Raw genomic sequence first — 56,284 nt, forward strand, 5'->3', positions numbered from 1 at the left:
ACGAGATCGCCACCGAGGTGGACGACGATCCCCGGGCAGCTTACTTCGAGCAGGCGAACTTCGGCCGCTTTGTTCGCATGGCGCTGATTCTGACCATGCTGGAAAGCCAGACCGACAACCAGGTGATTCCGGAGCACACCGAGGTGCTGGGCGACTGCCAGAACCCCCACTGCATCACCCGGGTGGAATCCTCGCTGCCCCGGCTCTACACCCGCAGCGAAAAGGGCGTATGCCGCTGCGTATACTGCGAGCACGAGTATCATCTGGGCTAACGGCCTCTCTCACGCCTGCCTGGCAGAGCCAGGCAGGCGTATTTTTTCATGGGCTGTTCACGAACCGGCCATAAAAAATGCTATAATATAAAATACTATTATAAGAAACCGAGGTTTTGATCTATGCAGTGGACCGATATCCGCATCACCGTACCCAAGGCCCAGGCAGAAACCGCCGAGGCCATCGCCACCGGAATTTCCGGCGGCGGCATCTACATCGAGGACTATTCCGACCTGGAGACCCAGGTGGAGCAGATCGCCCATGTGGACCTGATCGAGCAGGAGCTTCTGGACAAGGACCGCACCAAGGTGATCGTGCATCTGTATCTGGCGCCGGACGAGAACCCCGCCGAGGTGGTGGAGCTGATCCGCGGCCGCCTGGCCGCCGCCGAGGTGGATTACACTCTGGCCGCCGAGGGCGTGGAGCAGGACGACTGGGAAAACGGCTGGAAGGCCTATTACCACGCCCTGACCATCGGCGAGCGTCTGGCCATCGTGCCCAGCTGGGAGCAGTTCGACACCGACCGCGTGGTCATCAAGCTGGACCCGGGCATGGCCTTCGGCACCGGCACCCACGAGACCACCGCCCTCTGCCTGGAGGTTCTGGACGGTCTTGTGAAGGGCGGCGAGCGGATGCTGGACATCGGCACCGGCAGCGGCATTCTGGCCATTGCGGCCCTGAAGCTGGGCGCGGCCAGCGCCGAGGGCGTGGACATCGACCCCATGTGCGTGCGCACCGCCGGTGAGAACGCCGCCCTGAATGGAGTGGACAATAAGCTGAAGGTGCTGATCGGCGATCTGTCCGACAAGGCCACCGGTACCTACAACATCATCACCGCCAACATCGTGGCCAACGCCATCCTGAGCCTGGCGCCCCACGTGCCTGCCCTGATGGCCCCCGGCGCCACCTTCATCGCCAGCGGCGTGATCGACACCCGCCGGGACGAGGTGGTGGAGGGCCTGCGCGCCGCCGGTCTGAACGTGGTCGAGGTGCGTGAGCAGAACGGCTGGGTGGCCATCCTGTGCAAAAACGGGGGCGAAGCCTGAGATGCCGCACCGCTATTTTACCAGTGAGATCGACGGCGATACCGCGCGCATTACCGGGGCCGACGCCCATCACCTGGGTAAGGTGATGCGGGCAAAGACCGGCGAGCAGGTGATTCTGTGCGACGGCGCGGGCTTTGACTACGACGGCGTGATCACCGCCATCGAGCCGGAAGAGGTGACCCTCACCGTTTCCGGCAAGCGGCCCTGCACCGCCGAACCCAAGGCAAAGGTCACCGTCTTCGCGGGCTACCCCAAGCAGGATAAGCTGGAGCTGATTTTGCAGAAATCCGTGGAGCTGGGGGCCGAGCGCATCGTGCCTTTTTTCAGCCGGTTCTGCGTGGTGACCCCCAAAAAAGAGGACCAGAAGAACCAGCGCTACGTGCGCATTGCCGCCGAGGCCGCCAAGCAGTGCGGCCGGGGCATTCTGCCCCAGGTGGAGCTGCCGCTGAACATTGGCCAGCTGCCGGGGCGCTTTTCCGAGTTTGACGCGGTGCTCTTTTTCTACGAGAAAGGCGGCCGGCCGCTGCGCCAGTGTGTGCCCGCCGAAGGCGGCCGCATCGCCCTGATCACCGGAGCGGAGGGCGGCTTCTCGGAGGAGGAGGCACAGGCGCTCATTGACGCGGGCGCCACCCCCGTGGGCCTTGGTCCCCGCATTCTGCGGTGTGAGACCGCGCCCATTGCCGCTCTGGCCGCAGTGATGACCCTGACCGGCGATCTGGAGTAATCCGTACCCCTTCCGAAAGGAGATCTTTGCGCTATGAACCACCCCCTTGCATCCCCCCGTGCCCGCCGCTGGGCCGCAGCCGCAGCTCTGCTGCTGGTCTGCCTGGCAGGCGGCGCGGTCGTGCTGGCATTCCGCAACGAGCTTTGGGCCATTCTGACCAGCCAGGCCGCCCGGGACCAGTTCATCGGCTGGGTGCAGAGCAAGGGGATCTGGGGTATCCTGGTGTTCCTGGCGCTGCAGATCCTGCAGGTGGTGGTGGCCGTGCTTCCCGGCGAACCGGTGGAGCTGATGGCCGGCGCTTTGTTCGGACCGGTGGGCGGCCTGCTCATCTGTCTGGCGGGGATTCTTTTGGGCAGCATGTTCATCTATGCCGCCATGAAGCTGCTGGGCGCAAAGGCCGTTCCCGCCCAGGCCTTTCACAAGTACCGCTTCTTGCAGGACGAACAGCGGGCGCGGCGGGCGCTGTATCTGTTGTTTTTCCTGCCCGGCACCCCCAAGGATATGCTCACCTACATCGGCCCTTTTCTGCCGGTGAAACCGGGGGAGTTCTTCTTCATCTGTACCCTGGCGCGCATCCCCAGCGTGGTCACCAGTACGGTGGCCGGAAGCAGCCTGGCGGGCGGCGGTGTTCTGGTGCCCATCGTGATCTTTGTGGTCATGGGCGCACTGGGCCTTGCCTGCCTGTACGGCGAGCAGCGCATTCTGGACTGGCTGCACCGCAGGAAAGAAACCTGAGTCTTTTCACCCTCCCTGGTATAAAACCAGGGAGGGTTCGTTTTTTGGTAACGCTGGAAATTCCGGCCATTGTGTGCTACAATTTTTTTAACAGTGATTCCTCGCCCTGTATCTTCTGCGGGCAGTGTCACAAGCGGGCAGGGGCCCGCAAACAGGAAATGGAGTGGTTTTTTCATGGCAGAATATGTGTTGTTCACCGATTCCACCACCGATCTGCCGGTGGAACTGGTGCAGGAGATGCAGGTGGAGGTAATGCCCCTGGTGTTTACGCTGGGCGACAAGCATTACCGCAATTATCCCGATAACCGGGAGCTTTCCCCCAAGGAATTCTACGACCGGCTGCGGGCCGGTGAGGTGAGCACCACCAGCCAGATCAACCAGGCGGATTTCCTGGACACCTTCACCCCCGTTCTGGAGCAGGGCAAGGACATTCTGTATCTGGCCTTTTCCAGCGGTCTTTCCGGCACCTTCAATTCCGCCCGTCTGGCCGCCGAGGAGCTGCGGGAGCAGTTTCCCGAACGGACCATCGAGGTGATCGACACCCTGCAGGCCAGCATGGGCGAGGGTCTGGCCGTGTATTATGCCGCCTGCCTGAAAAATGAGGGCAAGAGCCTGCGGGAGGTGGCGGACTGGTTTGTGGCCAACCGCCAGTCCATCTGCGCCTGGTTCACGGTGGACGACCTGATGTTCCTGAAGCGGGGCGGCCGTGTGAGCGGCGCGGCGGCGGTGGCCGGTACCCTGCTGGGCATCAAGCCGGTGCTTCATGTGGACGAGGAAGGCAAGCTGATCCCCATGGAGAAAGTGCGCGGGCGCAAGGCCAGCCTGGACGCGCTGGTCAAGCACTTTGCCGCCAGCACCTACGACCGCAGCGAGCAGGTGGTCTTTGTGAGCCACGGCGACTGCCTGGAGGACTGCCGCTATGTGGCCGACAAGATCGCGGCCCTGGGCGTAAAGCGGGTGTGCATCTCCACCATCGGCCCGGTGATCGGCGCTCATTCCGGCCCCGGCACTGTGGCCCTGTTCTTCCGGGCGCACAAGCGCTGACCCGTTTTCATTGAAAAAAGCAAAGGCGAAGATTCCTCGCCTTTGCTTTTTTATTGCCGTATATGGACTTATGCCTTTTCTTCAGTCTTTTTCGCCGTCTTGGGGATCATCTGAATCACGCCCAGCTTATACAGCACCCAGGCGCAGCCCACGGTGAGGCCCATGCACGCGATCATCACATAACCGATCAGCGGCGCAAGGGGATAGACCAGGTTCACGCCTGCCACCAGCAGTACCGGTAAAATCATGCAGGTCAGCTTCCGCTTGGCCACATAGGTGCCGCAGCTGTTGTTCAGCATTCCCAGCATCAGGGAGCCGAACAGGGCGGGGATCATGTAAGGGGTGGCAGTCTGGATGCGGGGATCGGTGAGCAGGGGCTGCAGGGGAGCCAGCAGCAGCACGCCCAGCGCGATCACAATGGTGGTCACAATGGAGGAAGTAGCGATGGCAATGCTGGAAACGGTATCGCCCTCATCACTGCCCTGGGAGACGTCCATCATGGCCATCGCGCTCATGGCGCAGGGGAGTTTCAGGTTGCCGATGTTGCCCGTGAGGAACGCGATGTAGGAAGAAGAGCCGATGATGGGTGCGTAGCTCAGCACCTCAATGATATTGGTGGGCAGGAACACCGCCAGCAGGCCGCCGCCCACCGCGAAAATGGCGCCGATGTTTTCCGTCCACATATCATAGACTGTGCTGACAATCGCGGGAATCCCCAGCATGATCACAATGCCGATGATTACGCCGATCCGACCAAACCGGTGCGTGCGGTCAAAGCAACTTTTTTCCATGTTTCATTCCTCCCATCAGCCAAACAGCTTCAGCCAGAGCAGCGAAGAAGCCATCGAGATCAGCAGTGAATCCGCCATAACAAAATTGTTCAGCCACTTGCAGCCAAAGGTTTTGATGATCCATTTGTGAAGCGCCGCCACCGAAAGGCTGGTCAGCAGCACCGCGGCGAAGACCGGGCCGTTCATGACCTGGATGGGAACATAGGCGCACAGCATGGCCAGCGAAAGAACATTGGCGGCCAGGCTGAACAGGCCCACCACGATGGAGAGAGAAGGAACCACCGAATACAGCGCGGAGGATGCGATCACACCGCGGACCTTCTTTTTATCCAGCCCCACGGCAAGCGCATGCCGGTAGGAGCGCATCAATGTAAATACCGAAAACAGCAGCACATAGCCGATGCCCAGCATCGCCAGGATATACATGAGCGGGCTGTTCATAATCTGGGAAAATGTCATCGTCGTTCTCCTTTCTCATCACGGGTTCACCGAGGCATAGTCCATGCCCTCCGGAATCGGACACTGGTACCCCTCCGGGCAGCGCCGAGCAAGCTCTTCCTTTGCCTTTTGGACCAGCGCCGGGTCGTCGAACAGCTTTTCACAGGCAAGCCCCAGCACCTTTGCCGCCGCCACGCTGGCTCTGCCGCCCAGGGAGGTTCCCACCTGAGCGGTAAACTGCCAGGTGTGGGGGCTGGTGCCCGGCACTGTGGCGGTGAGCGTGACCTGTGCGGTGGGCACGATGTGGCTCACATCGCCCACGTCGCTGGAGCCGGTCACCACCAGATTCATCAAAGCCGGGTCGAAGGGTGCGACGGAACGGTCCAGCGGGTGCTTCTCAAATTCGCTCAGGGGTTCGCCCGCCGCGTCGGCCGCCTTCTGCACCCATTCCTTTCGAATCGGTTCCGGGATCGCCTCCAGGAAGCTTTGGGCCAACTCGTAATCCTGCTGGGTGAAATCCGGCCCGCCCTGCTGGACCAGGCTTTCGGACAAAACCTCCGCCAGAGTCTGGTTGGGGATCATATCGCTGAGACCGCCCGACACCGAGATCTTCACCTGGGTCTCGGTCATGAGCGCAGCTCCCTGGGCGATCTTTTTAATACGCTCCAGAATCTCGGCGCACTGGGTCAGCTTGGGCGCCCGCATGGGCGGTGCGGCCGGTAAAATCAAACCGCACCTTATAATAGGCCACCGTCTTCACCGCAGCCGCCTTGTTTGCGTTGCTGGGATGCCAGGTCAGCGCGGCATCCAGATCCGCAAAGCAGCCTTCCCGGGCCAGAAACGCCTTTCCGAAACCGGTCTCCTCCGCCGGGCAGCCCAGAAAACAGATGGTTCCGGGCTTTTTGCTCTGCTGCAGATACCGCTTGGCCACCATGGCCGCGCCCACTGCACCCGCTCCCAGGGAATTGTGTCCGCATCCATGGCCGCAATCCTTGTCCGGAATGGGCTCCTGCCGGGGGCAGCCCGCCTTCTGGCTCAGATTCGGCAGCGCGTCGTATTCCCCAAGAATACCGATCACCGGGTGCCCCTGGCCATAGCTGGCCCGGATCGCCGTGGGGATTCCTCCCACGCCCAGCTCCACCTGAAAGCCTTCCTCTTCCAGAACACGGGCAATTTCCTTGCTGCTGCGGAACTCCTGATACCCGAATTCCGCAAAATCCCACAGCGAGCGGTTCAGCTGCTCCAGCAGCGGCGCGAGCGTTTGAGCCTGCTCCCGTGCGAATTCCTGCAGATCCATGATTCGACCTCCTTTTGTGCTCTCGTCAAGCACATTCCTTGCTGCGTTCATCATACCATCGTTGCAATTTTTTCGGAAATATATATAATTTATTTATGTCATAACCGAAATTTATGGCGATTTGTGACGGTTATATTCATTTTTTGATGCAATCAGCAGGCAAGGGGATCACACATGACCATCCAACAGCTTCAATATGTTCTGGAGGTATCCCGCACCGGGTCCATCTCCAAGGCCGCCCGCAATCTGTTCCTGTCACAGCCCAACATCAGCAACTCCATCAAAAATCTGAAGCAGGAGCTGGGCGCGACCCTATTCATCCGCACCTCGCAGGGAATGTCGCTCACCGAGGCCGGGGAGCATCTGGTACAGCATGCGGGCGTTATCATCAACGAGCTGAACGCGCTCTCCCCAGTGGTGCAGACCTCCCCCAGCTACTATTTCCGTCTTTCCTATCCCCGGTACATCCCATCCTTTGAGGCCTTCTGTGATCTTTGCCAGCGCTATCAGACAGCCCGGAGCTGCAGCTTTCCTGCTTTTACAACTCCACCCCGGACGTGCTCACATCGGTGCTGAAAAATCAGTGCGACCTGTGCATCTGCATCAAGCAGTCCGGCACATCGCTGCGGAACCGCTGCCAGGCCGCCAACATCTCGTATACGGTCTTGGCCCACATTCCGCTCTGCGTTCAGCTTTCCCGCTCGCACCCGCTGCTGCAGGAGCCGGACTTTGATTTCACCAAGCTGGCCGACTATCCCTTCACGGTATTTTCCGACCCGGATTCCCCTTCTGTGACCCAGTACACCTTTCCCTTCATCAATGCCAACAAGCTGATTCGGGTCCACTCCTCCACCTCCCGCCGGGATATCGTGGCGCACACCAATGCGTTCAGCATCGTTTTGCAGCATTCCCAGGAATACAATGACCGTTACGGCCTGGTGAATATCCCACTGCCGGATTACGTCTGCGAGCTGGCCTATCTGCACTCTGCCAATCGGACGCTGCCTCCGCTGGCGCTGGAATACCTGGAGCTGCTGAAGGGCCGCCTGGCCTTTCTCCAGCCGTCGGAGTAATTTCCTTTCTTTTTCTAACGAAAACAAGCGGGCGGGATCTTTCGATCCCGCCCGCTTGCTGTTTTATTGAATGGCCGCACCCATGGCCCGGGCCTGTTCCAGCGCCGGGTGGCCGGTCATCTCGCCCGGCCCCTGCACGCCGCCCGCAAAGACGGTGCCCGCCAGCTCCAGGTTCTCATAGCAGTCGATCCAGCCCTGGATGCCGCTTTCCGCGCGCTTTGGCACAAAGTCCTCGGTTTCGGCGGCCGCGCTGAGCAGATACACCTGCCGGAAGGCGTTTTCCCGCCCGTACAGCGGCTCGGTGCGGTCCAGGAAGGTTTTCAGCTGGCCGCACAGCTCGTAATAGTAGATGGGCGTGGCAAACGCCACCACCTGGGCAGTGCGCAGCATTTCCAGCAGTGGGGCCACATCGTCCCGAATCACGCAGCTGCCGGTTTTCTGGCAGGCGGTACAGCCCCGGCAGAACTGGATGTCCTTGCCCCGCAGGCTGACCAGCTCTACCTCATGGCCCGCCTCCCGCGCCCCTTCGGCAAACTGCTCGGCCAGCGCATGGGAATTGCTGCCCGGCCGCAGGCTGGCACTGATGACCAAAACCTTCTTTTTCATTTCGCTCTTCCTTTCCTGTATATTCTTTATTTGATTATACAAAACGTTTATTCATCAAAAAAGGCCCGGCAGCGCCGGGCCTTTTGCTTACAGGGTGCGCAGCGCGTCCTGCAAAGCAGTCTTCTGGGTGGTTTTTTCATCCTTCTGCTTGATGACCCGGGCGGGAACGCCGGCCACCACCGCGCCCGCGGGCACGTCCTCGATGACCACGCTGCCGGCGGCGATCACCGCGCCTTCGCCCACGTGCACGCCCTCGATGACCACCGCGTTGGCGCCCACCAGCACGTCGTCCTCCAGGATCACCGGCTTGGCGCTGGCGGGCTCGATCACACCGGCCAGAACCGCGCCTGCGCCCACATGGCAGCGCTTGCCCACGGTGGCCCGGCCGCCCAGCACAGCGCCCATGTCGATCATGGTGCCGTCGCCGATGACTGCGCCGATGTTGATGATGGCGCCCATCATGATGACTGCCGCGTCGCCGATCTCCACCTGCTCGCGGATGATGGCGCCCGGCTCGATGCGGGCATTGATGCCCTTCAAATCCAGCAGGGGAATGGCCGAGTTGCGGCAATCGTTCTCCACCACCATGTCCTCGATCTTATCGGCATTGGCCTCCAGAATGGGGCCAAGCTCCTTCCAGTCGCCAAACACGATCTTGGCGCCGGTGCCGAACACCTTGGCGGAGCCGTAGTTGAGGGGCTCCTTTTCCTGAATGGTGATCTTCACCGGGGTCTTTTTCTCGGCGTTTGCGATGTACTGAATGATCTGTTCTGCGTTCAAATTTATTTTCCCACCTTATTGCTTTGTATTGACCGTTCTATTATGCCACATTCCCGGCCATTTTTCAAACCCCTGCGCTCAAACCAGACCGGCAGCCTTCAAAGCGGCGGCCAGCTTGGCCTTTGCGGCTTCGCCCATGGGACCCAGGGGCTGGCGGTAGCCGCCCACCTCCATGCCCATCTGGTTCATGGCTTCCTTCACGGGAATGGGGTTGACCTCCAGGAACAGGCCGTTGATCACATCCAGCAGGCCCAGCTGGGCTTCCAGCGCCTTCTGACGGTCGCCGTTCAGGTAGTCCATGACCATGTCGTGGGTCTGGCGGGGCAGGATGTTGGCCAGCACCGAGATCACACCGCTGCCGCCCAGCGACAGGATGGGCAGAATCATATCGTCGTTGCCGGAATAGAGGGCGAAGTCCTCGTTCACATAGCGGGCGATCTTGGCGGTGTAGCTCAGGTTGCCGGAGGCCTCCTTGATGCCCATGATGTTGGGATGGGTCGACAGACGGCGCACCACGTCCTCGGAGATGCCGCAGCCGGTGCGGCCGGGCACATTGTACAGGATGCAGGGGATATGTACCGCGTCCGCCACCGTCTTGAAGTGGTTGTACATGCCCTCCTCATTGGTCTTGTTGTAATAGGGAGTGATGAGCAGCAGCGCATCCGCGCCCAGCTTTTCAAAGCTCAGGCTCTTCTCCAGCATGGTCTGGGTGCAGTTGGAGCCGCTGCCCGCGATCACCGGCACCCGGCCGGCCACCCGCTTGACCACGAATTCGCAGACCGCGTCGTCCTCCTCGTGGCTCATGGCCGAGCTCTCACCGGTGGTGCCCAGAATCAGCAAACCATCGGTGCCGTTTTCCAGGTGGAAATCCACCAGCTGGGCCAGTTTTTCAAAATTGACGGTTCCATCCTCATGGAAGGGGGTAATCAGGGCCACGATGGAGCCCTTCAGATTCTTTGCGGTCATAACGGCTGCTCCTCTCTCTATTCTTCGCTTGCAGACAACAAAAAACGCGCCGGAAGGGCGCTGCGGCCTTACCGGCGCGTGGACAATACCACCGCTTGCGGGTAAGATAGCGCCCCCGCGGTCCTTCCGCGGACAGTGCCGCGGGTATTCCCCGGGGCCCCATCGGCGCCGCCGTGCCCGGATGCGCCGATTCGGCGGGCTTGCCCCGCCCCACGTTCTGTGCCTGCCGGCTCCTGTGGGGTTCATCGCACCCGCGCCTCTATCCATATATCTGCATCATAGCACGCTATCAAGGTGAAGTCAACGGCTTTTTTCCTTCTTTTCCCACCCGGCGCCGCGCTTGTGCATCCGGGCCGGGAAGCTTATAATAGGAGCAAAACGTCACCAAAAGAGGGGGAGAGATTTCCATGACACAGCAGCTGCTGACCCAATACCGCCGGGACCTGCACCAGATTCCGGAAACCGATTTTGACCTGCCCGAGACCCTGGCTTATATCCGCCGGGTGCTGGAGCCGTATCCCTGCACCCTGTTTTCGCCCTGCGAAAGCACCCTGTGCGCCTACTTTGACGCGGGCAAGCCCCGCACCGCCGCCTTCCGGGCGGACATGGACGCTCTGCCCATCGCCGAGCGCAGCGGCTGCGCATACGCCTCCCGCCATGCAGGGAAGATGCACGCCTGCGGCCACGACGGCCACATGGCCATGGTGCTGGCGCTGGCCGGGCGGGTGAGCGAAGCGCTGGACAAGCTCCCCCGGAACGTGCTGCTGGTGTTCCAGCCCGCCGAGGAGACCACCGGCGGCGCAAAGCTGGTGTGCGACAGCGGCGTATTCGAGGAATACCGCTGCGACCGGATCTTCGGCTGGCACCTGTGGCCGGACCTGCCCGCCGGGACCATCGCCAGCCGCCCCGGCCCGCTGCTGGCCCGCTCCAGCGAGGTGACGGTGACCGTGACGGGCAAAAGCAGCCATGTGGCCAAGGCCAGCGAGGGCCGGGACGCGCTGTTCGCCGCCTCCGCCTTTTTGTGCGAAAGCTACCGGCGCATGGAGCTGCTGGGCCGGGCGGAGGAGCCCCGCCTTTTGAAATTCGGCAAGCTGACCAGCGGCCAGGCCCGCAACGCCATCAGCGATTCCAGCCTGCTGCTGGGCACCCTGCGGGTCTATTCCGACGAGATGTTCCAGGCTGCCGAAGCCATGCTGCGGGACCTGGCCGGAACCCTTGAGCGCCAGACCGGCTGCCGCTTTGCCATTGATTTTTCCACCGGTTATCCGCCGGTGCGCAACGACCAGACCCTGTTCGAGCAAGCCCGCGCAGCGCTGCCGCAGCTCCAGGTACTGCCCGAGCCGCTGCTGATCGCTGAGGATTTTTCTTTTTACCAGCAGCGGCTGCCCGGCCTGTTTTTGCTGCTGGGTACCGGCACCGGCATCCCTCTGCACGCGGACACCTTCGACTTTGACGAGAGCGTGCTGGCCGCAGGCCTCGCGGCGGACGAACTGCTCTTGTTTTTGAACTGAATACACTTTTTCTGCCAATTTCCCACGAAACCGCTTGTTTTTGTTATTGCAACCGGTTTCGTGGGATTTTTGTGCTTATATCAGAGACAAAAAACCAGCAAACCGCTGGATTTCACAGTTTTTTCACTTTCCTTCCTATGCATTCTCACAAAATACTTTTCCACTGTTTGACTTTATCACTTTGAAGCAGTATAATGCTAAACAACGACAGAGAGGTCAGGGCCGGGCAGCAAATTCCCGCCGGGCCAGCTGGTCTTTTTTCGTTTCAAGGGGTTTGCGAAGATCCAATCCAAAAAGAGAGGAGCACACACACATGAAACTTTGGAAACGCATGGGCGCCGCCGCACTGGCCGGTGCGCTGGCGCTGAGCATGGCCGCCTGCGGCGGCGGCAACGCTGCAGCCAGCGGCACTTCCACCGCCGCGTCCTCTTCCGGCGCTGCGGCCGCAACCGGCAGCAATGTGCTGAATGTTATGACTGAGGTCGAAGTCGCCTCCCTGGACCCCCAGCTGGCCACCGACGGCACCAGCTTTGAGGTAATTGCCGATTTCACCGACGGCCTGATGCAGATGGACGCGGACGGTCAGCCTGTTCCCGCCATCGCCGAGAGCTACGAGGTGAGCGAGGACGGCTGCACTTACACCTTCCACCTGCGCCAGGATGCCAACTGGTCCAACGGCGACCCTGTTACCGCCAATGACTTCGTGTTCGCCTGGCAGCGCGCGGCCGACCCCGCCACCGCCTCCGAATACAGCTACATGATGAGCGACATCGGCCAGATCAAGAACGCCGCCGAGATCATCGCCGGCGAAAAGGACAAGAGCGAGCTGGGCGTCACCGCAGTGGACGACAAGACCCTGCAGGTGGAGCTGACCGTTCCCGTTCCTTACTTCCTGAACCTGATGTATTTCCCCACCTTCTACCCGGTGAACCAGGCGTTCTATGAGGGCCTGGCCGAGGGCACCTTCGGCACCAGCCCGGACACCGTGCTGAGCAACGGCGCCTTCATTCTGGACAGCTACGAGCCCGCGGCTCTGTCCTTCAGCCTGGTAAAGAACCCCGACTACTACGACGCCGACAAGGTCCAGCTGGACGGCCTGAACTACCAGGTCATCAAGGACAGCCAGCAGGCCTTCATGAGCTACCAGAACGGCGATCTGGATATCGTCAAGCTGAGCGGCGACCAGGTAGACCAGGTCCAGGGCGACCCTGAGCTGAGCGTACACGGCGCCGGCTACCTGTGGTACCTGACCCTGAACCAGGCCGGCGTGCCCGCTCTGGCCAACCAGAACCTGCGCCTGGCTCTGACCCATGCCATCGACCGTACCTCCATCGTGGAGGATGTGGTGAAGGACGGCTCTCTGGCCACCTACACCGCCGTTCCCCCGCAGTTTGCCACCGGCCCGGACGGCAGCGACTTCTCGGAAGATCAGACCATGTTCCAGGATGTTTGCAGCGACGATCCCGCCAAGGCTGCCGAGTACCTGGAAGCCGCCAAGACTGAGTTGGGCCAGGATACCTTCACCTTCCAGCTGCTGGTGGAGGACACCACCGAATCCCAGAACGTGGCCGCTGTAATCAAGGAGCAGGTGGAGACCAACCTGCCCGGCGTGACCATGGAGATCAAGGTAGAGCCCAAGAAGCAGCGCGTTGAGGACATCCAGGAAGGCAACTACGAAGTATGCCTGACCCGCTGGGGCCCCGACTACGCCGATCCCATGACCTACCTGAACATGTGGATCACCGACAACAACAACAACTACGGCAAGTGGAGCAATCCTGACTACGACGCCATCATCGCCGACTGCACCACCGGCCAGTACGTGAGCGACGCTGCCGCCCGCTGGCAGGCCCTGTACGACGCGGAAAAGATCATCATGGAAGAGGCCGTCATCGTTCCTGTTTACACCAAGGCCGACGCCTGCATGATCAAGTCGGGCGTGACCGGCGCGGAGTTCCACCCCGTTGCTCTGAACCGCGTGTTCAAGAACGCCACCAAGGGCTAAGCCCCTTTGAACCTCCCGCCTTGTGCGCGGGCGGAACAATTCCGATAACCCCCTGAATTTTTATGCCGCACAGCTTCCCTTGGCTTTGCAAGGCAAGGGAAGCTTGTGCGGCTTTTTTGTATGGCGAACGCATTGCGGCGCTTGCCTGTTCAGGGCTCTTGTATCAAAAGACTGTATCAAAAGAGGGAGATCGCTTGTGAAAAGTTATATTCTGAAACGAGTGCTCATCTCGGTATTCACCCTTCTGGCCATTACGCTGGTGCTGTTCTGCCTGCTGCAGCTCATGCCCGGCTCCCCCTTCAACGACGAGAAGCTCACCGATGACCAGCGCATCGTCTTGAACGAGAAATACGGCCTGGATCAGCCGGTGCTGGTTCAGTTCGAGCGGTATGTGGCCAATCTGGTTCAGGGTGATTTCGGCGTGAGCTACAACATCAGCAAAAACACCCCCATCAGCCAGCTTATCCAGACCCGTCTGCCCATCAGCATCCAGGTGGGCGGCATGGCCGTTGCCCTGGGCGCGGTGCTGGGTCTTATTCTGGGTGTGATCGCCGCGCTGAACCACAACACCTGGCTGGACAGCCTGTGCACCGCCATCTCGGTGCTGGGCGTTTCGGTACCAAGCTATGTGTTCGCTTTGGCGCTCAGCTACACGTTGGGCTTCCGTTTGAAATGGCTGCCCATGCTGTATTCCGCAAACACGCCGCTGCTCTCCAGCGTGATGCCCAGCATCGCGCTGAGCATGTTCACCATGGCCTCCATCGCCCGCTTCACCCGCAACGAGATGATGGAGGTGCTGGGCAGCGAGTACATGCTGCTGGCCGAGAGCAAGGGCATCAACGGCGCTCCGCTGATTCTGCGTCATGCGCTGCGCAACGCGCTGATTCCCATCATCACCGTGCTGGCGCCCCTGATCGTGGACCTGATGACCGGCAGCCTGGTGGTGGAGAAGATCTTCTCCATTCCCGGCGTGGGCAGCCTGCTGGTCACAGCCATCCAGTCCAACGACTACAACGTGGTCATCGCCCTGAGCTTCATCTACAGCGCCATGTACATCGGCATCATGCTGGTGGTAGACCTGCTCTACGGCGTGATCGACCCCCGCATCCGGGTGACCGGTGAGGGCGGCCGCATGGGCTTCTTTGCCCGCTGGCGGCTGGTACTGTTCGGCAGAAAGAAGGTGGCGAAGGTATGAATCAGGTACAAACCATTCCCGCCGGCACCCGGGCCGAGATTCCGGACCTACGGCCGGAGGATTTCACCCTGCGCAGCAGCCGTGAGGATCATCTGGATGCAAACTTCGCCAGCCAGGGCTACTGGCACGACGTGCTGCACCGCTTCATCTCCAACAAAGGCGCAGTGATCGCCCTGGTGCTCATTCTCCTCATCGTGATCATGGCGGTGATCGGCCCCGGCCTGAGCGGCCGCAGCTACTCCAGCCAGACCCTGAGCGAAAAAAACTTCGCGCCCCGCATCCCGGTGATCGAAAACCTGGGCATCTTCAACGGCGATGAAGTTCTCACCACCACCACCGGCAGCCGCGTGGTGAACGAATACGAGGAAAAAGGCCTGACCGACACCTACTACTGGTTCGGCAGCGACACCCTGGGCCGCGACATCTTCACCCGCGTATGGGAAGGCACCCGGGTCAGCCTGGGCATCGCCATCGTGTCCGCCGTAATCAACATGACCATCGGCATGTGCTATGGCCTGATCAGCGGCTATTTCGGCGGCTGGGTGGACACCATCATGCAGCGCTTTGTGGAGATCAACAACGGCATTCCCCGGCTGGTGATCGTGACGCTGCTGCTTCTGGTGGTCAAGCCCGGCTTCACCACCATCGTCATCGCGCTGGTCATCACCGAGTGGATCAACATGAGCCGCATCGCCCGGGCCGAAATGCTCAAGCTGAAAGAGCAGGAATTCGTTCTGGCCAGCCGCACCCTGGGCGCGGGCAGCTTCCTGATCATCTTCCGGGAGGTTCTGCCCAACATCATCGGCCAGATCATCACCCAGCTGATGTTCAGCATTCCCACCGCGATTTTTACCGAAGCCTTTTTGAGCTTCGTGGGCCTGGGCATTCCCGTTCCCCAGTGCAGCCTGGGCAGCCTGATCAGCGAGACCTTCAACAGCTTCACCACCCACCCCTACCAGATCGTTCCTCCCATCGTGGTGATGTCGCTGCTGATGCTCTGCTTCAACATGCTGGCCGACGGCCTGCGGGAAGCCTTTGACCCCAAACTGAAGGAAATGTGAGGTGACAGACCATGGAAAACAATGCAAAGGAAACCGTATTGTCCATTCGGGATCTGTCCATCACCTTTAAGACCGGCGCAGGCCCGGTGAACGCCATCCGCGGCGTGAACATTGACCTGCCCCGGGGCACCACCCTGGCGGTGGTGGGCGAGAGCGGCAGCGGCAAGTCCGTCACCTTCAAGGCGGCCATGGGCATCCTGGCCTCCAACAGCGTGGTGAACAGCGGCAGCATCGTGTACAATTACACCCACAACGACGGCACCCCCGCCACCGTGGACATTCTGAAAATGAAAACCCGCGACATCCGCCGCCACATCAACGGCAAACGGATCGCGATGATCTTCCAGGACCCCATGACCAGCCTGGACCCCACCATGCCCATCGGCAAGCAGATCATGGAGGGCATGGTCTGGCATTACAAGACCCCAAAGCAGCAGGCCTGGGACAAGGCCGTGCGCCTGCTCACCGAGGTGGGCATTGAGGAGCCGGAAAAGCGGATGCGCCAGTATCCCCACCAGCTCAGCGGCGGCATGCGCCAGCGCGTGGTCATTGCCATCGCGCTGGCCTGTGACCCGGATGTGCTCATCTGCGACGAGCCCACCACCGCGCTGGACGTGACCATCCAGGCCAAGATCCTGGAGCTCATCAAGCGCATTCAGGCCGAGCGCGGCATCAGCGTCATCTACATCACCCATGACCTGGGCGTGGTGGCCAAGGTTGCGGACTTCGTGAACGTGATGTACGCGGGCCGCATCGTGGAGGCGGGCACCATCGACGAGATCTTCTACGATCCCCGCCATCCCTACACCTGGGGCCTGCTCAGCGCCATGCCGGATCTGGACACCGAGGACGACCGCCTCTACACCATTCCCGGCTCTCCGCCGAACCTGCTGCACCCGGTGCCCGGCGACGCCTTCGCGCCCCGGAACGCCTACGCACTCAACATCGACGAGCGGCTGGACCCGCCCATGTTCCAGATCAGCGAGACCCACTACGCGGCCAGCTGGCTGCTGGATGAGCGGGCGCCCAAGGTGGAGATGCCGCCCGAACTGAAGGCCCGCATCCAGCGGCTGAAAAAGGAGGGAATCTGACAATGGAAGAAAGAAAACCCCTTCTGGAAGTCAAGGGCCTGAAGCAGTACTTCAAGGGCAGCCACCAGTTCACCGTGAAGGCGGTGGACGGCGTGGATTTTGTGATCTACCCGGGCGAGACCTACGGTCTGGTGGGTGAGAGCGGCAGCGGCAAGAGCACCATCGGCCGCAGCGTGATCCGGCTCTACAAGCCCACCGCCGGGCAGATCCTGTTCAACGGCATGGACATTTCCGGTGATCTGAACGCCCAGCAGAACCGGCAGCTGCGTACCCAGATGCAGATGATCTTCCAGGACCCCATGGCCTGCCTGAACCCCCGCAAAAAGGTGGGGGAGATCATTGCCCAGGGTCTGGACATCCATCACCTGTACTCCAGCCGGGCCGAGCGCCAGGAGAAGGTGGCAGCGATTCTGAAAAAGGTGGGCCTGGCCCCCGAGCACGCGGACCGCTATCCCCACCAGTTCTCCGGCGGCCAGCGCCAGCGCGTTGGCATTGCCCGGGCGCTGATCATGGACCCCAAGCTGATCATCGCCGACGAATGCATCAGCGCGCTGGACGTTTCCATCCAGGCCCAGGTAGTGAACCTGATGAAGGACCTGCAGGAGGAGACCGGCACTGCCTACCTGTTCATCGCCCATGACCTGTCCATGGTGAAATACATCTCGGACCGGATCGGCGTGTTGCATCTGGGCCATCTGGTGGAGACCGGTACCACCGAGGAGATCTTCAACAATCCGGTGCACCCCTACACCCAGAGCCTGCTCAGCGCCATTCCCCAGCCGGACCCCCACAGCGAGCGGGACCGGGTAGCCAAGAGCTACGATTACCGCACCGCCGGGGTGGATTATCTGGCAGGCAAGCAGCAGCATCTGGGCGACACCCACTATGTGCTGGCCACCGACGAAGAGCTGGCCCGCTGGACCGCCCGCGCCTGATTTTCATTTTGCGATCCTCTCTTTTGATACAAATGCAGAACCGGCCGGCCCCGATCATGGGGCCGGCCGGTTCTGCGTTATTTTATTGCTTTTCTTTTGTGAGCTTGTTCAAAAAGGCCTCCAGACGGTCCAGGCCCTCCTCCAGCTGGTCCTGCGCGCAGCAGTAGGAAAGGCGAACATAGCCCTCGGCGCCGAAGCAGCTGCCCGGCACCAGGGCAAGCCCGCCCTCCTGAATGAGCCGGGTGCAGAACTCCTCGCTGCTCATGCCCAACTGCCGGATGCAGGGGAAGATGTAGAACGCTCCCTCCGGCTTGTTCACCGGCAGGCCCATTTTGCACAGGCGCTGGTACACATAATCCCGCCGCTGCCGGTAGCTCTGGCGCATGGCGCTCACGTCGCTTTCCAGCGCAGTGATGCAGGCGTTCTGAGAGAAGCTGGTCACGCTGACCACGCTGTACTGGTGCACCTTTTGCAGCTGCTGCTTCACCGGCGCGTCCGCCGCCAGCCAGCCCAGCCGCCAGCCGGTCATGGCATAGGGCTTGGAAAAGCTCTCCACCACGATGATGTTCTCCCGCAGGTCCGGGTAGAGGGCCGCAAAGCGGCCGAAGGAATCGGTGTAGCATAGCTGCCAGTACACATCGTCGCAGATCACATAGATGCCGGTGCGGCGGACAAGCTCCGCCACCGCGTCCAGGCTTTCCTTTGTGTAGACACAGCCGGTGGGGTTATTGGGGCTGGTGAGGATGATGGCCTTGGTGCGCTTGCTCACGGCGGCGTTCAGCGCATCCTCGCTGAGCTGGAAGCCATAGGGTTCGGTATCCACCGGATTGTACACGCCCCGGCACAGTCCGATCAGGGATTCATACAGGCCAAAAGCGGGGATGGGCACCAGCACCTCATCGCCCACATCCACCACACCGGACAACGCACACAGCAGCGCCTCGGTGGCCCCGCAGGTGACCACAAATTCCTCCGGCGCATAGTGCAAGCCCTGCTTTTCACTGAAGGCGGAAAGCGCTTCCAGCAGCTCAGCGCGGCCGTTGTTGGGCGGGTAGTGGGTATCGCTCTGCTCCAGCGCCTGCTGCGCAGCCTGCCGGATGGGCAGGGGAGTGTCGAACTCCGGCTCGCCCAGAGTCAGCTTCACGCAGCCGGGGGTCTGGGCGGCAAGGGCAGTGAACCGGCGGATGCCGGAAAGGGTGAGGCCGGTCACGGCCGGATTCATGGGCAGACGCATGGGTAAACTTCTCCTTCAAACGATTCGCTTTTGTATGTTACCAGTATAGCACAACAGGGCGTTCACAGCAAAAAAATGCAGGTCTTCTCAGACCTGCATTTTTTGTACAAATTACTTCTTGATCATGGAAGCCAGATAGCCCTGGATGCCCTTCACGCTGGAAAGGTTCATGGCCTCGGCCTGCACGTCGTCCGCCTCCTGCTGGCTCCACAGGCTGATGGTGCGGCGGGTGGCCAGCACGGCGCTGGCGCTCACGCTGAACTCATCCAGACCCCAGCTGAGCAGCAGGGGAATCAGGGCGGGATCGGCGGCAGCCTCGCCGCACATGCCCACCGGGATGCCCGCGGCCTTGGCGGCCTTGATCACGTTGGCGATGCTGCGCAGCACAGCGGGATGGAAGTGGGTGTACAGAGACGCCACATCCGGGTTGCCCCGGTCCACCGCCAGGGTGTACTGGGTCAGGTCGTTGGTGCCGATGCTGAAGAAGGCGGCCTCCTGGGCCAGCAGATCGGCGATCTGGCTGGCGGCGGGGGTCTCGATCATCACGCCCACCTGGGCGTTGGCGTCAAAGGGCAGACCCTCGGCGGCCAGCTCCTTCTTGGCCTTTTCCAGCATGGCCTTGGCGGCGCGGATCTCCTCCAGGCCGGTGACCAGAGGCAGCATGATCTTGATGTTCTTGTGGTCCGCACCGGCGCGCAGCAGGGCGCGCAGCTGGATCATGTAGGTCTCGGGGTTGTCCAGGCAGTAGCGGATGGCCCGGTGACCCAGGAAGGGGTTCTCCTCCTTCTTCATGTGCAGGTAGTCGATCTCCTTATCGCCGCCCACATCCAGGGTGCGGATGATGACCTCCTTGCCTGCGAACAGCGCCGCCACCTGACGGTAGGCGTTCATCTGCTCCTCTTCGGTGGGCAGGCTGTCCCGGTCCATGAACAAAAACTCGGTGCGGAACAGGCCGATGCCCTCGGCGCCCTTCTCCAAAGCGGCTTGGGCGTCCTCCGGCTTGCCGATGTTGGCATACAGGCCCACGGCGCGGCCGTCCGCGTTCACGGTGGGCTTGCCCAGATAGGCCTTCAGCATCTGGCGCTGATGCTCAAACTCAGCGCGGCGGGCCTCGTAGTCCTTCAGGGTCCGCTCGTCCGGGTTCACGTACACATGGCCGAACTCGCCGTCCATGGCAATGGAATCGCCGTTCTGGATGGCGTCAGCTGCGCCGGGCACGCCCAGCACAGCGGGGATCTCCAGCGCGCGGGCCAGAATGGCGGAATGGCTGGTGCGGCCGCCGATCTCGGTGATGATGCCCACCACATTCTCCCGGCTGATGCCAACGGTCATACTGGGGGTGAAGTCCTTGGCCACGATCACGGTGCCGGCGGGGGCATGAGCCAGGTCCACATCCGGCAGGCCCAGCAGCTGCTTGAGCAGGCGGGCGCGTAGGTCACCGATGTCGGTGGCGCGCTGGCGCATCAGCTCGTCCTCCATACCGCTGAACATGGCGATGAAGGTCTGGCACACGGTATCCACCGCAGCCTCGGCCACGTTGCCCGCGGCTATCTGCTCCTCCATCTGGCCCATCATGAACGGGTCGTTCAGCATCATGATCTGGCCGGACAGGATCTCGGCGGCATGCTCGCCCACCTTTTCCGTCATCTCGGCCGCCATGGCGCTCAGCCGCTGGCTCACAGCGGAGGCGGCCTCCTTCAGGCGCTCGGTCTCCTGCTGCTGACCCGCGAACTGCACCGCGGAATAATCCAAATTCTGCTCTTTTACCACCAGCGCATGGCCAATGCCCACACCGGCGGACGCTCCTGTACCCTTTAACATGGTCTTTGTGCCCCTCTCGTCGGCTTATTTATCAGGCGCGCCCCGGCCCATCAGGTGGACCGGGGCGCCGCGTGTTGTCTGCTCGTTTGCTGCTTACTCGCCCAGACCGCTTTCGATCAGGCCCACAGCCTTGTCCAGGGCGGCCTGCTCGTCGTCGCCGGTGCAGCGAACTTCCAGCTCGCTGCCGCACTTGATGCAGGCGGCCATCAGGTTCATGATGCTCTTGGCGTTGATCTCCTTATCCTTGAACACCAGCACCACGTCGCTGTTGAACTTCATCATTTCCTGAGCGAACATACCGGCGGGACGCATGTGCATGCCCATGGGGTTTACGATCTTGGTCATCTTGCTTACCATAACAGTTTTCTCCTTTTATTCGTTTTATAAGTGTTTGTGAAGCGCCCGCGCACCGCGCGGGCGGCATTTGGTACAACGGTTTGTGATTACTGCTCCTTGTTCTTCTTCAGAACACCCAGCAGCAGCATGCCCACCAGGCTGCCGACCACCAGGCTGATCACGTAGCCCAGCACATTGGTGACCACGGGGAACACGAAGATACCACCGTGAGGAGCCATCAGACTGCAGCCGAAGAACATGCTCAGCGCACCGGCCACGGCACTGCCGACCACGCAGCTGGGGATCACGCGCAGGGGATCGGAGGCGGCGAAGGGAATCGCACCCTCGGTGATGAAGCACAGACCCATGATGTAGTTTACCACGCCGGACTTGCGCTCATCCTGAGTGAACTTCTTCTTGAAGAAGGTGGTGCACAGAGCGATGGCCAGCGGGGGAACCATACCGCCCACCATAACGGCGGCCATCATCTGGTACTCGATGGCGCCCTGAGCAGCGCCCGCGGCAGCGGCGGTGGCAATGGCGCCGGTGCCGGTCACATAAGCAGCCTTGTTGAAGGGGCCGCCCATATCAATGCTCATCATACCGGCCAGAACAGCGCCCAGCAGGATCTTGCTGGTGCCGCCCAGGCTGTTCAGGAAGGCGATCAGACCGCTGTTGATGGCGCCCATGATGGGGTTCACCAGGCACATGAACAGGCCCATGAACAGCACGCCGATCACGGGGTACAGCAGGATGGGCTTAATGCCTTCCAGGCTGTCCGGCAGCTTATCGCATACCTTGCGCAGGCCCAGCATGAAGTAGCCGCCCACAAAACCGGCCAGCAGAGCGCCCAGGAAACCGGCGGGAACCGCAGTGGCGCTGGGGTCCAGGATGGTGGCGAAGCTGGTGCCCACGGCTGCCAGGCTGCCGCCCACAAAGCCCACAGCCAGACCCGGACGGTCGGCGATGCTCATGGCGATGTAGCCCGCCAGGATGGGCAGCATGAAGTTGAAGGCCACGCCGCCAACGGTCTTGAAGAAGGCCGCCACGGGGGTGTTCATACCAAAGTTCGCGGGGTTGATGGAGTAATCGTCCAGCAGGAAGGCCAGGGCGATCAGGATGCCGCCGCCGATCACGAAGGGCAGCATGTGGGAAACGCCGTTCATCAGGTGCTTGTACAGCTGACGGCCGACGCTCTCGTTCTTGGCGGTATCGGTGGTCTCCACCGCGCCGGAGTAGTGGTAGATGGGAACCTGCTTCTCCGCGATCTTGCAGATCAGCTCCTCAGGATGATGAATGCCCTCGCTCACGGGAACGAACAGCACACGCTTGCCGTCAAAACGGGCGGTGTCCACGTTCTTGTCGGCAGCCACGATGATGCCGTCGGCCGCGGCGATCTCCTCAGCGGTCAGCACGTTCTTGGCGCCGCCGGAGCCGTTGGTCTCGGCCTTCAGGGGAATCTCCATGGCCTTGCCGGCCTTCTCCAGGGCCTCGGCAGCCATGTAGGTGTGGGCAATGCCGGTGGGGCAGGCGGTGACCGCCAGCACACGGTAGCCCTCAGCCTTCTTTTCCTCAACAGGCTCAGCGGGAGCGGCCGCGTCGTCGTTCACGGTCTCCACCTTGGGCAGCTTGGTGTCGCCGTACTTGACGCTCTCGGCGTCGTCAATGGCCTTCATGAACTCCTCCACAGTGGAAGCGGCCCGCAGCTTGGCGGTGAAGTCGCTGTCCATCAGCAGAACCATCAGGCGGCTGAGGATCTCCAGGTGCAGGTTGCCGTCCATGGGAGCGGCGATCATGAAGAACAGGTCGCTGGGCTTTTTGTCCATGGCGCCGTAGTCCACGCCGTCGTCCAGGGTCATGGCCGCCAGGCCGGGGCGCTTGACCGCCTCGCTCTTGGCATGGGGCACCGCAATGCCCGCCTCAATGGCGGTGCTGCTCTGGGCCTCGCGGGCCAGAATGGCCTTCTTGTAGGCCTCCACATCCGCCAGATTGTCGCCGGCCACATGCAGGCCGATCAGTTTATCGATAGCCGCGTCTTTGTTGGCTGCACTGGTATGCAGCTCCACGCTTTCCGGTCTGAGCAAATCCGTAATACGCATGATACTCGATTCCTTTCTCTCATTCTTGTTCAGGGGGTTACGATCTATTTGCAGGCGTGCGGTTTTGGGTTCCGCGATGCACGCTTATGCCTGGTTCAAAAGAGCCTCGATCTCGAAGCGGGTGGCCAGCACATCCGAGAAGGCGGTGGCGCTGCCCGCGGCGCTGCCCACACGCAGCGCGTGGGCGTAGTCGCCGGTGTCCAGATAACCGGCCAGGAAACCGGCCACCATGGAGTCGCCCGCGCCCACCGAGTTCTTTACCTTGCCCTTGTAGGCGGCAAGGCGGTGGCAGCCGCCGTTTTCGTCCAGCAGCATCGCGCCGTCACCGGCCATACTGACCAGCACGTTGCGCGCGCCCTGCTGCTGCAGCTTTTCGGCGCACTCCCGAATCTCCTCGTCGGTGGTGAGGACCCGACCGAAGATCTCGCCCAGCTCGTGATTGTTGGGCTTGATCAGGAAGGGCTTGTACTTGAGCACATTCACCAGCAGGTCCCGGGTGGCGTCCACCGCGCAGAGCACCTTTTTGCCCTCCAGGCGGGCCAGGATGCTCTCGTACACATCGCTGGGCATGCTGGCGGGGATGCTGCCAGCCAGCACCAGCACGTCTCCCTCGCCCAGGGCGTCCAGCTTGCGGAACAGCTCCTCCAGCGCCTCGGCGCTGATGTCGGGACCCTTGCCGTTGATCTCGGTCTCCTCACCGGCCTTCAGCTTCACGTTGATGCGGGTGAGACCGGCGGGCAGGTGGATGAAGTCGGTAGCAACGCCCTTGGCGGCCAGACCATCCTCAATGGCCTTGCCGGTGAACCCGGCAACAAAGCCCAGCGCCACGTTCTCGTGGCCCAGCTCCCGCAGCACCCAGGACACGTTGATGCCCTTGCCGCCCAGCTGCACATTCTCGCTGGCGGTGCGGTTTACCTGGCCCAGGGCCAGCGCGTCCATACGCACCACGTAGTCCAGCGCGGGATTGAATGTAACGGTGTATATCATAACCCTTCTACCTCCTTGATCACTGCATGCTTGCGATAGTTCTTGTCCGGCAGATGGTCGGTGACGATGCAGGCCTGATCGATGGGCGCCACCGTGACCGCCGACACCCGCCCGAACTTGGACGAATCCGCCAGAACATATTTGATATAGGCCTGGCGCAGCGCCATCGACTTGACCTGGGCTTCCTCCACATCCGGGGTAGTGTAGCCCTGGCCCACGGTGATGCCGTTGATGCCGATAAAGGCCTTGGTAAAGTTGTAATGACTCAGCGCCTGCACGGCTCCCGCGCCCACAATGGCTTCGGTGCCGGTCTTGAGCATGCCGCCCAGGATGTAGGCCTTGAAACCCTTGTTCACCAGCCGCTGGGCATGCAGGATGCCGTTGGTCACGATCAGCAGCCCGTCGCTGGGCTCCATGTATTCCAGCATCCGAAGGGTGGTGCTGCCTGCGTCCAGGAAGATCACGTCATCCGGCTGAATCTGCGCCGCCGCATAGCGGGCGATCTGATCCTTCTGGGTCTGGTTGAGCTGCTCCTTGGCGCTCATGGTGGGCTCGTCGCTCTCAAAGGTGGCGTCCACCGCGGTGGCGCCGCCGTGCACCTTATTCAGCTTGCCCTGCTCGGCCAGGATCATCAGGTCCCGCCGCACCGTGGATTCCGAGGTGTCCAGCCGCTGAGCCAGCTCTGTGACGGTGGCCGCCCGGCGCTTTGCCAGCACGTCCAGAATCACCGCAAACCGTTTTTCCGCCAGCATTCCGCCGCCCCCTTTGACGTTTTCTCTTGTTCTGGTTTCACTATAGCACAGACTTTTGGCGAATTCAAGCATTTTCTATCAAAAATAATCAAATTTCTTCATTTTCTTTGCGAGTATCTGCTCATTTTCGAGCAAATCTGCGCAAACGCGCAAAAAAGCCCCCCTGCACCGCGCATTGCGGGGCAGGGGGGCGCTCTAATGATTTCATTTAACGCTGGAAGCGGGGCGGCTCATTCAGGTCCAGCTCCAGCAGATGAGCTTTGATCTGCATCAGGCTGCGGGCTTCCATGCACAGGCCGCGCACACCCTGGCGGATGAACCGCTCGGCGGTGTCCGGGTCGGTGGCGCTCACGCCGCAGATGGTCACCGGCAGCTCCTGGCTCCAGGCGGCAGCCACCACCATGTCGATCAGGCGGCCCACCGCATGGGGCCAGCCGGTAAAGTAGCCGGACATCCGGCTGTCCCGCCGGTCGGCCGCGTAGGTGTACTGAATCAGATCGTTGGTGCCCACATGCACAAAGGAGCAGCGGTCCGCCAGGATCTCGTCGGCCAGCAGCGCGGCGCTGGGCACCTCGACCATGGCGCCGATGGGCACCTTTTCATTGAAGGGCACGCCCTCCCGGCGCAGCTGGCTCTTGGCCACCTCCACCAGCTCCAGAGCCTCTTTCCAGTCCGCCGGGCTGGTGATCATGGGGAACATGATGCGCAGATCGCCCTTGAGTGCGGTGCGCAGAAGCGCGCGCATCTGGGTGACGAACAGCTCGGGATGGCTCAGCTGGAGCCGCACCCCTCGCATCCCCAGCGGAGAGTAGTTGCCCGTGTCCTCCAGGTCCGCCACCCGCTTGTCCGCTCCGATGTCGAAGGTGCAGATGGTCACCGGACGGCCGGCGGTGGCCTCCAGGCAGGTCATATAATAATAGTATTGTTCATCCTCTCCGGGAATGATGTCGCCGGTGATAACGAACTCGCTGCGCAGCAGGCCCACGCCGTCCGCGCCCGCGTCCATGGCAGCCCGGATGTCGGTGGGGCTGGAGCAGTTGGCCAGCAGGGTCACCGCAGTGCCGTCCTTGGTCACGCAGGGCTGGTCCTTCAGGAAGGCCATGCGCTTTTTCAGCATGCCCTCGCCCACGATCCGCCGCTGGGCGTGGCGCACCGCGTCCGCGTCCGGCTTTACGATCATATCGCCGTTGTAGGCGTCCAGAATCGCGGCCTGGCCCTCGCTGTAATCCAGCATCTCGCTGCCCAGCTGCACCACGGCGGGAATGTCCATGGTGCGGGCCATGATGGCCGCGTGGCTCTGGATGCTTCCGCCGCCGGTGGCAAAGCCCAGGATCTTGGCCCGGTCGATGCTGATGATGTCGCTGGGGAAGATGCGCTCGCCCACCAGGATGCAGGGCACCTCCAGCTCGGGGGCCTTGCGGGGCTCGCCGTCCAGAATGTTCACCACCCGCCGGCAGACGTCCAGCACGTCCACCGAACGCTGGCTCATGTATTCATCGTCCAGGTTTTCCAGGGTGGCGGCATAGTGCCTGCCCACCCACTCCATGGCCGCGGCCGCGCCGTCGCCGTCGGCAATGCGCTGGGCCACCTGGGCCAGCAGGCCCGCATCCTCCAGCATCATCCGCTGGAACATGAGGATGGCCTGCTGGGTACCGTCGGTCTTTTCCTCCAGAACGTGCAGCTCCTCCTTGGCCAGGATCACAGCCGCGTCGAACAAAGCCTGCTCACGCACCGGAAGACCGACTACACGCACCAGGCCCGCGGTGCCGTGATGCAGCCGGTGAACCGGCCCCATGACCAGTCCTTTGGATGCACTGATGCCTGTGAATCTTCTCATGGAACCTCACCTCCCTGGGATCTGCGCAGGCTCGCCGCCACCAGCGCCTGCAAAAATTCTCCGGGTGCGGCGGCCGCCTGAGCGGACTCCCGGATGCAAATACCCGCACCCTCTTCAAACAAAAGCGCGAACCGCAGGCAGACCTGAGGGTCCACCTGCTGTAAAAACTCGTCAAACAGCTCCCGTGCGGTGTAGACCGGCTCCGGCGCTACCCCGGCCAGCTCGCAGGCCCGCTCCAGCGGGGCCAGTGCCCGGGCGGCGGCAGTGGCGGCCAGCTTTTCCAGCCCGCCCAGTGCCGCCTGTTCCGTAAAGGTAAGCGAGGGGTTTGCTCCCATGACCCGGCGCAGCAGCTCGGCATAGGGCCGGACAAAGCCCTCGGTGAGCGCCCGCTCCTGCCCGGCCTGGATGCTGTAGCTGGTGCCCAGGATGCGGCCGAAGGCCCGGTAGGTATCGTTGTAGCCCAGGGCGATGTTCCGCTGCGCCTGACGGGGGTCGAAGGTCAAAATCGCACCCAGCTCCCAGCGGCTTCGGATCAGGATCACCGGGATATCCTCCGGCAGCCGGCGGGTCACACCGATGCCGTCCACATCCACAGCCACCACTTCCTCCGCGCCCATGCGGCGGGCAAGGCCCACCGGCATATTGTCGGCATAGCCGCCGTCGATGAACTCCTTGCCCTCGATGGCCCGGGGCCGGAAGGCAGGGAAGCAGGCGGCGGAGGCCAGCAGGTAATCCTTCATCTGCCCCTGTGGGATCTCCTGTGCGGTAAGCTCCAGCGGGCGCAGGGTGCGCTTGTTCACGGTGACCAGACCGAACTCGATGGGGGAGGAACGCAGGGCTTCCTCGTCCAGCACCCGGTCCACGATCTCCTCCAGCGGGGCCACGTCCAGCCCGCCGCAGCGCACCGTCTCCTGCCAGAAGTTCAGCATGCCCTGGTTCGGGTCCGGCGGGTCGGCGATCACCTGGCGGGTGTCAATGGTCAGCCACATATCCCGGGCGGTGGTCCACTGGCCGGTGGCAAACATGGCGCCGTTCAGACAGCCCACCGAGGTGCCGGTGATCACATCCGGCCGCCAGGCAAGCTCGGTCAGCGCCTGATAGACCCCAACCTGGTAGCTGCCCCGGGCGCCGCCGCCCGCCAGTACAAGCCCTCGCTTCATGCTGTCCCGCCCTTTCCTGCTTTTTCGCTTTATCAAATTGTAGCAAAAAACTTTTGGAAGATGCAACCATTTTTTCAAGAAAAATCGGCTGAATCGCCTAATCATCCATTGTGTTTAGTCTATTATAATCCTTTCGTTTGATAAAGGAAATACGTTTTCAACTATTTTTACAAAATATTCTACATACCCAAAAATATTTTGTGCATCATTCTTGTTTTTCTGGGTGTTTCGTTCTATAATGAAGGCAACGGCGAAATTTGGATTCCTTTTCCAGGAATCGGTTCCGCCCCGTTTATCCCGGCTTGCCGGGCCATTCGAACAAGGAGGGATCATTCGATCATGAGCGCGATGTATTTTGTTGCAGCAGGCTCTGTGCTTGCCCTGCTGTTCGCGGCGACAATGTTCGCCCGGGTCAAAAAAGAGCCTCAGGGCTCGCCCCAGATGGCCAAGATCTCGGCCGCGGTGAGCAACGGCGCCACCGCTTACTTAAAGCGCCAGTACAAGGGCGTGGCCATCTTCTTCGCTGTGGTCTTCGTGATCCTTCTGGTCATGGCATTCCTGGGCTTTTTGAGCTTCTTCACTCCCTTTGCTTTTCTGACCGGCGGCTTCTTCAGCGGCCTGTCCGGCTTTATCGGCATGCGTACCGCCACCATGGCCAACTGCCGCACCGCCAACGCTGCTTCCAATAGCCTGAACAAAGGCCTGCGGGTGGCCTTCAGCGCCGGTTCGGTCATGGGCTTCACGGTGGTGGGCCTGGGCCTGCTGGATCTGAGCATCTGGTACTTTTTCCTGCATTTCTGGTACACCGCCATTGACCCGGTGGCCAGCCAGGAGATCCTGATCCAGAACATCACCTCCAACATGCTCACCTTCGGCATGGGCGCTTCCTCCATGGCGCTGTTCGCCCGTGTGGGCGGCGGCATCTTCACCAAGGCGGCGGACGTTGGCGCCGACCTGGTGGGCAAGGTGGAGGCGGGTATCCCCGAGGATGACCCCCGCAACCCCGCTGTGATCGCCGACAACGTGGGCGACAACGTGGGCGACGTGGCCGGCATGGGCGCCGACCTGTATGAATCCTATGTGGGCTCCATCGTTTCCACCAGCGCGCTGGCCGTGGCCACGGGCTTCGGCATGCAGGGCGTGGGCGTTCCTATGCTGCTGGCCGCGCTGGGCGTGCTGTGCTCCATCCTGGGCACCTTCTTCGTAAAGACCAAGGAGGGCGCCAGCCAGAAAAACTTGCTGGCGGCCCTGCGCACCGGCACCTACATCAGCAGCGTGCTGATCGCCATCTGCGCCTGGTTCGCCATCCACTGGCTGCTGCCCGCCGAGCATGCCACCGGCGTGTTCATCGCGGTGATCAGCGGCCTGGCCGCCGGTGTGATCATCGGCGCGCTCACCGAGTATTACACCTCGGACAGCTACTCTCCCACCAGAAAGCTCTCGGCCTCCAGTGAGACCGGCAGCGCAACCGTTATCATCAGCGGCCTGTCTCTGGGCATGCTCTCCACCGTAGCTCCCGTTGTGATCGTGGGTGTTTCGGTTCTGCTGAGCTACTTCTGCAGCGGCGGCGCTGAAAACTTCAACATGGGCCTGTACGGCGTGGGTGTTTCCGCCGTGGGCATGCTGAGCACCCTGGGCATCACCCTGGCCACCGACGCCTACGGCCCCATTGCGGACAACGCGGGCGGCATCGCCGAGATGACCCACATGCCCGCACAGGTGCGCCAGCGCACCGACGCGCTGGACAGCCTGGGCAACACCACCGCCGCCACCGGCAAGGGCTTCGCCATCGGTTCCGCGGCGCTGACCGCCCTGGCCCTGATCGCTTCTTACATTGACAAGGTTCATCAGATCGATCCGGACATCGTGCTGGATCTGTCCATCACCAACCCCACCACCCTGATCGGCCTGTTCATCGGCGGTATGCTGCCCTTCCTGTTCGCGGCCCTTTCCATGGATGCAGTGGGCAAGGCGGCTCAGAGCATCGTGGTGGAGGTCCGCCGCCAGTTCAAGGAGATCAAGGGCCTGATGGAAGGCAAGGCCGAACCGGACTATGCCTCCTGCGTGGATATGTGCACCCGCAGCGCCCAGAAGCTGATGCTGGCTCCCGCTCTGATCGCGGTGATCGTGCCCGTTGTGGTGGGTCTGATCCTAGGCGTGGAAGGCGTGGCCGGCCTGCTGGCTGGTACCACCGTGACCGGCTTTGTGCTGGCCGTAATGATGGCCAACTCCGGCGGCGCATGGGACAACGCCAAGAAGTACATCGAGAGCGGCGCTCATGGCGGCAAGGGCAGCGACTGCCACAAGGCCGCCGTGGTGGGCGACACCGTGGGCGATCCCTTCAAGGACACCAGCGGCCCCTCCATCAACATCCTGATCAAGCTCACCAGCATGGTCTCCATCGTGTTCGCCGGTCTGGTGGTCGCGGTACACCTGCTGTAAGCTTACTTCTCCCATTTTCTTCTCTTTCTTAGCCGTAAGGCCTGCCAAAAGACCTCCTGGCCGTTTGTGTACGGCGGGCCATTTGGACCAAAAAGGGGAGAGCGTTTTCAACGCTCTCCCCTTTTTGTTGTGGAAAATCTGTATCTTTATTCCTGCGCCGCAAACAGTCCGGTGGACAGATACCGGTCGCCGGTGTCCGGCAGAAGGGTCACGATGGTCTTGCCCGCGTTTTCCGACAGTCGGGCCAGGCGAATGGCACCCGCCAGCGCCGCGCCGGAGGAAATGCCTGCCAGCACACCCTCAGCCCGGCCAAGCGCACGGCTGGCCTCAAAGGCCTGCTCGGTGGTCACGGTGAGCACCTCGTCGTAGGCCTGCTGGTTCAGTGCGGCAGGCACAAAGCCCGCGCCAATGCCCTGAAGCTTGTGGGGGCCAGCCTTTCCTCCGGACAGCACCGGCGAATCCGCAGGCTCCACGGCGGCCACATGGATGGCCGGGTTCTGCTCCTTCAGATAACGGCTTACGCCGGTAATGGTGCCGCCGGTGCCCACGCCTGCCACAAACAGGTCGATCTGGCCGTCGGTATCCTGCCAGATCTCAGGGCCAGTGGTGCGGTAGTGTGCATCCGGGTTGGCCGGGTTCTCAAACTGGCCGGGAATAAAGCTGCCGGGAGTCTCGCTGGCCAGCTCCTTTGCCTTTTCAATGGCGCCGGTCATGCCCTTTGCGCCGGGGGTGAGCACCAGCTCGGCCCCGTAGGCCATCATCAGCTGCCGCCGCTCCACGGACATGGTGTCCGGCATGACGATGATCACCCGGTAGCCCCGGGCCGCTGCCACAGAAGCAAGGCCAATGCCGGTGTTGCCGCTGGTGGGCTCGATGATAGTACCGCCCGGGCCGATCAGGCCCTTGGCCTCGGCGTCATCCAGCATGGCCTTGGCCACCCGGTCCTTCACCGAACCGGCGGGATTAAAGGATTCCAGCTTTGCCAGCAGCACGGCATCAAGGCCCAGCTGCTGTTCCAGGCGGGTGAGGCGAAGCAGGGGAGTGCGGCCGATCAGCTGGTCTGCCGCAGTATAGATCTTGGACATGGTTCATTCTCCTTTTTGTTGTTTGGTCCATTTTACTGCATCCGGTATGGGCTTTGACCGCCCCGCCCGGTCAACATCGCGCCAGGCCCCCGGCTGCTATGCAAACACACAATCGCTTCATTGCACACGCCGCCTTTCTGTGAAAAATGAGGATATGGGTATGATACACTATATTCCCTATTCAGTCAATAGGATATTGCATCTTTTCCCGTTTTGTTGGTTTTCAAACATACAACAAAACGTCAACCGGGTATACTGAATCCATAAGCTGTTTGAGAAACCGCCCCGCCGGGGCATACAAGGAGGATACACTGCTATGATCCGCAGAATCATTAAAATCGACGAAGCCGCCTGCAACGGCTGCGGCGCCTGTGCCGCGGCCTGCCACGAGGGAGCCATCGGCATGGTAGACGGCAAGGCCCGCCTGCTGCGGGACGACTACTGCGACGGCCTGGGCGACTGCCTGCCCGCCTGCCCCACCGGGGCCATCTCCTTTGAGGAGCGGGAGGCCGCTGCCTACGACGAGGCCGCCGTGCTGGCCAATAAAGCAAAAGCGGGCGCGCCCGCTCACACCGGCTGCCCTGGCAGCCGCAGCCGGGTATTGAATGCCCAGCCTGCCGCCGCTGTGCCCGGTCAGGAGCCCGCCAGCTGCCTGCGTCAGTGGCCGGTACAGATCAAGTTGGCCCCGGTAAACGCCCCCTATTTTGAGGGCGCGGACCTGCTCATTGCAGCCGACTGCACCGCCTACGCCTATGCCGGGCTGCACAGCCGGTTCATGGTCGGACGGGTGACCCTGATCGGCTGCCCCAAGCTGGACATGGTGGATTATTCCGAAAAGCTGGGGGCGATTCTGGCCGCCAACAACCTGCGTAGCCTGACCGTGGTGCGCATGGAGGTACCCTGCTGCGGCGGGATGGAGCACGCGGTGCAGCGGGCGATAGCCGCCAGCGGCAAGGCGCTGGACGTAAAGGTGGTCGTGATCAGCACCGACGGCCGAATCCTGAAAGAGACTGTTTGACAAAAAGCGCAAAAGCCGTTTTGGCTTTTGCGCTTTTTTCTTGCGGGCAGGGCTCAGTCTCCGACCCGCTCAAAGCGCCAGGTCTGGTCCGCGTCCGGGTATTTTTCCCGGTCCACCGGGCCTGCAAACATTTCATAGGGGCGCACCCACAGGCCGCCCTCGCCATACAAGGGCCGGTACACCACCAGCCGCTCCTCGGTCTCGCTGTGACGGGCAACACCCACCACCTGATAAAAGTTTCCTTTGAAGTGCCGGTAACGCCCCGGCGTGATCTGACGTTCTTCCATCCGGTTCACTGCTCCTTTTCCTCTGCGGGCTGCTCCAGTCCGGCCATCTCCCGCCAGCCGGCGCCCCGCCGGGCCTGGGCGGCCAGGGCCGCCAGCTCCCCGGGCAGCGGCGCACGGGGTTCTGCTTCGGGCGGATCGGTACGGCCGGGGGCCAGGTCCATGAGCCAGTAGCTCACACCCTGCCAGCCGTTTTTCAGCCCGCAGCGGGCCTGCCGCCCCTCGCATACAAAGCCAAACCGCTCATGAAAGGCTTCGCTGGCCGGATTGGGGTCCGCCAGCACCGCATAGGCGTTCCAGTAGCCCTGGCGGCACAGCGCAGCCAGCAGAGCATGATACAACATGCTACCCACACCCAGCCGCCGGGCCTCGGGGGCAAGATAGATGGTGGTCTCGGTGTCCCAGGCGTAGGCCCCGGTGCCGTAGCGCCAGGGATGGGCGCAGGCATAGCCCAGGGGCTGGCCCAGGGCGTTCTCCGCCAGAAAGAAGGGAAGGCGGCGGCACAGGGTGCGCATCTCCCGCCGGTAATCCTCCAGCTTGGGCGGCTGGTACAAAAAGGACGCGGTGGAGTGCAGCACATAGTGGCTGTAGATGCCCAGCACGGCCTCAGCGTCCGCCGGACGGGCAGGGCGCAGCAGTACAAAGCGGGCCGGGTCGAACCCGGCAGCCAGCGCTTCCTTTTCCTCTTTGGTGTACTTTTTCAGCGCCGCCTCCCGGCGCAGCGCGGCGCTTTTATCCTCCAGCAGCTCGGCATAGGCCAGCGTCTCGCCGCCAAAGCCCCGGGTGTATTTTGCGCCCTTGCCGCCCGCATGGGTCCGCATCCGGCGCAGCAGGTCGTTGGTCCAGCCGGTATACAGCGCCCCGTTGGCGCAGCGCATCATATACACATAGGCGGGCGCGGCGATATTGCGTTCTTCCATGGCTGTTTCATTCCTTATGTTGCAATGTTACTTTTTGCCGCCCCGCAGCACAAAATAGCAGGCGGCGATGGCATCCTCTTTGGTTTCGGCGGTGATCAGAAACCGGCTGGCGTGGCAGAAACGCAGGGTGGCGATGCCTGAGGACTTGCGCAGATGCTCCTCCGGCTGACCCGCCCAGCCCATGGGGAAGGGCTTCTTGGGCCGTTTGGTCATCCGGTCGTTCACACACTGGGCCGACCAGCCGCCCCGCTGGCTGGGGTAGACCACAAACAGCGCGTCGCTGCGGTAGAGGGCGTTTTTCCAGGGAGCGTAGCAGGGCAGGATCACGATGCCGTCCCGGCTTTCCTCATAGGCCTTTTGCACCAGCGCGTCCGCCCGGTTCACCGCCCGGGCCGCCTCGATGTTGTTCTCCAGAATCACCTGGGCAAAATCCACCGCCCGGGCAAAGCAGGCATCCGGGTCCTGGGGCTGGTCCCACAGGGGATTGAAGCCGCCGATGGCATCCGCCAGCAGGCAGCTCTCGCCGGTGTTATCGTTCAGATCCAGCGGCTGCACAAAGTTCTCGTCCAGCAGGCGGGCCTGGTTTTCCCCCACCAGCTGCGCGCCGAACTCCTTCCACAGCAGTCCGAAGGCCGCATAGGGAATCCCGTTGGGACGCTCGGCCCGGTCCGCCGCGTGGTGGTCGAAGGGACCATTGCCGATGTCGTACACGATGCCGTCAAAATTCTCCGGCACCGAAAAACCGCGGGTCACGGTGAAGTCCGGCCGCAGGATGCGCAGCAGCGCGGTACTGAACACATCGTCTGCATGGAACTTGCCGCCGTGGGTAAATCCGTTTTTGGGTACTTGCATGCTCATGGAATCCATCCTCATACTTTTTATTGTTATACCCTTTCAGTATACCACATCCCCGCAAGACCCGGCGCAAAAATTGGCAGACGCTTTTCCTGTGCAGCCCCTCGCAAACGTGTTATAATGAGGGCAAAGCCCCGCCGGGCGGGGCAGCCAAGAGAGGGGGACCCATCCTATGCCCGTAAAAACCAAACGCCCCTTTGCATTGGGGATGATCCTGCTGGCCATCGCCGCGCTGGCGGCGCTGATCGTTGCCATCGTTCTGCTGATCCGGGGTGTTTCCAGCCTGGCCATGCCCCACATGACGGCCCCGGAGCAGATCCGGGCGGTGCTTCTGGACGACGCCTGGGCCGGATATTTTGACGAAAGCCACACCCGTGAGGAGCAGGAAGCCTTTTTGACCAGCACGCTGGATGAGGCCGCCGCCCAGGGGGCCAATACCGTGCTGGTGGCCGGGTCCGTGCCCGGCGGCGGCGTGCTGGCCCGAAAGCTGGAAAGCGCCGAGACCGCCCCTGGAGTAAGCGAATCCGACAAGTTCCTGTCCTCCTTCGACCCCATCCGGCTCTTGATGCAGCAGGCCTCCAAACGGGATATGCTGGTGGCCCTTTATCAGCCGGAGGGCGTCTCGATGAAGGACTGGATGACCGAGACCGCCGACCGCTATGGTCTGACCTTCTATACCCTGAGCGGCGAAGGCGTCGATGCCCGCTACACCGCCGGGGAACAGCTGGAGCTGGTCCTGGCTCAGAAAAGCCCTGCGCTGGCCGCCGCTGTGTGCCAGCTGCAGCCGGGCACCGGTGTGGTGCTGGGCAGCCTTTCCGGCCTGGTAAACGGCGAAGAGAGCGCGATTTCGACGCTGCAATATCTTTCCGGCGACGGCCTGCCCGACATTGCCCAGCAGCCGTTCAGCCAGACGCTGGCCATCGTCTCCCCGGACCCGGCCAGCAAGGTCTACACCGACACCATCTTTCTGATGGGCACCTCCGACCCCAGCCAGCCCCTGACCGTAAACGGCCAGGAGGTGGAACGCTACGGCTCCTATGGCATGTGGGGGCTGGAGGTAAGCCTTGCGGAAGGGGATAACGTCTTCACCGCCCAGCAGGGAGACACCACTGCTCCCATCACGCTGACCAAGCCCGCGCCCAGCACCGGGTCCGGCAGCTCCGGCGGCGGTCAGATCGTTTCCGACGGGTCTGTGGCAGCCCAGCCGGGCCAGCTGCTGCGGGTGACCTCCACCCTGGCCAGCGCCCTTTCCGATTATCAGGACACCAGCACCATTGCCATGACTGCCTATGAGGGCGCCGTGGCCCAGGTCGTGGACAGCGTCTCCTTTGTGAACGGCAGCAAGCGCACCTATGCCTACCAGCTGCCGGACGGCAACTACATAAAAGCGGCAGACTGTGAGCTTTTGGAGGTGGGCACAGCCCAGGCGGCCTTCACCGGGCTTTCCGCCAGCGAAGAAAACGGCATCGAATATCTGACCTTTGCGGGCAGCGGCACGCCCTATTACAGCCACAACTGGGAGGGCAACGAGTTCACCCTGCATTTTTATTCCGCGTCCTTCTCCGGCGAATTTCCCCAGAGCTTCGGCTTCGTGGGCACCAGCGTGACCGTGGAGCCGGAGGAAAACGGATTTGCGCTGCACATCACCTTCCAGGACAGCGACCCGCTGTGGGGCTATTTTGTGGATTACACACCGGAGGGCGGCACTCGAATCGCCCTGAAGCATCAGCCCGCCATCCGCACCGTTTCCACTGCAAGCCTTCCGCTGGACGGCGTAACGGTTCTGCTGGACCCGGGCCACGGCGGGGATGACATGGGCGCGCCCGGTTCCCCGGTGGAGGATTTCCCCCAGGAGAGCGAACTGAACCTTTCCGCTGCGCTGGCCGCCAAATACCGGCTGGAGCAGCTGGGCGCTACCGTGACCATGACTCGGGACACCGATGTGTTCTACACCCTGGCCGAGCGGATGGAAATGCTCAACAGCCAGAAGCCGGACTTCTTCATCGCCATCCATCACAACAGCGCCGCGCTGAACTCCGATCTGAACCAGGTGGGCGGCACCGAGGCCTATTGGTTCTACACAGAGGGCAAGCCCCTGGCTACCGCCCTTTCGGCAAACGTAAGTTTGACCACCGAGCGAAACGACCGGGGACCCAAATACTCGGCCTTTTATGTGACCCGCTCCAACATCTGCCCCGCGGTACTGCTGGAGCTGGGCTTTGTGAGCAACCCGGCGGAGTACGAAAGCTGCGCCACGCTGCAGGGCCTTTGGGCCGAGGGCGGCGCCATTGCCCAGGCAGTGCTGGACAGCATGCCCGATTGAATGTTTTAAAAAATGCCCACTGGAAATCCAGTGGGCATTTTTTTATTTTGCTGCTGAAAGATACGTCCCCCCTCAGTCGTATTCCCGGTGAAAGCGCTTTTCCACACCACAGCAAAGGAAGTGAGCGATACGAATACTCCCATGGACCGCCGCCAGGCAGAGCGGCTGGTGAACACCTATTCCGACCTGATCCTGCGGCTGAGCTATACCTATCTGAAAAGCACCGCCGATGCCCAGGATATCTGCCAGACTGTTTTTCTCAAGCTGCTCACCAATCCCCGGCGCTTTGAAAGCCCGGAGCACGAAAAGGCCTGGATCATCCGCACCGCTGCCAACGCCTGCAAGGACCTTTTGAAGAGCCATTGGCGGCGCACCACCGTAGCCATGGACGAGGCCTTCCCGGTGCCCGCGCCGCCGGTGGAGGAGAGGAGCCTTTTGGCCGCCGTGCAGCTGCTGCCGCTCAAGTACCAGGCGGTGATCTATCTGTATTATTACGAGGGCTACGCCGCCAAGGAGATCGCCCGGCTGCTGGGCGAGAACCCGGCCACCATCTCCACCCGGCTGAACCGGGGCCGGGCACGGCTGCGCACCCTGCTGGAACAGGAGGAATTGGCATGAAGACCTATCGGGAATCCATGAACGAGCTGCAGTTTTCCCCGCAGCAAAAACAGGAAATGATCGACCGCCTGACGGCTCAATCCGCCCGGCCGCCCAGAGGGCGCGCCATCCCGCTGCGGCGGGTCTGCGCCCTGGGCGCAGCCGCTGTTCTCACTGGTGCCCTCTGCCTGGGAGCCGCGGCCAGCGGCGTACTGAAGCCCGCCGCCCAGGCCTTCGGAGTGGTGTTCGGCACTGCGCCTGCCCAGACTGAGATCATCGACCAAATTGGCCGCCCACTGGATGCCCGCGCCACCGTGGACGGGGTCACGGTTCAGGCCGATGCCATCATCGGCGACACCTACAGCTACGCCATTGTCTATTCCATCTACCGGGAGGACGGCCAGCCCATCACCGCGGACCCGGACCCCAACCGGGACGGGACACTGGCCCTTCGCTTCGGCGACTGGAACACCGATGTGGGCCATATGGGCGGCATGCACGGCACCGCCTGGTTTTTTGACGAGGACCCGGCCGACAACGCGGTTCAGTTCGTGCAGCTGCTCACCGCCGACGCGCCCCTGAAGCCGAGCACCGCCACCGTACACCTGACCGACCTGAAGCAGGGAATCGGCGAGGACGCGACACTCCTGGCCGAGGGCAGCTGGGAGCTTCGCTTCGATTTTGCCTGTGAGGACAGCTCCCTGGAACTGCCGGGCGGCCAGAGCTTCACCGTGAACGGGGAGGCTGCAACGCTGAACAGCGTATTCGTCTCGCCGCTGTCGCTGCGGATCGACTACACGGTGGACACACCGGTGCCGCAGCGGAAAAATGGTTCCTCCGGTATGGCAGACGGCGCCTCCACCCCGCAGCCGGTCTTCCTTACCCTCACCGACGGCAGCCGCATTGACCTGACCGGCTTTGGCGGCGGCGTCCGGCCGGAGGGAGACACCACCCGCTGTGAACTCAGCGGCGTATTTGACCAGATCCTCCCGCTGGATACCATCGAGAGCATCACCATTGGAGAAGCAACCATTCCGGTGAACGGCCGGTAATTTGATACAGACCCGATACACAAAAAAGGACCTGCCCGTTTGGGCAGGTCCTTTTGATTTGCTTTTTTGCCTTGATCAGGCGGCAGTGGAAGCGCTCTCAGCAGCTTCGGAGGAAGCAGCCTCGCTCACAGCGCTCTTAGCGGCCTCAGAGGAGGCAGCCTCAGAAGAAGCAGCCTCGCTGGCAACGCTCTCGGCAGCCTCAGAGGAAGCGGCCTCGGAAGCGGTGCTCTCAGCGGCAGTGCTGGTGGCTACGCTCTCGCTCTCAGCGGCGGTGTCCTCAGAGGGCTCGCCGATGTAGGCATACTGCAGGTACCAGTAGCCGTAGGGGCTGTGCCAAACGCCCTGCAGATCGGTGCTCTGCAGCCAGAAGTCGCTGTTGTGGGCGATGGGAATCATCGCGTACTCGCTCATCAGCAGCTCCTCAGCAGCGTGCAGGTTGGCAAAGCGCTGCTCCTTGTCGGCGATGTTGGTGTTGTTCATCAGCTCGTCGAACTTGGCGTTGGAGTACTTACCGTCGTTGTTGCCGTTATCGGTCATGAACAGCTCCAGGATGTTGGAGGGATCGTTGTAGTCGAATACCCAGCCGTTGCGGGCCATCTCGTAGTCACCGGAGCGGCGCAGCGGGGTGAAGGAAGACCATTCCACGATCTCGATCTCCAGGTTGATGCCCAGAACTTCCTTGTAGCACTGCTGCATGTACTCAGCAACAGCCTTGTTGTAGCCGGAATCGTTGGTGGTGTAGGTGATGGTGGGGAAGCCTTCGCCGCCCGGGTAGCCAGCGGCAGCCAGAGCCTCCTGAGCCTGCTTCTTGGACTCCTCGTAATCGGTGGGGATCCAGTTCTTGCCGGAGTTGTCCATGTAGGAAGTGGTGCCGTCGGCGTCGGTGATGCCGGGGCCGGTCAGCTCGTAAGCAGGCAGGTAGGTGCCCTGCTGCACGGTGTTGGCGATGTAATCGCGTTCCAGAGCCAGGCTCAGAGCCTTGCGCACGTTCACGTCCTGGAACAGCTCGTTCTGCAGGTTCATGCTCATGTAGGAGGTGCCCATGATGGGGTCTACATGGAACTCGGGGGTACCATTCAGGCTGGGAATCTCCTCGGTGGGCACGTCACGCACCAGAGAGGCCTGGCCGGTCTGGAACGCGGTGTAAGCAGCGGTGGAGTCCTCCATCAGCAGGAAGGTGATGGTGTCGGTAACGATCTTGCTGGTATCCCAGCCGCCGTTGTAGTAGGGGTTCTTGGTCAGCACGATCTGCTGGCCCACGGTCCACTCAGTCATGTAGTAGGGGCCGTTGGAGACGTAGGTCTCGGGAGAGGTAGCCCAGGAATCGCCGTTGGCCTCGATGGTCTCCTGCTGCACGGGGCTCAGGGTAGCGAAAGCAGCCAGCTTATCGAAGTAGGTGCAGGGATGAGCCAGGGTCACCACAAAGGTGTTGGCATCGGGAGCGGACACCTGCAGAGCGTCCGGATTGCCGGCCATAGCCTCGTCGTAGCCGGCGATCATGCCAACTACCGTAGCGGAGTAGGGAGCGGCAGTGTTGGGATCGGCCACACGCTTATAGGTATAAACGAAGTCGTTGGCATCCAGATCGGTGCCGTCGGACCACTTCAGACCCTCGCGCAGGTGGAAGGTCCAGGTCAGGCCATCCTCGCTGACCTCATAGCTCTCGGCCTGGCCGGGCTGAATCTCGTTGTTCTCGTCAATGGTCAGCAGACCCTCAAAGGTGGTCAGGATCAGGTTGCCGCCGTCGATGGCGCTGTTCAGGGCGGGGTCCAGAGTCTCGGGGTTGGGGCCCAGCTGAACGGTAACGTTGCTGCTGCCGGTGGCAGTGCCGTCAGCAGCGCCGCTGGTGGCAGTCTTGTTGCCGCCGCAAGCGACCATGCTGAACGCCATAGCAGCGGCCAGCACCAGTGCTAACACTTTTTTCATGTTGCGGTTCCTCCTCTTTACAGATAAGCAAAGTTTCTCTGTGCCGGTTTTGCTCCCCCCGAAGGGACCAGACCGGCCAACACACATGCCGTTTCGGGTTTGCAGGTTCCAGATACAAACCCCGGCCCCACTGCTTGTCCATTTGTTACACACAACAGTCCGCAGCGAGTGTCTTGAACGCATTGTAGCACTTTAGCCCAAAAAAGCTCAATGGCTCTTGTGGAATTGTAAAAAATTTGTTTTCTTTTCTGGAAAACTTCTCCACTGTTCGATTCTTTTTTCACATCTCTTTTATATATTTTTCACAATCCATTGTTTGTTTGAACAAGAGCAGTGCTGTTTTTTGCCAAGAGGCTATCCGGCACAAAAAAGAGCCCTGCACTTTGGCAGGGCTCTTTTTATTTGTCTTTTCAGCTCAGTCCGCGCTGGCGGAATCGCTGGCAGCGGCTTCGGAGGAAGCAGCTTCGCTGGAGGCAGCCTCGCTCACAGCACTCTCAGCAGCCTCAGAAGAAGCAGCCTCGCTGGCAACGCTCTCGGCTGCCTCAGAGGAAGCGGCCTCGGAAGCAGTGCTCTCAGCGGCGGTGCTGGCAGCTACGCTCTCGCTCTCAGCGGCGGTGTCCTCAGGGGGCTCGCCGATGTAGGCGTACTGCAGGTACCAGTAGCCATAGGGGCTGTGCCAGGTGCCCTGCAGGTCAGAGCTCTGCAGCCAGAAGTCGTTGTAGTAGGCAACGGGGATCATGGCGTAATCCTCCATCACGATCTCCTCAGCGGCATGCAGGTTGGCAAAGCGCTGCTCCTTGTCGGCGATCTTGGTGTTCTCCATCATCTGGTCGAACTCGGGGTTGGAGTACTGGCCGTCGTTGTTGGCGTTGCCGGTCATGAACAGCTCCAGCATACTGGAGGGATCATTGTAGTCGAAGGACCAGCCGTTGCGGGCCATCTCGTAGTCACCGGCGCGGCGCATCGGAGTGAAGGAAGACCATTCCACGATCTCGACCTCCAGGTTGATGCCCAGAACTTCCTTGTAGCACTGCTGCAGGTACTCAGCAACTGCCTTGTGGTAACCGGCATCGTTGGTGGAGTAGGTGATGGTGGGGAAGCCTTCGCCATTGGGGTAACCGGCCTCGGCCAGAGCCTCCTGAGCCATGGTCTTGGCGGTCTCGTAATCCTCAGGAATCCACTCGCCGCTGGACTTGTCCATGTAAGCACTGCCGTCGGCATCGGTGATGCCAGGGCCGGTCAGCTTATAGGCGGGAGAATAGGTGCCCTGCATCAGCTTGTCGGCCACATACTCACGGTCGATGGCCAGGCTCAGAGCCTTGCGCACATTCACGTCGTTGAAGGGCTCGATGGAATCGTTCATGGTCAGGTAGTAGGTGCCCATGATCGGGTCCACATAAAACTCGCCGCCGTCCTCGGCCTTGGTCAGGCTGGGGATCTCCTCGGTGGGAACGTCCTTGATCAGCTGAGCCTGGCCGGTGGTGTAAGCGGTGTAGGCAGCGGTGGAGTCCTCCATCAGCAGGAAGGTGATGGTGTCGGTGACGATCTTATCGCTGTCCCAGCCACCCTTGTAGTAGGGGTTCTTGGTGAACACGATCTGCTGGCCCACGGTCCACTCGGTCATGTAGTAGGGACCGTTGGAGATGTAGGTCTCGGGAGCGGTGGCCCAGGCGTCGCCGTTGGCCTCGATGGTCTCCTGCTGTACGGGGCTCAGGGTAGCGAAGGCAGCCAGCTTATCGAAGTAGGTGCAGGGGTAGCTCAGATGCACAACGAAGGTGTTGGCGTCGGGGGCTTCCACCTGCAGGGCATCCGGGTTGCCGTTCATGGCCTCGTCGTAACCGGCGATCATACCCACAGCGGTCTGAGAGTAGGGGGCGGCGGTGTCGGGATCGGCCACACGCTTATAAGTATACACAAAATCGGTGGCATCCAGGTCGGTGCCGTCGGACCACTTCAGGCCCTCGCGCAGGTGGAAGGTCCAGGTCAGACCGTCCTCGCTGACCTCCCAGCTCTCGGCCTGGCCGGGCTGGACCTGATTGTTCTCGTCCACGATCAGCAGGCCTTCAAAAGCAGTGATCAGCATGTTGCCGCCGTCGATGGTGCTGTTCAGCGCCGGGTCGATGGATTCAGGGTTGGGGCCGATCTGTACGGTCACGTTGCTGGCAGTGGCGCTTCCGGAAGCAGAGCCGGTGCCGGCAGCAGAAGAGCTGCTTCCGCCGCAAGCCACCAGGCTGAATGCCATCACGGCAGCCAGCACCAGAGATAAGGCTTTTTTCATGGTTGGTGTTCCTCCTCAAGCAGTTTGCAAAGTTTCTCCCGCAGCCGGTCGGCGTGCTCCGCGGTAAGCCCGTTTTTCCGACTGCAAAGCCGCTCTTTTTCCCGCAAATTCCAGATGCGGGCAGCGGCTCTTGCCCTTGATTGATTTTGAATAAATATTCAAATTTCTTGGGTGTTTATTCGGATTGTAGCACTTTACCCCAAAAAAGTGCAATGAGTATCCCTCGTTTGTAACTTTTTTGTTTCTTTCCTTCGTCAAACTGCACTTCTCAGTTTTCAGAACACGTTCTGCTTTATGCAGCTTTCACAGGTCTTTGTCCTTTTGAACAAAGGCAGCAATCCCGTCAAACAACAGAAAAAGACCCCGGATGCATCCGGGGTCCTTCTCTTCTGTGTGTTGAACAGAGAAACTTTGCTCTCTGGAAGAGCCGAAGCTCATACAGTCTTACTCAACGTAAGCGTACTGCAGGTACCAGTAGCCGTAGGGGCTGTGCCAGCTGCCCTTCAGGGAAGAGCTCTGCAGCCAGAAGTCGTTGTAGAAGGCCAGGGGGATCATCGCGTAATCTTCCATGGCGATCTTTTCAGCGGCGTGCAGGTTGGCGAAACGCTCGGTCTTATCGGCGATCTTGGTGCTCTCCATCATCTGATCATACTCAGGATTGGAGTACTTGCCGTCGTTGTTGCCGTTACCGGTCATGAACAGCTCCAGCATGCTGGAGGGATCGTTGTAGTCGAATACCCAGCCGTTACGGGCCATCTGGTAATCGCCAGCGCGGCGCAGCGGGGTGAAGGAGGACCATTCTACGACCTCAACCTCCAGGTTGATGCCCAGAACTTCCTTGTAGCACTGCTGCAGGTATTCCGCCACAGCCTTGTGGTAGCCGGAATCGTTGGTGGAGTAGGTGATGGTGGGGAAGCCTTCGCCATTGGGGTAACCGGCCTCAGCCAGAGCCTCCTGGGCCTGCTTCTTGGCTTCCTCGTAATCGGTGGGGATCACGTCGTAATCGGAATTGTCCATGTAAGCGCTGCCGTCAGCATCGGTAATGCCAGGGCCAGTCAGCTTGTAAGCGGGGGAGTAGGTGCCCTGCATCAGCTGGTTGGCCACATACTCACGGTCGATGGCCAGGTTCAGGGCCTTACGTACGTTCACATCGTTGAAGGGCTCGACCTGATCGTTCATGCTCAGGTAGTAGGTGCCCATGATGGGATCAACATAGAAGTCGCCGCCATCTTCGGCCTTGGTCAGGCTGGGGATCTCCTCGGTGGGAACGTCCTTGATCAGCTGGGCCTGGCCGGTGGTGTAAGCGGTGTAAGCAGCGGTGGAATCCTCCATCAGCAGGAAGGTGATGGTATCGGAAACGATCTTGCTGCTGTCCCAGCCGCCCTTGTAGTTGGGGTTCTTGCTGAAGACAATCTGCTGGCCCACGGTCCACTCAGTCATGTAGTAGGGGCCATTGGAGACGTAGGTCTCGGGAGCGGTAGCCCAGGAATCACCGTTGGCTTCGATGGTCTCCTGCTGCACGGGGCTCAGAGTAGCGAAGGCAGCCAGCTTATCGAAGTAGGTGCAGGGGTAGCTCAGGTGTACCACGAAGGTCAGAGGATCGGGAGCTTCGACCTGCAGGGCATCGGGATCGCCGTTCATGGCTTCTTCGTAGCCGGCGATCATGCCCACGGCAGTGGCGGAATAGGGAGCAGCGGTGTTGGGATCAGCAACGCGCTTATAAGTATAAACGAAGTCGTTGGCGTCCAGATCGGTGCCGTCGGACCACTTCAGGCCTTCACGCAGGTGGAAGGTCCAGGTCAGGCCATCATTGCTGACCTCATAGCTCTCAGCCTGGCCGGGCTGAACCTGATTATTCTCGTCCACGATCAGCAGACCCTCAAAGGCGGTGATCAGCATGTTGGCGCCGTCAATGGCGCTGTTCAGCGCGGGGTCCAGGGTCTCGGGGTTGGGGCCGACCTGAACGGTAACGCCGGTAGCGGCAGTGGCAGAGCCGTCGGCCGCGGTGGAGTCGGTACTGGTAGCGCCGCTGGTTGCAGTGGAGCCGGAGCTGCCGCCGCAGGCAGCCATGCTGAAGGCCATCACGGCAGCCAGCACAAGAGCTAACATCTTTTTCATGGTTGCTTTCCTCCTGAATTTGGTTTTACCCTTTTCCGCCCTGGCCCCGCAAGGGCCGGAGTGGAGTGTTTTTTCACCGCGAACAATTGTGTCCGCTGCGATTGGCTTGCTAACATTGTAGCACTTTAGCCCAAAAAAGTGCAAGTATAATTTTGCCTTTGTAAGAATTTTGTCTTTTTTTATGATTTTTTCATTAGTCTATCACATCTTTTTGCAGCAATTGCACGATAGTTTCTCCTTGTTTGGACAAAATTCTTCGGATTTTGCAAAACTGTTTGTAACTTTTTCGGCGTATACAAAAAAGAATCCCCACCGCACAATGCGGTGGGGATTCTTTAAATTCAATTATTTCACCCGATCCAGGTGGTGGCAGGCAGCCCAGTGGCCGGAGGAAACCTCCTTAAACTCGGGCACCTCGCAGGCGCACTGCTCATCCGCATAGGGGCAGCGGGTGCGGAAGCGGCAACCGGAAGGGGGATTCAGCGGGCTGGGCACATCGCCCTCCAGCACGATACGCTTGGATTCCCGGGCTGCCTTGGGGTCAGCGATGGGAATGGCAGAGATCAGGCTGCGGGTATAGGGATGCACGCTGTGGAAGGTCAGCTCATAGCTGTCGGCCAGCTCCACCAGCTTGCCCAGATACATAACGCCGATGCGATTGGAAATGTGCTTCACGATGCTCAGATCGTGGGCAATGAACAGATAGGTCAGGCCCATCTCGTTCTGCAGGTCCTCAAACATGTTGACCACCTGCGCCTGGATAGACACGTCCAGCGCGGAAACAGGCTCGTCACACACGATGAACTCGGGGTTCACCGCCAGGGCGCGGGCAATGCCAACGCGCTGCCGCTGGCCGCCGGAGAACTCGTGAGGATAGCGGTTGGCGTGCTCGGAGTTCAGGCCCACGCGCTGCAGCATGCTGATGATGCGGTCATGGCGGTCCTTATCGTTCTCGGCCAGCTTATGGATATCGATGGCCTCACCCACGATGTCGCCGATGGTCATACGGGGGTCCAGAGACGCATAGGGGTCCTGGAACACGATCTGCATCTTGCGGCGGTAGGGCAGCATGTCCACCGCGATCTTCTTCTCAGAATCGGGCAGCTTGCCGGAATCATAGATCACGTTGCCGTCGTAGATGATACGGCCGTCGGTGGGCTCATACAGGCGCAGCAGAGTACGGCCGGTGGTGGTCTTGCCGCAGCCGGACTCACCTACCAGACCCAGGGTCTCGCCCTTGTTGATGAAAAAGCTCACGTCGTCCACAGCCTGGACGTAGCGGCGGTTCTTGCCGAAGCCGCCGGCGTTGAAGTACTGCTGGAGGTGCTGGACCTCAACCAGTTTTTTCTGCTCGCTCATTCAGCTTTTCCTCCTTTGCCTTCAAACTCGGCCTTCTGCAGCAGCCAGCACTGGGTGTAATGGGTATCGCTCAGGTCGGTGCGCGGAGGCATCTGACGCAGGCAGATCTTCATGCAGCTCTTGCAGCGGGGTGCAAAGGGGCAGCCGGCAGGAGGATTCAGCAGGTCCACAGGGCTGCCTTCGATGGGCACCAGACGCTCCTTCTCCTTCTGATTCAGCTTGGGGATGGAGTTGATCAGGCCCTTGGTGTACTCGTGCTTGGGCTCGTAGAAGATCTCGTCGGTAGTACCGTACTCCACGATCTTACCGGCGTACATAACGGCGATCTTCTCGCACATGCTGGCCACAACGCCCAGGTCGTGGGTGATCATGATGATGCTCATGCCCAGCTTTTTGCGCAGCTCCATCATCAGCTCCAGAATCTGGGCCTGGATGGTCACGTCCAGAGCGGTGGTGGGCTCGTCGGCGATGAGCAGCTTGGGCTCACAGGCCAGGGCGATGGCGATCATCACGCGCTGACGCATACCGCCGGACAGCTCGTGGGGGTACTGCTTCAAACGGCGCTCGGGCTCGTTGATGCCTACCAGCTCCAGCAGCTCCTTGGCGCGGGCATAGGCTTCCTTCTTGTCCTTATTGGTGTGCAGGCGCACCATTTCCACGATCTGATTGCCGATGGTGTACACCGGGTTCAGGCTGGTCATGGGGTCCTGGAAGATGATGGAGATCTCCTCACCGCGCATCTTGCGGAAGTCCTTCTCGGTCATCTTTTCCACTTCGTGGCCGTTGAAGCGCAGCTCACCGCCGATCAGCTTGCCGGGGTAAGCGGTCAGGCCCATCAGGGAGTAAGCGGTAACGGATTTACCGGAACCGGACTCGCCCACGATGCCCAGAACCTCGCCCTGCTTCATGGAGAAGGACACGTTGTTCAGTGCCTTCACCTCGCCCGCGGGGGTGAAGAAGGAGAGGCGTTCGTTTTTGATATCAAGCAACAGTTCACTCATGATTCGCTTCTCCTCTCGTTAGTTTTTCAGCTTCGGGTCGAAGGCGTCACGCAGACCGTCGCCCAGCAGGTTGAAGCTCAGGATGATGATGCTGATGATGGCAGCAGGCAGGAACAGCAGGTGAGGATAGGTGTTCATACCTTTCAGCGCATCGGTGGCCAGGCTGCCCAGGCTGGGCAGGGGAACCGCAACGCCCATGCCCAGGAAGCTCATGAAGCTCTCGGTGAAGATGGACGAGGGGATCTGCAGGGTGGTGGTAACGATCAGGGTACCGATGCAGTTGGTGAGCAGGTGCTTCTTGATGATACGGCCGTTGGAGGCGCCCAGAGCCCGGGCGGCGGTGACGTACTCCGCCTCCTTCAGGGTCAGGATCTGGCTGCGCACGATACGGGCCATGCTGACCCAATACAGCAGCGCGAACACGATGAAGATGCTGACCAGGTTGGGCCCCAGGGTCTGCAGCCAGCCGAAGCCGGGAGCGCTGGCCAGGGTCTCCAGGGGCGCTTTCAAGGCAAAGCCCAGCAGAATAATCAGCAGAATATCGGGGATGGTGTAGATGATATCGGTGATACGCATCATGATCATATCCACCCAGCCGCCGAAGAAGGCGGAGATGGAGCCATAGATGGAACCGATGACCAGAATCATTGCGCTGGCCACGATACCAACCAGCAGGCTGATCCGGGCGCCGATCATCAGACGGATGGCGTAGTCACGGCCCAGCTTGTCGGTGCCCGCGATGTGGGGGAACACGCTCTCGCCGGCGGCGATGCGCTCCAGCTCCTGGGCGGAATACTCCATGGGAGCCAGGTTCTCACTGCCGCGCACCTGCTGCTCGTAGCTGTAGGGGTAGAACATGGGCACGATGAAGGCGCAGAACATGATGATAAGGATGACCACCAGGCTTACCATGGCGATCTTGTTTTTGCGGAAACGGCGCAGGCCGTCCTTCCAGAAGCTCACGCTTTCGCGCATGACCACCAGGCTTTCCTGCTCATCCTTGGAGGCGGGCAGAAAATCTTCCGGCTTCAGGTCCAGCTGAAAGCTCAAAGGATTCTTTTGCATATCCATTTTTCTGTATCCTCCTTACTTCAGCTTGATGCGCGGGTCGATGATCTTGTACAGGATATCGACGACCACGTTGATGGCGATGACCAGAGCCGCCAGGAAGATGGTGGTGCCCATGATCATCATATAGTCGCGGTTGGTGATGGCGGAAACGAACTCACGGCCCAGACCGGGGATGGTGAAGATCTTTTCCACAACAAAGGAACCAACCAGCAGGCCGGCCAGCATGGGGCCCACGTAGGTGACAACGGGCAGGATGGCGTTGCGCAGGGCGTGCTTAAACAGGGTCTTGAAGCCGGAAACGCCCTTCGCACGGGCGGTGCGCATGTAATCCTGGCCCATAACGTCCAGCAGGCTGGAACGCATCAGGCGGGCGATGTAAGCGGTGGGATAGAAGGCCAGAGCGGTCACCGGCATGATGTACGACGCCGGCGAATCCAGGCCGATCGTTGGCAATAGCTTGAGCTTTGAGCCAAACGTATAAATCAGCACCGAACTGGTAACGAAGCTGGGTACCGCGATGCCGCAGGTGGCAAAGAAAATGATCAGGTTATCGGCCCACTTGCCGCGATGGTAGGCAGCCAGACAGCCCATGGGGATACCAACGACCAGAGCAACCACCACTGCGGTGCCGCCCAGGCTGGCGGAGACCGGGAACTTGGTGGCGATGATGTCGCTCACGTCGCGGCCGCGCTGCTTCAGGCTGGGACCGAAGTCGCCATGCAGGGCGTTGACCAGGTAGTTCTTGTACTGCACCAGGACCGGCTGATCCAGGCCGTATTTTGCTTCCAGCGCGGCCATAGCCTGTGCGCTGATGGCTTTTTCCGACATGAAGGGACCGCCAGGAACGGCCTGCATGAGGAAAAAGGTGAGGGTCGCCACGATGAACAGGCTCAGAAGACCCATGGCGATGCGCTTGATGGCGTATTTTACCATCTCTTTCACTCCTTATCATCTTTAACCTTTGCCCGCGCTCTGCGGGTAAACGCTCGAATCAAAATACGCGCAGAACTGACCGTCTCTCAAAAACAAGCGCCCCCGGCACACAGCTTTTTCACTGTGCGTTTGCTGAGAACGCCGTGCTGTTTGTTCGATGGTATTTGGAACTGCGCGTACACAGATACAAAATATATACTACTTTATTCCGCTAAATTTGTCAACGCTCTTTTTCAAATTTTCGCTGCATTTCTTTGAAAAACGAGCCTTCTTTTCCCATTGCAAGGCCATTTTCCCAGCCACTGTATATCTTTTTGTCTTTATTATAGTAGCATAAGAGCAGAATTTGTATTTGCAAGGAATACATATTTTTTCATTCTGCACAAAATCACAGCTGTGTGCTTGCTGACAACACTTCTCTCCGGGCAGCCGCCAGAAAAGTGTGAAAAAAAGATGAAAATGTGTATTTTCCTTCATTTTCCGATCAAGCGCCACAAGAAAGCGAGTATCGGTGAACGAACCGGCGCTGTGCATGTGGTCCCGCAGCGGAGAAATGGTCCATGGAATCTGCCAGGCAAAGGCTCAGAAACAGGGCAAATTCGTGCCCGCCAAAAAAATTTAAAAAATTTCAAAAAAAGCGTTGACAATCGAAAGGGAATCTGATAATATATTTCTTGCACCGCACAAGACGGTTGCAAACGAGATGCGCTGGTAGCTCAGTTGGATAGAGTGTCTGACTACGAATCAGAAGGTCAGGGGTTCGAATCCCTTCCAGCGCACCATCAGGACCTGCAAGCTGAAAAGCTTGCGGGTTCTTTTGTTTTTCGCAAGACTTTCCGGGGATTCGAACCCGAAAGGGTGCACGGCGTGAAGAAAACCTGCCGGCGGCAGGTTTTTAGCCGGGCTGCGCGCAGAAGCTACGCTTCAAGCGCCGCAGGGGTTTCCCTTTGGGGAAAGCCCTGCCAAATCCCTTCCAGCGCACCATCAGGACCTGCAAGCTGAAAAGCTTGCGGGTTCTTTTGTTTTTCGCAAGACTTTCCGGGGATTCGAACCCGAAAGGGTGCACGGCACAAGAAGAGCCGCAGGCGGAAAAGCCACGCGGCTTTTTGTTTTCCGGCAATCGCCGCCAGCCGCCGGGCGGCAGGGGAGCCGTTGCAATTAGGGCGCTCCTTTGCTACAATAGAAATATTCTGATGCAAATCAGGCGCGGGCGTACCGCGCCATGAAAAAGGAGTGTTTCGATCATGACCCCTGAACTGATCATTCAGATCGCGGCGGTGGTGGTGGTAATTGCGATCTTTGGCGTTGCCGTGTATCTGCTGAGCCCCGCCCGCAAAACCGAGAAGGCCGCCAAGGCTGGCCCCATCCCGGACGATGAGCACGAAAACGCCGAGGCTGTGCTGCGGCAGCTGCGCCGGTATGCGGCCACCAACGAGTTCCGTGTGGTGGAGCCGGTCCGGATTGAGAATTCCAAGGCCAGCGCGGATCTGGATGCGCTGCTGGTGGGCTGGTTCGGCGTTCTGGGTGTGAAGTGCCTGGGATATGGCGGCACCATTTACGGCCAGTCTTCCGACGCGGAATGGGTGCAGGAGATGAACGGCCAGCGCCGGATGTTCGCCAATCCCCTGAAGCGGGCCGAGCAGAGCGCCCGTGCGGTACGGCAGGCTCTGTTTGAGGCCAAGATCAAAAACGTTCCGGTGGAAACCGTTGTGGTGTTTACCGGCAAAAAGACCCAGCTGGCGCTGCCCCGGTCCTGCGGGCACTACACCATCGAGCAGTTCTCCACCTATTTAAAGTCCGTTCATTTTGAAGAGGACAAAAAAGTTGAAGTGGAGCCGGTGGCCGCCGCGCTCAGCGCCAAGTAAGTTCAATCGCTCTTTTAGCCGGTGCGCAGCGCGCATCGGCTTTTTATTTCTGCCTAAATTTTGTCTGCTCTGCAATTTACAAAATGTTCATAGTGCTTTAAAACTTCTTCCGCAACTTGTGGGTATACTAAGAATCACAGAACAGCGGAGCCGCAACCGATGTTCTGTACATGATTCCTCCTCACACCAAAGCGATACCCCTTACACCCCTCCGTGGTCCGCAAGCACGGAGGGGCATTTTTTTGTTTACCCGACCAGTAGCCGCAACGGATACGCTCACCTTTTCGCACCCGGTTTTCCTCAGCAATCACTGCCAGCACCCTTCTTTGTCTACCCGACCGGTAACCGGAACGAACACGCTCACCTTTTCGCACTCGGGTTTCCTCAGCAATTACCGCCAGCACCCTTTTTACCTACCCGACCGGCAGCAATCCCATATAAGCGTTCCCCAAAAACAAAACAGCCCATGGATGAGCAGCACCTCTTCTTGCTGCCCATCCATGGGCTGTCTTTTCATTTTTCTGTTATTTTGCGCCGTAGACGCCCTGCACGGTCACCTCTCCGGTGAATACCGCCTGTTTTCCTTCTCCGGTATCCACCACCAGACGGCCCGCTTCATCCACATCCACCGCCTGGCCTTCGCCGCCGTCAAAGCTCACCCTGCGGCCCAGATTTGCACAGCGGCTCAGGTATTCCGACCGCACTGCCGCAAAGCCCTTTTGGTAAAACCCCTCCAGGCCTTCGGCAAAGATCTCGCTCATCGCCTGGGCCAGCCGTTCCGGTGTGTCCTCGTTCGGCATACGCCCTAGAATCTGCGCCGCCGAAACGCCATGCACAAGCCCGTTTTGGGAAAAATATTCCTCGTCCTGCATCAGATTGATCCCGATGCCGCAGAGGATCGCCCCCTGGGCCGCTTCACACAGAATGCCGCCCAGCTTTCTGCCCTTCCAGATCAGATCGTTGGGCCATTTCACCTGGCAGCACACCCCCAGCTCTTTCTCCAGCGCGTGCGCCGCGGCCAGACTGGCCGCCAGCGGAAGCGCCGCCGGGTCCGCCATGGGGCGTTTGCAAACGATCGTATAATACAGGCCCTGCCCCGGCGCATTGGCCCAGGCCCGGCCGCGGCGGCCCCTCCCTGCGGTCTGGCAGGTGGTGTACACCGCAAACCCATCCGGCAGCTGCTCCAGCTGCCGGCGGCACCAGCTATTGGTGCTGTCCGTCTCCGGAACAAACAGGGGAGCTCTTACCATATAATCAGTTCCTTGTGCTGGAGATTTGCTTCGCCGTTCTCATACAGCTCCAGGATGCCATAGCTGGGCCCGCCGAACCGGGGCGCGCCGATGCTGCCCGGGTTGAACAGGGTCACACCGTCCCGCTGCTCCAGCGTGGGCAGGTGGGTGTGGCCGAACAGGCCGATAACTGCGCCCCGGTCCTTCACTGCCCGGGCATAGTCATCCAGCGTATATTTGACCCCGTAATGGTGGCCATGGCAGAAGAAAATCAGATTGTGCTCAAATACCTCCAGGGCCTCCGCCGGGTACAGCGAGGAAAAATCACAGTTGCCCCGCACCGCGTAGACCGGCAGGTTGCAGCCCTCCGCCTGCAGGCGCTCGATGTCCTTCAGGCCGTCGCCCAGAAAAATGATGCCGCTGGCATGGGGCTGGGCCTCCACCGCTTTCTGCACCAGCGGATAACAGCCGTGGCTGTCGGATAAAATCAGGATTTCTTTCATTCCGCATCCTCCTTGATCAGCAGGCGATAGACCTGGCTTTTGGAAAAGGCCGTGCCCAGCGCGGCCTGCTTTGCCGCCGCGCTGGGAGGCATGCCCTGCTCCATCAGCCTGCGGGCGGCCTGGGCTGCCTGTTCCAGCGTGATCTGCTCCTGGGGCGCAGCGACGGCTTCGCCGCCCGCCACCACCAGCACATACTCGCCCCGGGGCGCGTTCTCCCGGTAGTATGCGCAGGCCTCAGCCAGCGTAGTCTTGCGGATCTCCTCATGCAGCTTGGTCAGCTCTCGGGTCAGAGTGATGCTTCGCTGCCCGCCGAAGGTCTTTTCCAGGTCCTCCAGCGTGCCCTTCAATTTATGAGGAGCTTCATAAAAAATCATGGTGCGCGTCTCGCCCGCCAGGCTTTCCAGCCGCTGTTTGCGGGGCTTTGCCGCCACCGGCAGAAACCCTTCAAACACAAAGCGGCTGGTATCCTGCCCGGAGACCGCCAGCGCCGTAACACAGGCGGAAGCCGCCGGGACCGGCACCACCGGAATGCCCTGGGCCAGCGCGTCCCGCACGATCTCCTCGCCCGGGTCCGAGATGGCGGGCATGCCCGCGTCGCTGCACAAGGCACAGCTTTCACCGGCCGCGATCCGGTCCAGGATATACTGGCCCTTTTCCTTTGTGTTGTGCTCATAATAGCTCACCAGCGGCTTTTTCAGCCCCAGGTGGTTGAGCAGCTTCAGCGTAACGCGGGTATCCTCAGCGGCAACAAAATCCACGCTGCCGAAGGTAGCGGCGGCGCGGGGGGTCATGTCGTTCAGATTGCCGATGGGTGTTGCCACGATATACAGTGTTCCGGCCATAAATGGCTCCTCCTTGGGTTGCTCTCGGCAGGGCAGTCACATTCCCTGCCGGTAGATGGCCTGCAATTGCAGGCTGGGGCGGCCGGTCTCGTCGGCCATATAGATATCCGGCTCAAAGCGAAGTCCGGGTTTTCGGTTTTTCTGTGCTTCCAGCAAAAACAGCCAGGGTCCATCCTTCGGCGTCTGCTTGGCGAACACCAGCCGCTTGGGCTCCAGCCCCGCGGCGCTCAAGATGCAGCAGGTGCGGGCCAGATGCTCCGGCCGGTTGCACATTGCAAAACGCCCGCCATCCCGCAGCAGGCGGGCGGCAGCGGCCGCTACCTGTTCCAACGTACAGCCACCCTCATGGCGGGCGGTGGCCCGCGCAGCCTCCGGGCTCACATAGCCTCCGGTGAAATAGGGGGGATTGGCCGCCACCAGATGATAACCGCCGTCCGCCGCCAGGTCATTCAGGTCCTGATTCAGCGGGCGGATGTGGTCACATTCCGGCTGGGCCGCCACCGCCTGCTCCAGCAGACCGGTGCCCTCGGCGTCCAGTTCCACCGAAAGGCATTCGCCCCGGTGGCCAAGGTCGTGCCAGCGCAGCGCCACGATGCCGCAGCCGCTGCAAAGATCCACCGCCCGCTCCGCCCGCCGGGGACGGCAAAAGCCGGACAGCAGCATGGCGTCGGTGCCGAAGCGATGGTTCTCACTGATAAACACCTTGGTCCCATTATACAAAGTTTCGGCGGAATGTGCCATAGAAAAACGCTCCCTGAAAACAAAAATAAGGGGAAGAATGGCCGGAATGACACACGAAACCGGCTTCCCCCTGCCTTGAAAAAACATGGCCCACAACAAAAAAGCGGCGGGCCGAAAAGCCACGCCACTTTTTGTTCTTTGCCAGTGCAAAAAGAGCAGATTAGCCCTCTTCGATCGCACCAACAGGGCAAGCGCCGGCGCAGGTGCCGCAGGAAATGCAGCTGTCAGCGTCGATCACGTACTTGCCGTCGCCCTCGCTGATAGCGCTGACAGGGCACTCGCCGGCACAGGTGCCGCAAGAAACGCAAGAATCGTTGATAGAGTAAGCCATGTTTCGTCTCTCCTTTATCTCTGCACTTCTTTCCTCAGGCGCAATGCGCCCCATCCGTGCAGAGAATGCAGCGCGGCCCTGAAAGAGCGAACTCTTTCTTGGGTTTATTGTAGCATAAATTTGCAAAAGTTCAAGTGGTTGCCCTGGATTTTCGTCTCACTCCTGGTCCAGATCGGGAGCCTTGGGAGCCCGTTTTCCGCCCCGCAGGTAGACGCATTCGCTGCGCCGGAAATACTTGGGCGCCAGCGACTCGTTCAGCGGGCGTACCTTGAGCATACCGCTCACCGGGTTGGCCTCCACCACGATGCCCTCAAATTCCGGGGTGCGCACCACACTGCCGTTCATGGGGGTGATGCTGTTCAGGTACTCATAGGCCTTCTGCTCGTAGGCAAGGCAGCACATGAGCCGGCCGCAGCTGCCGCTGATCTTGGTGGGGTTCAGGCTCAGGCCCTGCTCCTTGGCCATCTTGATGCTCACCGGCTGGAAATCCTTCAAAAACCGGCTGCAGCAGAAGGGCTGACCGCAGATGCCCAGACCGCCCAGCATCTTGCTCTCGTCGCGCACGCCGATCTGGCGCAGCTCGATGCGGGTATGGAATACGCCCGCCAGATCCTTGACCAGGTCACGGAAGTCGATGCGGCCGTCGGCCGTGAAGTAAAACACGATCTTGGTGCGGTCCAGATTGTACTCGGCCTCCACCAGCTTCATCTCCAGCTTGTGGGCGGCGATGCGCTGGGTGCAGATCTCAAAGGCGGTCTTTTCGTCCGCCCGGTTCTTCTCCATACGGCGGATGTCCACCGCGTCGGCCATCCGCTTGACGGTCTTCAGCTCCCGCACCACCTGGCTGTCCGGAATGTCCTTGGGACCCGCCACCACCTCGCCGCACTCGATGCCGCGGGCAGTCTCCACGATCACGTGGTCGCCGGTCTTTACGTCCAGATCCGCCGGGTCGAAATAGTAGGCCTTTCCGCCTGCTTTAAAACGAACGGAGATCACTTTTTTCATAGTTTGTTTCTCACTTTGCCCTGCCGCGCCGGGCGGATGGTGTCACGTCTTTTGCCTGCGGCTTTGGTTTGGGCAAAAGGTTCAAAGGGGTAGGGAAGAAGCTCACCGGGCGATGCGCGCCGCCAGCAGGGTGAGCAGCAGCTTCTGGTTCAGATTTCGGTTCATATTCTGCAGCGCCTCGCCGCACTGACTGGCGGTGCGTGCCGCCTGATGGGCGCTCATACCAAAGCGCCCGGCCCCCGCCAGCTCGGCGGCGGCCACGCTGGCCAGGTCCGCCAGCAGCCGGGCCGCGGCAGGCTTATCCTTTTCGTATCCGGCCAAAAGCTGCATCAGCCGGTACCGGTCGCCCTTTGCCACTGCCTGGGCCAGCTGGCAGGCAGTCTCAAAGCTCTGAACCGCCTGGGGCTCCCGCGCGGCGGCCGCAGCCCGGCCGATGTGGCCGTCATACACCGCAGCCAGCAGCTCCGGGTCCTTGCAGTCGGGGCAGTGCTCCTGCAGCCACTCCACGCATTCCTGCCGGGTGACCGGAGCGATGGGATAGATGGCGCACCGGCTGCGGATGGTGGGCAGCACCGCCGCCGCACTGGTGGCGGTGAGCACGAACAGTACGCCCTCCGGGGGCTCCTCCAGCACCTTCAGCAGCGCGTTGGCGCTGGAGGCGTTCATCTTCTGGGCGCCGTAAAAGATCACCACGCGCCCGTTGGCGGAC

Annotated in this window: 52 protein-coding genes, 1 tRNA gene and 1 riboswitch (2 of these 54 only partly in view); of the genes, 20 read left to right on the forward strand and 33 right to left on the reverse strand. The window is 60.9% G+C overall.

Annotated features, from left to right (window positions below):
• From pyrB to B5G03_RS08680, 5 genes are all read left to right on the forward strand, one after another.
• On the forward strand, positions 1–272 hold the 3' end of the coding sequence (gene pyrB, locus B5G03_RS08660) for an aspartate carbamoyltransferase (RefSeq protein ID WP_087181321.1). It extends 799 nt beyond the left edge of the window; the window shows 272 of its 1,071 coding nt (coding positions 800–1,071); its start codon lies beyond the left edge, outside the window; its stop codon occupies positions 270–272.
• A gap of 123 nt (positions 273–395) precedes the next feature.
• Positions 396–1,319 carry a 50S ribosomal protein L11 methyltransferase gene (gene prmA, locus B5G03_RS08665; RefSeq protein WP_087181322.1) on the forward strand — a complete coding sequence of 308 codons (924 nt, stop codon included), beginning with the start codon at positions 396–398 and terminating at the stop codon, positions 1,317–1,319.
• Between the two features lies 1 nt (position 1,320).
• Positions 1,321–2,043 carry an RsmE family RNA methyltransferase gene (locus tag B5G03_RS08670; protein WP_087181323.1) on the forward strand — a complete coding sequence of 241 codons (723 nt, stop codon included), beginning with the start codon at positions 1,321–1,323 and terminating at the stop codon, positions 2,041–2,043.
• A gap of 33 nt (positions 2,044–2,076) precedes the next feature.
• A complete protein-coding gene (locus tag B5G03_RS08675; protein WP_087181324.1) occupies positions 2,077–2,778 on the forward strand; it encodes a TVP38/TMEM64 family protein in 702 nt (233 codons plus the stop codon).
• A 174-nt stretch (positions 2,779–2,952) separates the two neighbouring features.
• The gene (locus B5G03_RS08680; RefSeq protein WP_087181325.1) at positions 2,953–3,822 is read left to right on the forward strand and encodes a DegV family protein; all 870 of its coding nucleotides are present in this window, start codon (positions 2,953–2,955) and stop codon (positions 3,820–3,822) included.
• A gap of 68 nt (positions 3,823–3,890) precedes the next feature.
• Here B5G03_RS08680 and B5G03_RS08685 read toward each other — a convergent pair whose 3' ends face one another.
• From B5G03_RS08685 to B5G03_RS08700, 4 genes are read right to left on the reverse strand one after another with little or no spacing between them, the layout of a single operon-like run.
• Positions 3,891–4,613 (reverse strand): hypothetical protein, encoded by a 723-nt coding sequence (locus tag B5G03_RS08685; RefSeq protein ID WP_087181326.1) that lies wholly within the window; start codon positions 4,611–4,613, stop codon positions 3,891–3,893.
• 15 nt (positions 4,614–4,628) lie between these two features.
• Positions 4,629–5,072: a DUF5058 family protein gene (locus B5G03_RS08690; protein ID WP_087181327.1), complete on the reverse strand. Its 444-nt coding sequence runs from the start codon at positions 5,070–5,072 to the stop codon at positions 4,629–4,631.
• A gap of 18 nt (positions 5,073–5,090) precedes the next feature.
• On the reverse strand, positions 5,091–5,756 hold the full coding sequence (locus B5G03_RS08695) for a zinc-binding metallopeptidase family protein (RefSeq protein ID WP_087181328.1): 666 nt from the start codon (positions 5,754–5,756) through the stop codon (positions 5,091–5,093).
• Positions 5,707–6,348, reverse strand: coding sequence for an amidohydrolase (locus tag B5G03_RS08700; protein WP_162613374.1), 642 nt, complete (start codon positions 6,346–6,348; stop codon positions 5,707–5,709). The genes B5G03_RS08695 and B5G03_RS08700 overlap by 50 nt, the downstream gene beginning before the upstream one ends.
• 174 nt (positions 6,349–6,522) lie before the next feature.
• Between B5G03_RS08700 and B5G03_RS08705 the strand changes: the two genes are divergently transcribed.
• Positions 6,523–6,924: a LysR family transcriptional regulator gene (locus B5G03_RS08705; protein ID WP_087181330.1), complete on the forward strand. Its 402-nt coding sequence runs from the start codon at positions 6,523–6,525 to the stop codon at positions 6,922–6,924.
• Complete coding sequence (locus B5G03_RS08710; RefSeq protein WP_087181331.1) at positions 6,843–7,421, forward strand: LysR family transcriptional regulator substrate-binding protein; 579 nt, start codon at positions 6,843–6,845, stop codon at positions 7,419–7,421. Before B5G03_RS08705 ends, B5G03_RS08710 begins: the two co-directional genes overlap by 82 nt.
• Before the next feature lie 63 nt (positions 7,422–7,484).
• Here B5G03_RS08710 and B5G03_RS08715 read toward each other — a convergent pair whose 3' ends face one another.
• The 3 genes from B5G03_RS08715 to dapA form a co-directional block, all read right to left on the reverse strand.
• Positions 7,485–8,027, reverse strand: a complete 543-nt coding sequence (locus B5G03_RS08715) for a flavodoxin family protein (protein ID WP_087181332.1) — start codon at positions 8,025–8,027, stop codon at positions 7,485–7,487.
• A gap of 87 nt (positions 8,028–8,114) precedes the next feature.
• Positions 8,115–8,807: a 2,3,4,5-tetrahydropyridine-2,6-dicarboxylate N-acetyltransferase gene (gene dapD, locus B5G03_RS08720; protein WP_087181333.1), complete on the reverse strand. Its 693-nt coding sequence runs from the start codon at positions 8,805–8,807 to the stop codon at positions 8,115–8,117.
• A gap of 78 nt (positions 8,808–8,885) precedes the next feature.
• The gene (gene dapA, locus B5G03_RS08725; RefSeq protein WP_087181334.1) at positions 8,886–9,773 is read right to left on the reverse strand and encodes a 4-hydroxy-tetrahydrodipicolinate synthase; all 888 of its coding nucleotides are present in this window, start codon (positions 9,771–9,773) and stop codon (positions 8,886–8,888) included.
• Between the two features lie 99 nt (positions 9,774–9,872).
• A riboswitch (Lysine riboswitch) is annotated at positions 9,873–10,043 on the reverse strand.
• Positions 10,044–10,180: 137 nt separating this feature from the next.
• Here dapA and B5G03_RS08730 point away from each other — a divergent pair.
• The 6 genes from B5G03_RS08730 to B5G03_RS08755 all read left to right on the forward strand — a co-directional run bounded on the left by B5G03_RS08730 (position 10,181) and on the right by B5G03_RS08755 (position 17,571).
• A complete protein-coding gene (locus B5G03_RS08730; protein ID WP_087181335.1) occupies positions 10,181–11,284 on the forward strand; it encodes an amidohydrolase in 1,104 nt (367 codons plus the stop codon).
• Between the two features lie 313 nt (positions 11,285–11,597).
• A complete protein-coding gene (locus B5G03_RS08735; protein ID WP_087181336.1) occupies positions 11,598–13,289 on the forward strand; it encodes a peptide ABC transporter substrate-binding protein in 1,692 nt (563 codons plus the stop codon).
• Positions 13,290–13,485: 196 nt separating this feature from the next.
• Positions 13,486–14,484 (forward strand): ABC transporter permease, encoded by a 999-nt coding sequence (locus B5G03_RS08740; protein ID WP_087181337.1) that lies wholly within the window; start codon positions 13,486–13,488, stop codon positions 14,482–14,484.
• Complete coding sequence (locus B5G03_RS08745) at positions 14,481–15,545, forward strand: ABC transporter permease (protein WP_087181338.1); 1,065 nt, start codon at positions 14,481–14,483, stop codon at positions 15,543–15,545. Before B5G03_RS08740 ends, B5G03_RS08745 begins: the two co-directional genes overlap by 4 nt.
• Before the next feature lie 11 nt (positions 15,546–15,556).
• Positions 15,557–16,636: an ABC transporter ATP-binding protein gene (locus B5G03_RS08750; RefSeq protein ID WP_087181339.1), complete on the forward strand. Its 1,080-nt coding sequence runs from the start codon at positions 15,557–15,559 to the stop codon at positions 16,634–16,636.
• Between the two features lie 2 nt (positions 16,637–16,638).
• Complete coding sequence (locus tag B5G03_RS08755) at positions 16,639–17,571, forward strand: ABC transporter ATP-binding protein (RefSeq protein WP_087181340.1); 933 nt, start codon at positions 16,639–16,641, stop codon at positions 17,569–17,571.
• A gap of 82 nt (positions 17,572–17,653) precedes the next feature.
• Here the strand turns inward: B5G03_RS08755 and B5G03_RS08760 are convergent, their stop codons facing one another.
• From B5G03_RS08760 to B5G03_RS08795, 8 genes are all read right to left on the reverse strand, one after another.
• Positions 17,654–18,805, reverse strand: a complete 1,152-nt coding sequence (locus B5G03_RS08760; protein ID WP_087181341.1) for a pyridoxal phosphate-dependent aminotransferase — start codon at positions 18,803–18,805, stop codon at positions 17,654–17,656.
• Between the two features lie 111 nt (positions 18,806–18,916).
• The gene (ptsP, locus tag B5G03_RS08765; protein WP_087181342.1) at positions 18,917–20,626 is read right to left on the reverse strand and encodes a phosphoenolpyruvate--protein phosphotransferase; all 1,710 of its coding nucleotides are present in this window, start codon (positions 20,624–20,626) and stop codon (positions 18,917–18,919) included.
• A 93-nt stretch (positions 20,627–20,719) separates the two neighbouring features.
• On the reverse strand, positions 20,720–20,983 hold the full coding sequence (locus B5G03_RS08770; RefSeq protein ID WP_087181343.1) for an HPr family phosphocarrier protein: 264 nt from the start codon (positions 20,981–20,983) through the stop codon (positions 20,720–20,722).
• Between the two features lie 86 nt (positions 20,984–21,069).
• Positions 21,070–23,061 (reverse strand): PTS fructose transporter subunit IIABC, encoded by a 1,992-nt coding sequence (locus B5G03_RS08775; protein WP_087181344.1) that lies wholly within the window; start codon positions 23,059–23,061, stop codon positions 21,070–21,072.
• 84 nt (positions 23,062–23,145) lie between these two features.
• The gene (gene pfkB / locus B5G03_RS08780) at positions 23,146–24,048 is read right to left on the reverse strand and encodes a 1-phosphofructokinase (protein ID WP_087181345.1); all 903 of its coding nucleotides are present in this window, start codon (positions 24,046–24,048) and stop codon (positions 23,146–23,148) included.
• The gene (locus B5G03_RS08785; RefSeq protein WP_087181346.1) at positions 24,045–24,800 is read right to left on the reverse strand and encodes a DeoR/GlpR family DNA-binding transcription regulator; all 756 of its coding nucleotides are present in this window, start codon (positions 24,798–24,800) and stop codon (positions 24,045–24,047) included. The genes pfkB and B5G03_RS08785 overlap by 4 nt, the downstream gene beginning before the upstream one ends.
• 208 nt (positions 24,801–25,008) lie before the next feature.
• The gene (gene ptsP, locus B5G03_RS08790; protein ID WP_087181347.1) at positions 25,009–26,637 is read right to left on the reverse strand and encodes a phosphoenolpyruvate--protein phosphotransferase; all 1,629 of its coding nucleotides are present in this window, start codon (positions 26,635–26,637) and stop codon (positions 25,009–25,011) included.
• Entirely contained in the window at positions 26,634–27,797 is a 1,164-nt protein-coding gene (locus B5G03_RS08795) for a patatin-like phospholipase family protein (protein ID WP_206423615.1), read from the reverse strand. Before B5G03_RS08795 ends, ptsP (B5G03_RS08790) begins: the two co-directional genes overlap by 4 nt.
• 339 nt (positions 27,798–28,136) lie before the next feature.
• Here B5G03_RS08795 and B5G03_RS08800 point away from each other — a divergent pair, with 339 nt between their 5' ends.
• On the forward strand, positions 28,137–30,239 hold the full coding sequence (locus tag B5G03_RS08800; RefSeq protein WP_087181349.1) for a sodium-translocating pyrophosphatase: 2,103 nt from the start codon (positions 28,137–28,139) through the stop codon (positions 30,237–30,239).
• Positions 30,240–30,385: 146 nt separating this feature from the next.
• Here the strand turns inward: B5G03_RS08800 and cysK are convergent, their stop codons facing one another.
• Complete coding sequence (cysK, locus tag B5G03_RS08805; RefSeq protein WP_087181350.1) at positions 30,386–31,324, reverse strand: cysteine synthase A; 939 nt, start codon at positions 31,322–31,324, stop codon at positions 30,386–30,388.
• A 316-nt stretch (positions 31,325–31,640) separates the two neighbouring features.
• Between cysK and B5G03_RS08810 the strand changes: the two genes are divergently transcribed.
• Complete coding sequence (locus tag B5G03_RS08810) at positions 31,641–32,342, forward strand: ATP-binding protein (RefSeq protein ID WP_087181351.1); 702 nt, start codon at positions 31,641–31,643, stop codon at positions 32,340–32,342.
• 53 nt (positions 32,343–32,395) lie between these two features.
• On the opposite strand, the gene B5G03_RS08815 is transcribed toward B5G03_RS08810, so the two are convergent.
• Genes B5G03_RS08815 through B5G03_RS08825 form a run of 3 tightly spaced genes read right to left on the reverse strand, consistent with a single transcriptional unit; the run spans position 32,396 to position 34,398 of the window.
• Positions 32,396–32,629 carry a DUF1653 domain-containing protein gene (locus B5G03_RS08815; RefSeq protein WP_087181352.1) on the reverse strand — a complete coding sequence of 78 codons (234 nt, stop codon included), beginning with the start codon at positions 32,627–32,629 and terminating at the stop codon, positions 32,396–32,398.
• 5 nt (positions 32,630–32,634) lie between these two features.
• On the reverse strand, positions 32,635–33,546 hold the full coding sequence (locus B5G03_RS08820) for a GNAT family N-acetyltransferase (RefSeq protein ID WP_087181353.1): 912 nt from the start codon (positions 33,544–33,546) through the stop codon (positions 32,635–32,637).
• 27 nt (positions 33,547–33,573) lie between these two features.
• A complete protein-coding gene (locus tag B5G03_RS08825; RefSeq protein ID WP_087181403.1) occupies positions 33,574–34,398 on the reverse strand; it encodes an MYG1 family protein in 825 nt (274 codons plus the stop codon).
• 175 nt (positions 34,399–34,573) lie between these two features.
• Here B5G03_RS08825 and B5G03_RS08830 point away from each other — a divergent pair, with 175 nt between their 5' ends.
• The 3 genes from B5G03_RS08830 to B5G03_RS08840 all read left to right on the forward strand — a co-directional run bounded on the left by B5G03_RS08830 (position 34,574) and on the right by B5G03_RS08840 (position 38,373).
• A complete protein-coding gene (locus B5G03_RS08830) occupies positions 34,574–36,724 on the forward strand; it encodes an N-acetylmuramoyl-L-alanine amidase (protein WP_087181354.1) in 2,151 nt (716 codons plus the stop codon).
• A 141-nt stretch (positions 36,725–36,865) separates the two neighbouring features.
• On the forward strand, positions 36,866–37,342 hold the full coding sequence (locus tag B5G03_RS08835; protein WP_087181355.1) for a sigma-70 family RNA polymerase sigma factor: 477 nt from the start codon (positions 36,866–36,868) through the stop codon (positions 37,340–37,342).
• On the forward strand, positions 37,339–38,373 hold the full coding sequence (locus B5G03_RS08840) for a DUF4179 domain-containing protein (RefSeq protein ID WP_087181356.1): 1,035 nt from the start codon (positions 37,339–37,341) through the stop codon (positions 38,371–38,373). Before B5G03_RS08835 ends, B5G03_RS08840 begins: the two co-directional genes overlap by 4 nt.
• A 75-nt stretch (positions 38,374–38,448) precedes the next feature.
• Here B5G03_RS08840 and B5G03_RS08845 read toward each other — a convergent pair whose 3' ends face one another.
• The 7 genes from B5G03_RS08845 to B5G03_RS08875 all read right to left on the reverse strand — a co-directional run bounded on the left by B5G03_RS08845 (position 38,449) and on the right by B5G03_RS08875 (position 49,059).
• Positions 38,449–40,299 (reverse strand): peptide ABC transporter substrate-binding protein, encoded by a 1,851-nt coding sequence (locus tag B5G03_RS08845; protein WP_087181357.1) that lies wholly within the window; start codon positions 40,297–40,299, stop codon positions 38,449–38,451.
• A gap of 415 nt (positions 40,300–40,714) precedes the next feature.
• Complete coding sequence (locus B5G03_RS08850) at positions 40,715–42,577, reverse strand: peptide ABC transporter substrate-binding protein (protein ID WP_087181358.1); 1,863 nt, start codon at positions 42,575–42,577, stop codon at positions 40,715–40,717.
• Between the two features lie 444 nt (positions 42,578–43,021).
• Entirely contained in the window at positions 43,022–44,695 is a 1,674-nt protein-coding gene (locus B5G03_RS08855) for an ABC transporter substrate-binding protein (RefSeq protein ID WP_087181359.1), read from the reverse strand.
• Between the two features lie 345 nt (positions 44,696–45,040).
• Positions 45,041–46,054, reverse strand: a complete 1,014-nt coding sequence (locus tag B5G03_RS08860; RefSeq protein ID WP_087181360.1) for an ABC transporter ATP-binding protein — start codon at positions 46,052–46,054, stop codon at positions 45,041–45,043.
• The gene (locus B5G03_RS08865) at positions 46,051–47,055 is read right to left on the reverse strand and encodes an ABC transporter ATP-binding protein (protein WP_087181361.1); all 1,005 of its coding nucleotides are present in this window, start codon (positions 47,053–47,055) and stop codon (positions 46,051–46,053) included. Before B5G03_RS08865 ends, B5G03_RS08860 begins: the two co-directional genes overlap by 4 nt.
• 18 nt (positions 47,056–47,073) lie before the next feature.
• A complete protein-coding gene (locus B5G03_RS08870; protein ID WP_087181404.1) occupies positions 47,074–48,120 on the reverse strand; it encodes an ABC transporter permease in 1,047 nt (348 codons plus the stop codon).
• 21 nt (positions 48,121–48,141) lie between these two features.
• A complete protein-coding gene (locus tag B5G03_RS08875; RefSeq protein WP_087181362.1) occupies positions 48,142–49,059 on the reverse strand; it encodes an ABC transporter permease in 918 nt (305 codons plus the stop codon).
• Positions 49,060–49,764: 705 nt separating this feature from the next.
• Here B5G03_RS08875 and B5G03_RS08880 point away from each other — a divergent pair.
• Together B5G03_RS08880 and B5G03_RS08885 are read left to right on the forward strand one after the other, a co-directional pair.
• Positions 49,765–49,841: transfer RNA gene (locus tag B5G03_RS08880), tRNA-Arg, on the forward strand.
• A 462-nt stretch (positions 49,842–50,303) separates the two neighbouring features.
• Positions 50,304–50,924 (forward strand): nuclease-related domain-containing protein, encoded by a 621-nt coding sequence (locus B5G03_RS08885; protein ID WP_087181363.1) that lies wholly within the window; start codon positions 50,304–50,306, stop codon positions 50,922–50,924.
• Positions 50,925–51,448: 524 nt separating this feature from the next.
• Here the strand turns inward: B5G03_RS08885 and B5G03_RS08890 are convergent.
• The 7 genes from B5G03_RS08890 to B5G03_RS08920 all read right to left on the reverse strand — a co-directional run.
• The gene (locus tag B5G03_RS08890) at positions 51,449–52,174 is read right to left on the reverse strand and encodes a biotin--[acetyl-CoA-carboxylase] ligase (RefSeq protein WP_087181364.1); all 726 of its coding nucleotides are present in this window, start codon (positions 52,172–52,174) and stop codon (positions 51,449–51,451) included.
• Positions 52,168–52,656, reverse strand: coding sequence for a YfcE family phosphodiesterase (locus tag B5G03_RS08895; protein WP_087181365.1), 489 nt, complete (start codon positions 52,654–52,656; stop codon positions 52,168–52,170). Before B5G03_RS08895 ends, B5G03_RS08890 begins: the two co-directional genes overlap by 7 nt.
• Positions 52,653–53,498, reverse strand: coding sequence for a 16S rRNA (cytidine(1402)-2'-O)-methyltransferase (gene rsmI / locus B5G03_RS08900; protein WP_087181366.1), 846 nt, complete (start codon positions 53,496–53,498; stop codon positions 52,653–52,655). The genes B5G03_RS08895 and rsmI overlap by 4 nt, the downstream gene beginning before the upstream one ends.
• Before the next feature lie 36 nt (positions 53,499–53,534).
• Positions 53,535–54,239 carry a tRNA1(Val) (adenine(37)-N6)-methyltransferase gene (locus B5G03_RS08905; RefSeq protein WP_087181367.1) on the reverse strand — a complete coding sequence of 235 codons (705 nt, stop codon included), beginning with the start codon at positions 54,237–54,239 and terminating at the stop codon, positions 53,535–53,537.
• Positions 54,240–54,399: 160 nt separating this feature from the next.
• Complete coding sequence (locus tag B5G03_RS08910; RefSeq protein WP_058963413.1) at positions 54,400–54,570, reverse strand: DUF362 domain-containing protein; 171 nt, start codon at positions 54,568–54,570, stop codon at positions 54,400–54,402.
• Between the two features lie 156 nt (positions 54,571–54,726).
• Positions 54,727–55,575, reverse strand: coding sequence for a PSP1 domain-containing protein (locus tag B5G03_RS08915; protein ID WP_087181368.1), 849 nt, complete (start codon positions 55,573–55,575; stop codon positions 54,727–54,729).
• A gap of 102 nt (positions 55,576–55,677) precedes the next feature.
• A protein-coding gene (locus tag B5G03_RS08920) for a hypothetical protein (protein ID WP_087181369.1) crosses the window boundary here: on the reverse strand, positions 55,678–56,284 show its 3' portion. The gene runs 293 nt beyond the window's last position; only the last 607 of its 900 coding nucleotides appear in the window; its start codon lies beyond the right edge, outside the window; the stop codon is at positions 55,678–55,680.

It is taken from the genome of Gemmiger sp. An50 (assembly GCF_002161595.1).
GTDB lineage: Bacteria > Bacillota > Clostridia > Oscillospirales > Ruminococcaceae > Allofournierella.

Excerpts from the sequence above, each read along its gene's own strand:
- prmA (WP_087181322.1), top strand. The coding sequence starts at position 396 with ATGCAGTGGACCGATATCCGCATCACCGTACCCAAGGCCCAGGCAGAA.
- B5G03_RS08670 (WP_087181323.1), top strand. The coding sequence starts at position 1,321 with ATGCCGCACCGCTATTTTACCAGTGAGATCGACGGCGATACCGCGCGC.
- B5G03_RS08675 (WP_087181324.1), top strand. The coding sequence starts at position 2,077 with ATGAACCACCCCCTTGCATCCCCCCGTGCCCGCCGCTGGGCCGCAGCC.
- B5G03_RS08680 (WP_087181325.1), top strand. The coding sequence starts at position 2,953 with ATGGCAGAATATGTGTTGTTCACCGATTCCACCACCGATCTGCCGGTG.
- B5G03_RS08685 (WP_087181326.1), bottom strand. The coding sequence starts at position 4,613 with ATGGAAAAAAGTTGCTTTGACCGCACGCACCGGTTTGGTCGGATCGGC.
- B5G03_RS08690 (WP_087181327.1), bottom strand. The coding sequence starts at position 5,072 with ATGACATTTTCCCAGATTATGAACAGCCCGCTCATGTATATCCTGGCG.
- B5G03_RS08695 (WP_087181328.1), bottom strand. The coding sequence starts at position 5,756 with ATGCGGGCGCCCAAGCTGACCCAGTGCGCCGAGATTCTGGAGCGTATT.
- B5G03_RS08700 (WP_162613374.1), bottom strand. The coding sequence starts at position 6,348 with ATGGATCTGCAGGAATTCGCACGGGAGCAGGCTCAAACGCTCGCGCCG.
- B5G03_RS08705 (WP_087181330.1), top strand. The coding sequence starts at position 6,523 with ATGACCATCCAACAGCTTCAATATGTTCTGGAGGTATCCCGCACCGGG.
- B5G03_RS08715 (WP_087181332.1), bottom strand. The coding sequence starts at position 8,027 with ATGAAAAAGAAGGTTTTGGTCATCAGTGCCAGCCTGCGGCCGGGCAGC.
- dapA (WP_087181334.1), bottom strand. The coding sequence starts at position 9,773 with ATGACCGCAAAGAATCTGAAGGGCTCCATCGTGGCCCTGATTACCCCC.
- B5G03_RS08730 (WP_087181335.1), top strand. The coding sequence starts at position 10,181 with ATGACACAGCAGCTGCTGACCCAATACCGCCGGGACCTGCACCAGATT.
- B5G03_RS08735 (WP_087181336.1), top strand. The coding sequence starts at position 11,598 with ATGAAACTTTGGAAACGCATGGGCGCCGCCGCACTGGCCGGTGCGCTG.
- B5G03_RS08745 (WP_087181338.1), top strand. The coding sequence starts at position 14,481 with ATGAATCAGGTACAAACCATTCCCGCCGGCACCCGGGCCGAGATTCCG.
- B5G03_RS08750 (WP_087181339.1), top strand. The coding sequence starts at position 15,557 with ATGGAAAACAATGCAAAGGAAACCGTATTGTCCATTCGGGATCTGTCC.
- B5G03_RS08755 (WP_087181340.1), top strand. The coding sequence starts at position 16,639 with ATGGAAGAAAGAAAACCCCTTCTGGAAGTCAAGGGCCTGAAGCAGTAC.
- B5G03_RS08760 (WP_087181341.1), bottom strand. The coding sequence starts at position 18,805 with ATGCGTCTGCCCATGAATCCGGCCGTGACCGGCCTCACCCTTTCCGGC.
- ptsP (WP_087181342.1), bottom strand. The coding sequence starts at position 20,626 with ATGTTAAAGGGTACAGGAGCGTCCGCCGGTGTGGGCATTGGCCATGCG.
- B5G03_RS08770 (WP_087181343.1), bottom strand. The coding sequence starts at position 20,983 with ATGGTAAGCAAGATGACCAAGATCGTAAACCCCATGGGCATGCACATG.
- B5G03_RS08775 (WP_087181344.1), bottom strand. The coding sequence starts at position 23,061 with ATGCGTATTACGGATTTGCTCAGACCGGAAAGCGTGGAGCTGCATACC.
- pfkB (WP_087181345.1), bottom strand. The coding sequence starts at position 24,048 with ATGATATACACCGTTACATTCAATCCCGCGCTGGACTACGTGGTGCGT.
- B5G03_RS08785 (WP_087181346.1), bottom strand. The coding sequence starts at position 24,800 with ATGCTGGCGGAAAAACGGTTTGCGGTGATTCTGGACGTGCTGGCAAAG.
- ptsP (WP_087181347.1), bottom strand. The coding sequence starts at position 26,637 with ATGAGAAGATTCACAGGCATCAGTGCATCCAAAGGACTGGTCATGGGG.
- B5G03_RS08795 (WP_206423615.1), bottom strand. The coding sequence starts at position 27,797 with ATGAAGCGAGGGCTTGTACTGGCGGGCGGCGGCGCCCGGGGCAGCTAC.
- B5G03_RS08800 (WP_087181349.1), top strand. The coding sequence starts at position 28,137 with ATGAGCGCGATGTATTTTGTTGCAGCAGGCTCTGTGCTTGCCCTGCTG.
- cysK (WP_087181350.1), bottom strand. The coding sequence starts at position 31,324 with ATGTCCAAGATCTATACTGCGGCAGACCAGCTGATCGGCCGCACTCCC.
- B5G03_RS08810 (WP_087181351.1), top strand. The coding sequence starts at position 31,641 with ATGATCCGCAGAATCATTAAAATCGACGAAGCCGCCTGCAACGGCTGC.
- B5G03_RS08815 (WP_087181352.1), bottom strand. The coding sequence starts at position 32,629 with ATGGAAGAACGTCAGATCACGCCGGGGCGTTACCGGCACTTCAAAGGA.
- B5G03_RS08820 (WP_087181353.1), bottom strand. The coding sequence starts at position 33,546 with ATGGAAGAACGCAATATCGCCGCGCCCGCCTATGTGTATATGATGCGC.
- B5G03_RS08825 (WP_087181403.1), bottom strand. The coding sequence starts at position 34,398 with ATGCAAGTACCCAAAAACGGATTTACCCACGGCGGCAAGTTCCATGCA.
- B5G03_RS08830 (WP_087181354.1), top strand. The coding sequence starts at position 34,574 with ATGCCCGTAAAAACCAAACGCCCCTTTGCATTGGGGATGATCCTGCTG.
- B5G03_RS08835 (WP_087181355.1), top strand. The coding sequence starts at position 36,866 with ATGGACCGCCGCCAGGCAGAGCGGCTGGTGAACACCTATTCCGACCTG.
- B5G03_RS08840 (WP_087181356.1), top strand. The coding sequence starts at position 37,339 with ATGAAGACCTATCGGGAATCCATGAACGAGCTGCAGTTTTCCCCGCAG.
- B5G03_RS08845 (WP_087181357.1), bottom strand. The coding sequence starts at position 40,299 with ATGAAAAAAGTGTTAGCACTGGTGCTGGCCGCTGCTATGGCGTTCAGC.
- B5G03_RS08850 (WP_087181358.1), bottom strand. The coding sequence starts at position 42,577 with ATGAAAAAAGCCTTATCTCTGGTGCTGGCTGCCGTGATGGCATTCAGC.
- B5G03_RS08855 (WP_087181359.1), bottom strand. The coding sequence starts at position 44,695 with ATGAAAAAGATGTTAGCTCTTGTGCTGGCTGCCGTGATGGCCTTCAGC.
- B5G03_RS08860 (WP_087181360.1), bottom strand. The coding sequence starts at position 46,054 with ATGAGCGAGCAGAAAAAACTGGTTGAGGTCCAGCACCTCCAGCAGTAC.
- B5G03_RS08865 (WP_087181361.1), bottom strand. The coding sequence starts at position 47,055 with ATGAGTGAACTGTTGCTTGATATCAAAAACGAACGCCTCTCCTTCTTC.
- B5G03_RS08870 (WP_087181404.1), bottom strand. The coding sequence starts at position 48,120 with ATGCAAAAGAATCCTTTGAGCTTTCAGCTGGACCTGAAGCCGGAAGAT.
- B5G03_RS08875 (WP_087181362.1), bottom strand. The coding sequence starts at position 49,059 with ATGGTAAAATACGCCATCAAGCGCATCGCCATGGGTCTTCTGAGCCTG.
- B5G03_RS08885 (WP_087181363.1), top strand. The coding sequence starts at position 50,304 with ATGACCCCTGAACTGATCATTCAGATCGCGGCGGTGGTGGTGGTAATT.
- B5G03_RS08890 (WP_087181364.1), bottom strand. The coding sequence starts at position 52,174 with ATGGTAAGAGCTCCCCTGTTTGTTCCGGAGACGGACAGCACCAATAGC.
- B5G03_RS08895 (WP_087181365.1), bottom strand. The coding sequence starts at position 52,656 with ATGAAAGAAATCCTGATTTTATCCGACAGCCACGGCTGTTATCCGCTG.
- rsmI (WP_087181366.1), bottom strand. The coding sequence starts at position 53,498 with ATGGCCGGAACACTGTATATCGTGGCAACACCCATCGGCAATCTGAAC.
- B5G03_RS08905 (WP_087181367.1), bottom strand. The coding sequence starts at position 54,239 with ATGGCACATTCCGCCGAAACTTTGTATAATGGGACCAAGGTGTTTATC.
- B5G03_RS08910 (WP_058963413.1), bottom strand. The coding sequence starts at position 54,570 with ATGGCTTACTCTATCAACGATTCTTGCGTTTCTTGCGGCACCTGTGCC.
- B5G03_RS08915 (WP_087181368.1), bottom strand. The coding sequence starts at position 55,575 with ATGAAAAAAGTGATCTCCGTTCGTTTTAAAGCAGGCGGAAAGGCCTAC.